The 53,531-nt window shown below is 64.6% G+C and carries 60 protein-coding genes and 2 tRNA genes (1 of these 62 cut by a window edge); 32 read left to right on the plus strand and 30 right to left on the minus strand.

From position 1 onward, the window contains the following. Positions 1-56: 56 nt before the first annotated feature. Both LQV39_RS01990 and LQV39_RS01995 read left to right on the plus strand, forming a co-directional pair. The gene (locus LQV39_RS01990; RefSeq protein WP_230019943.1) at positions 57-422 is read left to right on the plus strand and encodes a hypothetical protein; all 366 of its coding nucleotides are present in this window, start codon (positions 57-59) and stop codon (positions 420-422) included. A gap of 134 nt (positions 423-556) precedes the next feature. After that, positions 557-1,051, plus strand: coding sequence for a hypothetical protein (locus LQV39_RS01995; RefSeq protein ID WP_230019944.1), 495 nt, complete (start codon positions 557-559; stop codon positions 1,049-1,051). A 55-nt stretch (positions 1,052-1,106) separates the two neighbouring features. Here the strand turns inward: LQV39_RS01995 and LQV39_RS02000 are convergent. The 4 genes from LQV39_RS02000 to LQV39_RS02015 form a co-directional block, all read right to left on the minus strand. Then, positions 1,107-1,182, minus strand: a tRNA-Lys gene (locus LQV39_RS02000). A gap of 56 nt (positions 1,183-1,238) precedes the next feature. Next, the gene (locus tag LQV39_RS02005; RefSeq protein WP_230019945.1) at positions 1,239-3,047 is read right to left on the minus strand and encodes a GspE/PulE family protein; all 1,809 of its coding nucleotides are present in this window, start codon (positions 3,045-3,047) and stop codon (positions 1,239-1,241) included. Between the two features lie 3 nt (positions 3,048-3,050). Further along, complete coding sequence (locus LQV39_RS02010; protein WP_230019946.1) at positions 3,051-3,884, minus strand: spermidine synthase; 834 nt, start codon at positions 3,882-3,884, stop codon at positions 3,051-3,053. Between the two features lie 141 nt (positions 3,885-4,025). Beyond that, positions 4,026-4,538 carry a glycine zipper 2TM domain-containing protein gene (locus tag LQV39_RS02015; protein ID WP_230019947.1) on the minus strand — a complete coding sequence of 171 codons (513 nt, stop codon included), beginning with the start codon at positions 4,536-4,538 and terminating at the stop codon, positions 4,026-4,028. Between the two features lie 298 nt (positions 4,539-4,836). Here LQV39_RS02015 and LQV39_RS02020 point away from each other — a divergent pair, with 298 nt between their 5' ends. The 7 genes from LQV39_RS02020 to LQV39_RS02050 all read left to right on the plus strand — a co-directional run bounded on the left by LQV39_RS02020 (position 4,837) and on the right by LQV39_RS02050 (position 11,537). Beyond that, positions 4,837-5,286 (plus strand): barstar family protein, encoded by a 450-nt coding sequence (locus LQV39_RS02020; protein ID WP_230019948.1) that lies wholly within the window; start codon positions 4,837-4,839, stop codon positions 5,284-5,286. A gap of 153 nt (positions 5,287-5,439) precedes the next feature. After that, a complete protein-coding gene (gene purN, locus LQV39_RS02025; protein WP_230019949.1) occupies positions 5,440-6,057 on the plus strand; it encodes a phosphoribosylglycinamide formyltransferase in 618 nt (205 codons plus the stop codon). A 12-nt stretch (positions 6,058-6,069) separates the two neighbouring features. Next, a complete protein-coding gene (locus tag LQV39_RS02030; RefSeq protein WP_230019950.1) occupies positions 6,070-7,401 on the plus strand; it encodes an RsmB/NOP family class I SAM-dependent RNA methyltransferase in 1,332 nt (443 codons plus the stop codon). A 5-nt stretch (positions 7,402-7,406) separates the two neighbouring features. Then, a complete protein-coding gene (locus LQV39_RS02035; protein WP_230019951.1) occupies positions 7,407-8,774 on the plus strand; it encodes a mechanosensitive ion channel family protein in 1,368 nt (455 codons plus the stop codon). Between the two features lie 107 nt (positions 8,775-8,881). Continuing rightward, complete coding sequence (locus tag LQV39_RS02040) at positions 8,882-10,093, plus strand: fatty acid desaturase (protein ID WP_230019952.1); 1,212 nt, start codon at positions 8,882-8,884, stop codon at positions 10,091-10,093. Between the two features lie 146 nt (positions 10,094-10,239). Beyond that, the gene (locus tag LQV39_RS02045; RefSeq protein WP_230019953.1) at positions 10,240-10,470 is read left to right on the plus strand and encodes a hypothetical protein; all 231 of its coding nucleotides are present in this window, start codon (positions 10,240-10,242) and stop codon (positions 10,468-10,470) included. Further along, positions 10,467-11,537: a diguanylate cyclase gene (locus tag LQV39_RS02050; protein WP_230019954.1), complete on the plus strand. Its 1,071-nt coding sequence runs from the start codon at positions 10,467-10,469 to the stop codon at positions 11,535-11,537. The genes LQV39_RS02045 and LQV39_RS02050 overlap by 4 nt, the downstream gene beginning before the upstream one ends. A gap of 8 nt (positions 11,538-11,545) precedes the next feature. Here the strand turns inward: LQV39_RS02050 and LQV39_RS02055 are convergent, their stop codons facing one another. From LQV39_RS02055 to radC, 9 genes are all read right to left on the minus strand, one after another. Next, positions 11,546-11,788, minus strand: a complete 243-nt coding sequence (locus LQV39_RS02055; RefSeq protein ID WP_230019955.1) for a hypothetical protein — start codon at positions 11,786-11,788, stop codon at positions 11,546-11,548. 92 nt (positions 11,789-11,880) lie between these two features. Further along, positions 11,881-12,990: a hypothetical protein gene (locus LQV39_RS02060; RefSeq protein ID WP_230019956.1), complete on the minus strand. Its 1,110-nt coding sequence runs from the start codon at positions 12,988-12,990 to the stop codon at positions 11,881-11,883. Between the two features lie 144 nt (positions 12,991-13,134). Then, a complete protein-coding gene (rpmG, locus tag LQV39_RS02065; protein ID WP_005665735.1) occupies positions 13,135-13,302 on the minus strand; it encodes a 50S ribosomal protein L33 in 168 nt (55 codons plus the stop codon). A gap of 13 nt (positions 13,303-13,315) precedes the next feature. Continuing rightward, positions 13,316-13,552, minus strand: a complete 237-nt coding sequence (rpmB, locus tag LQV39_RS02070) for a 50S ribosomal protein L28 (protein ID WP_060567073.1) — start codon at positions 13,550-13,552, stop codon at positions 13,316-13,318. A 190-nt stretch (positions 13,553-13,742) separates the two neighbouring features. Continuing rightward, positions 13,743-13,895 carry a hypothetical protein gene (locus tag LQV39_RS02075; protein WP_230019957.1) on the minus strand — a complete coding sequence of 51 codons (153 nt, stop codon included), beginning with the start codon at positions 13,893-13,895 and terminating at the stop codon, positions 13,743-13,745. 45 nt (positions 13,896-13,940) lie between these two features. Further along, complete coding sequence (locus LQV39_RS02080; protein ID WP_230019958.1) at positions 13,941-15,293, minus strand: transposase; 1,353 nt, start codon at positions 15,291-15,293, stop codon at positions 13,941-13,943. A 51-nt stretch (positions 15,294-15,344) separates the two neighbouring features. Beyond that, entirely contained in the window at positions 15,345-15,704 is a 360-nt protein-coding gene (locus LQV39_RS02085) for an NADPH-dependent FMN reductase (RefSeq protein ID WP_230019959.1), read from the minus strand. Then, on the minus strand, positions 15,701-16,213 hold the full coding sequence (locus LQV39_RS02090) for a DUF2199 domain-containing protein (protein WP_230019960.1): 513 nt from the start codon (positions 16,211-16,213) through the stop codon (positions 15,701-15,703). Before LQV39_RS02090 ends, LQV39_RS02085 begins: the two co-directional genes overlap by 4 nt. Positions 16,214-16,259: 46 nt before the next feature. Further along, complete coding sequence (gene radC / locus LQV39_RS02095) at positions 16,260-16,934, minus strand: DNA repair protein RadC (RefSeq protein WP_230019961.1); 675 nt, start codon at positions 16,932-16,934, stop codon at positions 16,260-16,262. 95 nt (positions 16,935-17,029) lie between these two features. Between radC and LQV39_RS02100 the strand changes: the two genes are divergently transcribed. The 8 genes from LQV39_RS02100 (at position 17,030) to LQV39_RS02135 (ending at position 23,803) form a co-directional block, all read left to right on the plus strand. After that, entirely contained in the window at positions 17,030-17,485 is a 456-nt protein-coding gene (locus LQV39_RS02100) for a peptidylprolyl isomerase (RefSeq protein WP_230019962.1), read from the plus strand. 9 nt (positions 17,486-17,494) lie between these two features. Then, a complete protein-coding gene (gene ispH, locus LQV39_RS02105) occupies positions 17,495-18,442 on the plus strand; it encodes a 4-hydroxy-3-methylbut-2-enyl diphosphate reductase (protein WP_230019963.1) in 948 nt (315 codons plus the stop codon). Positions 18,443-18,447: 5 nt separating this feature from the next. After that, on the plus strand, positions 18,448-18,960 hold the full coding sequence (locus LQV39_RS02110; protein ID WP_230019964.1) for an adenine phosphoribosyltransferase: 513 nt from the start codon (positions 18,448-18,450) through the stop codon (positions 18,958-18,960). A gap of 120 nt (positions 18,961-19,080) precedes the next feature. Beyond that, positions 19,081-20,010: a branched-chain amino acid ABC transporter permease gene (locus LQV39_RS02115; RefSeq protein WP_230019965.1), complete on the plus strand. Its 930-nt coding sequence runs from the start codon at positions 19,081-19,083 to the stop codon at positions 20,008-20,010. Positions 20,011-20,022: 12 nt separating this feature from the next. Next, on the plus strand, positions 20,023-21,231 hold the full coding sequence (locus tag LQV39_RS02120) for an ABC transporter ATP-binding protein (RefSeq protein ID WP_230019966.1): 1,209 nt from the start codon (positions 20,023-20,025) through the stop codon (positions 21,229-21,231). After that, entirely contained in the window at positions 21,228-22,001 is a 774-nt protein-coding gene (locus LQV39_RS02125; protein WP_230019967.1) for an ABC transporter ATP-binding protein, read from the plus strand. Before LQV39_RS02120 ends, LQV39_RS02125 begins: the two co-directional genes overlap by 4 nt. Further along, complete coding sequence (locus LQV39_RS02130) at positions 22,002-22,724, plus strand: ABC transporter ATP-binding protein (RefSeq protein ID WP_230019968.1); 723 nt, start codon at positions 22,002-22,004, stop codon at positions 22,722-22,724. 71 nt (positions 22,725-22,795) lie between these two features. Beyond that, positions 22,796-23,803, plus strand: a complete 1,008-nt coding sequence (locus LQV39_RS02135; RefSeq protein ID WP_230019969.1) for a GlxA family transcriptional regulator — start codon at positions 22,796-22,798, stop codon at positions 23,801-23,803. Between the two features lie 57 nt (positions 23,804-23,860). Here LQV39_RS02135 and LQV39_RS02140 read toward each other — a convergent pair whose 3' ends face one another. From LQV39_RS02140 to LQV39_RS02170, 7 genes are all read right to left on the minus strand, one after another. Beyond that, on the minus strand, positions 23,861-24,781 hold the full coding sequence (locus LQV39_RS02140; RefSeq protein ID WP_230019970.1) for a bestrophin family protein: 921 nt from the start codon (positions 24,779-24,781) through the stop codon (positions 23,861-23,863). A gap of 15 nt (positions 24,782-24,796) precedes the next feature. Continuing rightward, on the minus strand, positions 24,797-25,267 hold the full coding sequence (locus tag LQV39_RS02145) for an Ohr family peroxiredoxin (protein WP_230019971.1): 471 nt from the start codon (positions 25,265-25,267) through the stop codon (positions 24,797-24,799). A 14-nt stretch (positions 25,268-25,281) separates the two neighbouring features. Beyond that, positions 25,282-26,037, minus strand: a complete 756-nt coding sequence (locus tag LQV39_RS02150; protein WP_230019972.1) for an SDR family oxidoreductase — start codon at positions 26,035-26,037, stop codon at positions 25,282-25,284. A 10-nt stretch (positions 26,038-26,047) separates the two neighbouring features. Next, the gene (locus LQV39_RS02155) at positions 26,048-26,527 is read right to left on the minus strand and encodes a carboxymuconolactone decarboxylase family protein (RefSeq protein WP_230019973.1); all 480 of its coding nucleotides are present in this window, start codon (positions 26,525-26,527) and stop codon (positions 26,048-26,050) included. 145 nt (positions 26,528-26,672) lie between these two features. Further along, a complete protein-coding gene (locus LQV39_RS02160) occupies positions 26,673-27,500 on the minus strand; it encodes a DMT family transporter (RefSeq protein ID WP_230019974.1) in 828 nt (275 codons plus the stop codon). Then, positions 27,493-28,506: a LysR family transcriptional regulator gene (locus LQV39_RS02165; RefSeq protein ID WP_374199391.1), complete on the minus strand. Its 1,014-nt coding sequence runs from the start codon at positions 28,504-28,506 to the stop codon at positions 27,493-27,495. The genes LQV39_RS02160 and LQV39_RS02165 overlap by 8 nt, the downstream gene beginning before the upstream one ends. 167 nt (positions 28,507-28,673) lie before the next feature. Next, on the minus strand, positions 28,674-29,282 hold the full coding sequence (locus tag LQV39_RS02170) for a glutathione S-transferase N-terminal domain-containing protein (protein WP_230019975.1): 609 nt from the start codon (positions 29,280-29,282) through the stop codon (positions 28,674-28,676). Between the two features lie 193 nt (positions 29,283-29,475). On the opposite strand from LQV39_RS02170, the gene LQV39_RS02175 reads away from it, so the two are divergent. Then, on the plus strand, positions 29,476-29,898 hold the full coding sequence (locus LQV39_RS02175; protein WP_374199392.1) for a cupin domain-containing protein: 423 nt from the start codon (positions 29,476-29,478) through the stop codon (positions 29,896-29,898). A gap of 78 nt (positions 29,899-29,976) precedes the next feature. On the opposite strand, the gene phaP is transcribed toward LQV39_RS02175, so the two are convergent. Then, a complete protein-coding gene (phaP, locus tag LQV39_RS02180; protein WP_230019976.1) occupies positions 29,977-30,546 on the minus strand; it encodes a TIGR01841 family phasin in 570 nt (189 codons plus the stop codon). A gap of 289 nt (positions 30,547-30,835) precedes the next feature. Here phaP and LQV39_RS02185 point away from each other — a divergent pair, with 289 nt between their 5' ends. The 3 genes from LQV39_RS02185 (at position 30,836) to LQV39_RS02195 (ending at position 33,768) form a co-directional block, all read left to right on the plus strand. After that, positions 30,836-31,768: a DMT family transporter gene (locus LQV39_RS02185; protein WP_230019977.1), complete on the plus strand. Its 933-nt coding sequence runs from the start codon at positions 30,836-30,838 to the stop codon at positions 31,766-31,768. Positions 31,769-31,786: 18 nt separating this feature from the next. After that, positions 31,787-32,482, plus strand: a complete 696-nt coding sequence (locus LQV39_RS02190) for a nitroreductase (RefSeq protein ID WP_230019978.1) — start codon at positions 31,787-31,789, stop codon at positions 32,480-32,482. Between the two features lie 173 nt (positions 32,483-32,655). Next, on the plus strand, positions 32,656-33,768 hold the full coding sequence (locus LQV39_RS02195) for a serine hydrolase (RefSeq protein ID WP_230019979.1): 1,113 nt from the start codon (positions 32,656-32,658) through the stop codon (positions 33,766-33,768). 108 nt (positions 33,769-33,876) lie between these two features. On the opposite strand, the gene LQV39_RS02200 is transcribed toward LQV39_RS02195, so the two are convergent. Continuing rightward, positions 33,877-34,662 carry an IclR family transcriptional regulator gene (locus LQV39_RS02200; RefSeq protein ID WP_230019980.1) on the minus strand — a complete coding sequence of 262 codons (786 nt, stop codon included), beginning with the start codon at positions 34,660-34,662 and terminating at the stop codon, positions 33,877-33,879. 118 nt (positions 34,663-34,780) lie between these two features. On the opposite strand from LQV39_RS02200, the gene LQV39_RS02205 reads away from it, so the two are divergent. The 9 genes from LQV39_RS02205 to LQV39_RS02245 all read left to right on the plus strand — a co-directional run bounded on the left by LQV39_RS02205 (position 34,781) and on the right by LQV39_RS02245 (position 42,688). Next, positions 34,781-35,167: a diacylglycerol kinase gene (locus tag LQV39_RS02205; RefSeq protein ID WP_230019981.1), complete on the plus strand. Its 387-nt coding sequence runs from the start codon at positions 34,781-34,783 to the stop codon at positions 35,165-35,167. Between the two features lie 179 nt (positions 35,168-35,346). Beyond that, positions 35,347-35,985, plus strand: coding sequence for a peroxiredoxin (locus LQV39_RS02210; RefSeq protein ID WP_230019982.1), 639 nt, complete (start codon positions 35,347-35,349; stop codon positions 35,983-35,985). 163 nt (positions 35,986-36,148) lie between these two features. Continuing rightward, positions 36,149-36,922, plus strand: coding sequence for a sulfite exporter TauE/SafE family protein (locus LQV39_RS02215; RefSeq protein WP_230019983.1), 774 nt, complete (start codon positions 36,149-36,151; stop codon positions 36,920-36,922). A gap of 100 nt (positions 36,923-37,022) precedes the next feature. Further along, complete coding sequence (gene cysT / locus LQV39_RS02220; protein WP_230019984.1) at positions 37,023-37,868, plus strand: sulfate ABC transporter permease subunit CysT; 846 nt, start codon at positions 37,023-37,025, stop codon at positions 37,866-37,868. Between the two features lies 1 nt (position 37,869). Continuing rightward, positions 37,870-38,775, plus strand: a complete 906-nt coding sequence (gene cysW / locus LQV39_RS02225; RefSeq protein ID WP_230019985.1) for a sulfate ABC transporter permease subunit CysW — start codon at positions 37,870-37,872, stop codon at positions 38,773-38,775. Further along, a complete protein-coding gene (locus tag LQV39_RS02230) occupies positions 38,772-39,845 on the plus strand; it encodes a sulfate/molybdate ABC transporter ATP-binding protein (RefSeq protein WP_230019986.1) in 1,074 nt (357 codons plus the stop codon). Before cysW ends, LQV39_RS02230 begins: the two co-directional genes overlap by 4 nt. After that, a complete protein-coding gene (locus tag LQV39_RS02235) occupies positions 39,842-40,774 on the plus strand; it encodes a CysB family HTH-type transcriptional regulator (protein WP_230019987.1) in 933 nt (310 codons plus the stop codon). The genes LQV39_RS02230 and LQV39_RS02235 overlap by 4 nt, the downstream gene beginning before the upstream one ends. 46 nt (positions 40,775-40,820) lie before the next feature. Further along, positions 40,821-41,975: a sensor histidine kinase gene (locus tag LQV39_RS02240; protein WP_230019988.1), complete on the plus strand. Its 1,155-nt coding sequence runs from the start codon at positions 40,821-40,823 to the stop codon at positions 41,973-41,975. Next, on the plus strand, positions 41,963-42,688 hold the full coding sequence (locus LQV39_RS02245) for a LytTR family DNA-binding domain-containing protein (RefSeq protein ID WP_230019989.1): 726 nt from the start codon (positions 41,963-41,965) through the stop codon (positions 42,686-42,688). Before LQV39_RS02240 ends, LQV39_RS02245 begins: the two co-directional genes overlap by 13 nt. On the opposite strand, the gene LQV39_RS02250 is transcribed toward LQV39_RS02245, so the two are convergent. The 7 genes from LQV39_RS02250 to LQV39_RS02280 all read right to left on the minus strand — a co-directional run bounded on the left by LQV39_RS02250 (position 42,675) and on the right by LQV39_RS02280 (position 51,712). After that, positions 42,675-46,262 carry a M1 family aminopeptidase gene (locus tag LQV39_RS02250; protein WP_230019990.1) on the minus strand — a complete coding sequence of 1,196 codons (3,588 nt, stop codon included), beginning with the start codon at positions 46,260-46,262 and terminating at the stop codon, positions 42,675-42,677. The genes LQV39_RS02245 and LQV39_RS02250 overlap by 14 nt on opposite strands. 12 nt (positions 46,263-46,274) lie before the next feature. Next, positions 46,275-47,141 (minus strand): ABC transporter ATP-binding protein, encoded by an 867-nt coding sequence (locus tag LQV39_RS02255; RefSeq protein WP_230019991.1) that lies wholly within the window; start codon positions 47,139-47,141, stop codon positions 46,275-46,277. A 148-nt stretch (positions 47,142-47,289) separates the two neighbouring features. Then, positions 47,290-48,336, minus strand: coding sequence for an aldo/keto reductase (locus LQV39_RS02260; RefSeq protein WP_230019992.1), 1,047 nt, complete (start codon positions 48,334-48,336; stop codon positions 47,290-47,292). Between the two features lie 133 nt (positions 48,337-48,469). After that, on the minus strand, positions 48,470-49,507 hold the full coding sequence (locus tag LQV39_RS02265) for a quinone-dependent dihydroorotate dehydrogenase (RefSeq protein WP_230019993.1): 1,038 nt from the start codon (positions 49,505-49,507) through the stop codon (positions 48,470-48,472). A gap of 99 nt (positions 49,508-49,606) precedes the next feature. Beyond that, complete coding sequence (locus LQV39_RS02270; RefSeq protein WP_230019994.1) at positions 49,607-50,335, minus strand: arginyltransferase; 729 nt, start codon at positions 50,333-50,335, stop codon at positions 49,607-49,609. Between the two features lie 59 nt (positions 50,336-50,394). Then, entirely contained in the window at positions 50,395-51,117 is a 723-nt protein-coding gene (gene aat, locus LQV39_RS02275) for a leucyl/phenylalanyl-tRNA--protein transferase (RefSeq protein ID WP_230019995.1), read from the minus strand. A gap of 13 nt (positions 51,118-51,130) precedes the next feature. Then, on the minus strand, positions 51,131-51,712 hold the full coding sequence (locus tag LQV39_RS02280; protein ID WP_230019996.1) for an NUDIX hydrolase: 582 nt from the start codon (positions 51,710-51,712) through the stop codon (positions 51,131-51,133). Positions 51,713-51,840: 128 nt separating this feature from the next. Between LQV39_RS02280 and LQV39_RS02285 the strand changes: the two genes are divergently transcribed. Both LQV39_RS02285 and LQV39_RS02290 read left to right on the plus strand, forming a co-directional pair. Further along, a tRNA-Met gene (locus LQV39_RS02285) sits at positions 51,841-51,917 on the plus strand. A gap of 159 nt (positions 51,918-52,076) precedes the next feature. Beyond that, a complete protein-coding gene (locus LQV39_RS02290; RefSeq protein ID WP_230019997.1) occupies positions 52,077-52,487 on the plus strand; it encodes a T6SS immunity protein Tdi1 domain-containing protein in 411 nt (136 codons plus the stop codon). A gap of 8 nt (positions 52,488-52,495) precedes the next feature. Here LQV39_RS02290 and LQV39_RS02295 read toward each other — a convergent pair whose 3' ends face one another. Beyond that, positions 52,496-53,531: the 3' portion of a hypothetical protein gene (locus LQV39_RS02295; protein WP_230019998.1), read on the minus strand. 23 nt of this gene lie beyond the right edge of the window; the window shows 1,036 of its 1,059 coding nt (coding positions 24-1,059); its start codon lies off the right edge, out of view — the gene reads right to left on this strand; the stop codon is at positions 52,496-52,498.

Here is a 53,531-nt window from a genome sequence, read left to right on the forward strand (position 1 = left end):
ACGCTCTGGAAGGCGGCACCTTATGCTCGGGCTCCAATCATACCGAGGAGGTCTCGATGCACCCTGTAATCGCAAAGACGTTCGGTGGTTTGTCCACTTCGTACTACGTGCGGCATTTGATCTTCGGACTGGCGTTTCCGATTTTTCTTCTCATCATGTTGAGCCAGAGCCAGGGCAGCCATCCGCTGCATTTTCCAATGCTGCTGATGATGGTTGTGAATACATTGTTGTACCCCTATTCACGCTTTGTCTACGAGAGCGTTGTGAACTTTATGCTAGGGGAGAACGTGTTCTTCGTGAGCGCCCTGCTCATGCTTGGGGTTAAGTTGGCTTCGATGATGGTTTGCTGGGTTTTCGCGATTTTCGTTGCACCGATCGGCTTGGCATATCTCTATTTTCACCACAGCAGGGTATCGGGCTAGCATCACGAAGTTCGATGGTGAAGGAATGCTGACGCTGCGCTGGCGCAGGAGCACTGAGCAGGCATAGAATTGACTTCGAGCGCAAGCGGGCAGTCGAGCGCTCACTGATTTCACCTTCAGCCGGAGCGACGACCATGGGCTACGACCGGAACTACACCCGCGAGGAAATCCACCAGATTCTGTGCCTGAGCGAGCGCCGCCAGCGCCCCGGCGGCATCCACCACGGCCATGCAATCGCGCGTCACAGCGAACAGCGTGAGGACCCCTTCGACCGCCGCCAGATCAAGCAGGATTCCACCTTCGCCGGCCGTAAGGATCAGATCCTGGCCATCCAGGAAGCGCTGCACGATCCGGTCGGCCAGGCCGAACTGGCAAAACTGAACACCCACGGCGTGGACAGCTGCACGATCACGGTCCAGCTGAGCGCCCAGCTCGGGAAGATCAAGGCCAACGTGGTGCACAGCCCCATGGCCAAGGTGGCCAAGAAATGGGTGGCTGCGCAAGGTCCGCAACAATACCTGCAGAAAGTGGACGTGACCGCTGTCTTCGTGCTGGTCGACAAGGTGCTGCCGGCGCCGTCCTGGGCGCCGCTGCATATCCAGACCGCCTATCCCAAGGATTATCGATAGCGGAAGCAGAAAACAAAAACGCCAACCCGAAGGCTGGCGTTTTCATTAAATTCTTTGGTAGGCCGTGCGGGGCTCGAACCTGCGACCAACGGATTAAAAGTCCGCTGCTCTACCAACTGAGCTAACGACCCGAAGAAGGCTCGCATTATAGCGGGCCGTTTTGATTTACGCCAGAGCTACGTGCAAATTACGACAAAGCGGAGGTAACTTTCAGCACTTCCTCCGCCGTCGTCACCCCCTCCACCACCTTGTACGCCCCGGCAATGCGCAGCGGCTTCATCCCATCCGCCACGCTCTGCTGGCGCAGCGCCGCCAGGTCCGTCACTTCCTTGATCAGGTGGGTGAAGGGCTCGGTCACCGTCACCAGTTCGTAGATGCCGGTGCGGCCGCGGAAGCCGGTCTGGCGGCACTCGGGGCAGCCGACCGGGCGGTAGACGGTGGCCGGCTTCGGGACCTTCCAGGCCCCGCCGATGCTGTCCCAGACCTCGTCCGAGAGTTCGCCGTCCGGGCTCTTGCAGTGCGGGCACAAAGTTCGCACCAGGCGCTGCGCCATGATGCCGCTCAGGGTCGATCCCAGCAGGTACCAGGGCACGCCCAGTTCCAGCAGGCGCATCACGGAAGAGGGCGCATCGTTGGTGTGCAGGGTCGACAGCACCAGGTGGCCGGTCAGCGCCGCCTGGATCGCCATCTCGGCCGTCTCCAGGTCGCGGATCTCGCCGACCATGATGATGTCCGGGTCCTGGCGCATCAGCGCGCGCACGCCGTCGGCAAAGGAGAGGTCGATGCCCGGCTGGACCTGCATCTGGTTGAAGGCCGCTTCCACCATCTCGATCGGGTCTTCGACCGTGCACACGTTCACGTCGCTGGTGGCCAGCGCTTTCAGGGTCGTGTACAGGGTCGTGGTCTTGCCCGAGCCGGTCGGTCCGGTCACCAGGATGATACCGTGCGGGCGCTTGGTGAGCGCGTCCCAGCGTTCGGCGTCGTCGGGCGGGAAGCCGAGTTCCGGCAGGGTTTTCACGACCACTTCGGGGTCGAAGATACGCATGACGAGCTTTTCGCCGAAGGCGGTCGGCATCGTCGACAGGCGCAGTTCGACTTCCTGGCCGCCGGTCGTTTTCGTCTTGATGCGGCCATCCTGCGGGCGGCGCTTTTCGATCACGTCCATCCGTCCCAGCAGCTTGATGCGCGCGGTCATGGCGATCATCACCACTGCCGGCACCTGGTACACCTGGTGCAGCACGCCGTCGATGCGGAAGCGGATCACGCCGGATTCGCGTTTCGGCTCCAGGTGGATGTCGGAGGCGCGCTGGTCGAAGGCGTAGCTCCACAGCCAGTCGACGATGTTGACGATGTGCTGGTCGTTGGCGTCGACCTGCTTGTTCGACTTGCCCAGTTCGACCAGCTGCTCGAAGTTGTTGCGCAGCGCGAGGTCCTGGCCGCTGGACTTGTTGGCGTCGCGGATCGACTTGGCGAGGCTGAAGAACTGCGAGATGTACTGGGCGATGTCGAGCGGGTTCGCCAGCACCAGTTCGATGCGCTTGCGGGAAATGCGCGCGATCTCGTCCTGCCACTCGGTGTGGAAGGGATCGGCGGTGGCCACCACCAGCGCATCGCCTTTCAGCTCCACCGGCAGGATGTTGAAGCGCGCCGCATAGCTGGCCGACATCACGTCCGCCACCTTCGTGAAATCGATTTTCAGCGGGTCGATGCGGAGAAAAGGCAGGCCGACCTTGGCCGCGCACCATTCGCTCAGCACGTCCAGCGTCAGCAGCTTGTGCGGCGGCTTGGCGGAGACGATCTTGCACTGGGCGATGGCCGTCAGCGGATGCATGGCGCCGACCGCGTTCTTCAGGATGCCCTGGGCCTGCGCGAAGTGCGGCTTGACGGTCGACTTCTCGACGATGCCATCCGCCAGCAGCCAGGAGAAGATGGTCTGCAGATCAAGCGACTTCGGCGACTTGGGACGGACCGGCGTGGCGGCGGCGGGGGCGTTCATGGCTTATTTCTTATCGGCGGCGAGGGCGGCCTGTATCCCTTTGACCCAGGATTTCGCAGGCAGCTTGGTCGACGTCACGATCTGCGCGGCGCGCGCTGCCAGGCGTTCCGGGTCGAGGTCCGGCTTGTTCTTGAAGCACAGCGCGACCACGTTGCCGTCGTGGACCTCGGGCAGGCAGATCACGGTGTCGAAGGCGAAGCGCATCGCCTTGATGTTCTTTTTAAAACTGGGATGGTCGCCGAACAGGTTCACGGTCATGACGCCGCCCGAAGCCAGGCAGGCATTGCAGGCCTGGTAGAACTCGGGCGTGTCGAGCACCGGGCCGCGCGCGGTGGCGTCGTAGAGGTCGCACTGCAGGACGTCGAAGGCGTCGTGATTGGCATCGTCGAGCACGAAGTCCATCGCATCCATCTCCAGCACCTGCAGGTGCTCGTCGTCCGAGGGCAGCTTGAACATCGAGGAGCAGATCGCGATCACCGACGGGTTCAGTTCGACCGCGGTCACGAGGGCCTGCGGGAACTGGCGGTAGCAGAACTTGGTGAGGGTCGCGGCGCCCAGGCCCAGCTGGGCGATGGCGCGCGGCTGCTCGATGAACAGCATCCAGGCCATCATCTGCTGCGCGTATTCGAGCTCGGGCCAGTCCGGCTTGCGGATGCGCATGGCGCCTTGCACCCACTCGGTGCCGAAGTGCAGGAAGCGCACGCCGTCCTGCTCGGACAGGGTGACGGGGGCGAACTTCGGCTTGCGTGCCGGCTTGGGTGCGGAGGCGCGGGCGGCAGCGGGCGTGGGACGGCGCGAGGATTCGGCCAGTTCGATGGATTTGCGTTTGATGAGCATAGGACGACCTGAAGGGAACATCCTATTATCGGGGGAGGTCCTGCCGGGGTGCAAGCACCACGGCAGGGTGCAGCTGGCTTAAGGCTGCGGAGGGAACTGACGGCGCGGAGGAGAGAGGGTCCTCCGCGCCGGTAAAACGGATTAGTACTGTTCCGGCTCCACCGAGACGCGCAGGCGGATGCGGTTGCCCGGATCGCGCGGCATGACGGTGGTATAGGTGTGGCCACGGTAATCGTAGGTCACGTCGTAGCCGTTGGTGCGCTGTTCGACCGATTCCACGGTGCGGCAGCGCTGCACGGCCTGTTCCTGGGTGCCGGCGTAGCCGCTGCGGCCATCGTTTTCGACGTGGTCGCCGACCATGGCGCCGGCGATCGCACCGGCGGCTGCCGCGGCGACCTTGCCGTTACCGCTGCCGACCTGGCTGCCCAGCAGGGCGCCGGCGATACCGCCGACGACCGAGCCGCCCTGGCTGCGCTGCTGCTGGACCGGGGCCTGGACGTAATCGGTGCGGCATTCGCGGCGCGGGGTGCGGACCTGTTCGATACGCGGCTGAACGCGCACGACCTGGCCGAAATCTTCGAAATCGCCAGCCTGGGCCAGCGGCAGGGCGCAGATGCCCAGGGCGGAGAGAATCAGTTTGGCTTTGAAGTTCATGTTCGTACCTCGGTAAGATGGTCTTCTAAGTTTATTGGACGGTTACTGCCATGAGTGAATGTTACTGCGAGTCGCTGCATTGAGGCGATCCGCATGGCAACAAAATGTAACAGGCAGAAGGAGACATGCAGATACGTCTCCAGAGCGAAAAAGGGGCAAAAAGCCTTAATTCAGCCTGAAAAAGGCCATCAATTCTTACAAATCCGGCCTGCCCGTCCATATTCGGGTTGATCTGGATACCACAAAACGTTACCCTTACGGGACTAAGGGTTTTAACGGTGGGAAACTTGAGGGGAAAATGAGTTTGTTGATGAGAGTGCCGCCTAATCTGGTGCAGTCGATCCGGGCCTATCGCGCCACGGAGCTGCAGAAGGAAGCGGGCCGCCTGGGCCATCACTTCCTTTACGCTCATTGCGCCAATGCCCTCACCAAACAACAAGTCTGCGCCCGCATCGGCGAGCAATTCACCTTCCCCCGTCCGTGCAGTAAAAACTTCGAAGCGTTGCGTAATTGCATCACCAACGTGATCGCCGAATCCGGACCGCAACCAGGCTTCATCGCCGTGCTCGACCAATTGCCGAATACGCAAAAATTCGACAAGGAAGCCCGCGAGACCCTGCTCGACGTGTTCCGCGACGCGGCCGAATTCTGGGCCGAGAAAAAAGTCCCGTTCCGCGTATTTTATTCGTTTGAAGAGCCGCAGTCGCCGCAATCGGTGGGTTGGGTTGGGGCTCGGCCTTTTGAATAATTCGTGCTTTTGCGGATAACCTGCTGCATGTAAACGTCGTCCCCGCGCAGGCGGGGACCCAAGTTCTGTTCGAGCTAACGATAAGCTTGCAAACTTGGGTCCCCGCCTTCGCGGGGACGACGTATGGGCGTTGGCGAGTTACAATGCCGGCTTATGAAAAATATCGTGATCCTTATTTCTGGCCGCGGCAGCAATATGGAAGCCATCGTGCGGGCGCGCGAAGCGCAGCAGTGGCCGGCCCGCATTGCCGCCGTGATCAGCAATAAGCCCGACGCCAAAGGGCTGGCGTTCGCGCAGGCGCATGGCATTCCGACCGCCGTGGTCGACCACAAGGCCTTCGCCTCGCGCGAAGCCTTCGACGCGGCCCTGCAGGAAACCATCGACGGCTTCGCGCCCGACCTGGTGGTGCTGGCCGGCTTCATGCGCATCCTGACCTGCGGTTTCGTCGAGCACTACGCCGGCCGGATGCTGAACATCCACCCCTCGCTGCTGCCGCTGTTCCCGGGACTGCACACGCACCGCCAGGCGCTGGAAGCCGGCGTGCTGGAACATGGCGCCACCGTGCACTTCGTCACCGCCGAGCTGGACCACGGCCCGAGCGTGCTGCAGGCGCGTATTCCCGTGCTGCCGGGCGACACGGAGGACAGCCTGGCGGAACGCCTGCTGGCCGAGGAACACGTCATCTATCCGCAAGCGGTGCGCCTGTTTATCGAAGACAGGCTCAGCATCGCAGACGGCGAAGTCCGCATCGCCGAGACCACCAGTATTTAAACAAGGAAACACATGAGATTGCCACCCGCGATCCTCGGCAATGCTGAAGAAGTATTGCGCGAGATCCTGCGCTTCACCGCGCCTGCCGACGTCACCCTGTCGCGCTACTTCAAGGACCATCCCCGCCTGGGCGGCCGCGAGCGCGGCGCCATCGCCGAGTGCATCTACTCGGTACTGCGCAACAAGAGCTTCTACACCGACTTCGGCGGCTTCGGCACCGGCGCCAGCGCAACCATGCGCCGCCTGGTCCTGCTGGGCATGGCCGACGCCATCGGCGCCGAGTCGCTGGGCGGCCTGAGCGAAGACGAAACCGCTTTCCTGGAACGCATCAAGGAAATCGACCGTTCGCTGCTGCCGGCCAAGCAGCGCGCCAACCTGCCTGACTGGCTGTTCGACAAGTTCGTCGCCCAGTACGGCGAGGAAGAAACCCTGCAGCTGGCTGCCGTGCTGAACACGCCGGCACCGCTGGACCTGCGCGTCAACACCCTGAAGACCGACCGCGAGAAGGTCGTCGCCGAACTGGCCACCGCGCCGATCGTCGCCGAACCGACGCCTTACGCGCCGACCGGCCTGCGCGTCATGAAGAAGCCGGCCCTGCAGAACCTGCCGCTGTTCAAGGAAGGCGCGATCGAAGTCCAGGACGAGGGCAGCCAGGTGCTGGCCCAGTTGCTGGGCGCGCGCCGCGGCGAGATGGTGGTCGACTTTTGCGCCGGCGCCGGCGGCAAGACCCTGGCCATCGGCGCCATCATGCGCAGTACCGGCCGCCTGTACGCCTTCGACGTCTCGGAAAAGCGCCTGACCAAGCTGAAACCGCGCCTGGCGCGCAGCGGCCTGTCGAACGTGCACCCGGTCGTCATCGCCCACGAACGCGACGCCAAGGTCAAGCGCCTAGCCGGCAAGATCGACCGCGTGCTGGTCGACGCGCCTTGCTCGGGCATGGGCACGCTGCGCCGCAATCCTGACGTCAAGTGGCGCCAGGAAGCTTCGGGCGTCGCCGAGCTGACCGAAAAGCAGGCGTCGATCCTGGACGGCGCCTCGCGCCTGGTGAAATTCGGCGGCCGCCTGGTCTACGCGACCTGCAGCCTGCTGGACGAGGAAAATGAGGGCATCGCCGCGCAATTCCTGGCCAGCCATCCGGACTTCGAACTGGTGCCGATGAACAAGGTGCTGGCCGAGCAACGCATTCCGCTGGAAATGGGTGATTACCTGAAGATGCTGCCGCACAAGCACGGCACCGACGGCTTCTTTGCCGCCGTGTTCGAGCGCAAGGCTGCCGACAAGCCCGCCAAGGCTGCCAAGGCGGACGACGCCGCCGACGCTGAAGCAAGCGACGCCGAAGAGTAAGCACCTTGGCTCCGCTGCAGATCACCAGCCTGATCGACGACCTGCTCGATGACCTCAGCCGGCCCGGCATGCCGTGGCAGGTGGGGGCCATCGCGGCCAGCGTCCTGATCGGCTGGCTGTGCGCGGGGCTGTTGCAGGCCTGGTGGCGCGGGCGCCGCACGGCGCAGGGCATCACGCGCCACGAAGGGGTGGCCAGCCTGACGCGCGTGATCGCGCCGCTGCTGGTGGTCGGCCTGTTGTATGTTTCCACCTGGCTGTTGGCCACGAACCGCTTCCATACGAATATCGTGAAGGTGGCGATTCCCGTGTTCTGGTCGCTGGTGGTGATCCGCGCGGCTTTCTTCCTGCTGCGGCGCGTGTTCGCGCGCCATGGCCAGCTGGGCGAGGCCTTCGTCACCTTCGAGAAGATTTTTGCCCTGCTGGTGTGGGCAGCGGTGGCTTTGTACATTACCGGCAAGTGGCCGGATATCTTCGACTTCCTCGATTCGACTGTGCTCTACAAGAAGGGGCGCAATCAAGTGGTGCTCGGGGACGTCCTGCAAGCAGTCGTATCGATCGCGGTGCTGATGATCCTGGCCCTGTGGGCCGGCGCGGCGCTGGAAGAACGGCTGATGGGTGTCCATGCGCTGCACAGCTCGCTGCGCGTGGCGCTGGCGCGGGTAAGCCGCGCCGTCCTGATCATCAGCGCTGTGCTGCTCAGCCTGAGCATGGCCGGTCTGGATCTGACCGTGCTGTCCGTGTTCGGCGGCGCGCTCGGCGTGGGCCTCGGACTGGGCCTGCAGCGCATTGCCAGCAATTACGTGTCTGGCTTCATTATTCTTCTCGAGCGTAGCCTGTCGATCGGTGACATGATTTCCGTCGACAAGTACTCCGGCAAAGTTACCCAGATCAATACCCGCTACACGGTCCTGCAAGGCCTGGACGGCGTCGAAACCGTGCTGCCGAACGAGATGCTGATCTCCGGCCCGGTGCTGAACCAGACCCTCAGCATGCGCGCGGTTCGGGCCGGCACCAAGCTGACGGTGGCCTATGGTTCCGACCTCGACCAGGTGATGCCGCTGCTGGTGGCGCAGGCCGCCGGCACGCCGCGGGTGCTGGAGACGCCGGCCCCGGGCGTGTCGCTGAGCCGTTTCGCGCCGGAAGGCTATGAGCTCGACCTGGGCTTCTGGATCGGCGATCCGGAGAACGGATCGGGCGGCGTGGTGTCCGAAATCAACAGGAAAATCTATGGCCTGGTGCAGGCCGGCGACATCAAACTTGGCATCCCCGCACTTGATACTCGCCTGCTCGATGCGCATATAGCATCGGTTGTGGCGCGAATCACGCAGCCTGCCCAGAATTCGCTGGTCAATCCATCATCAACGGCGAACTGATTGCGCGCTAACGTGCCGTACATCACTGGATACGCGTAAAATGCGTATTGTCGTCATGCGATTCGTATGACATCTTGGCGAACCCAGCCATTCATTCTGGAGTGTTAATGGATTTTATTAGTAACATCTTCCAAGCTGTCCTGTCCTTCCTGGACGGCGGCTTGATTGACCTGTCGGGTTGGCAGATGGTCGTGTACACGCTGATCGTGACGCACATCACGATTGCCGGCGTCACCATCTACCTGCACCGTCACCAGGCGCACCGCGCGCTGGATTTGCATCCGATCGTCAGTCATTTCTTCCGCTTCTGGCTGTGGCTGACCACCGGCCAGGTCACCAAGGAATGGGCTGCGGTGCACCGCAAGCACCACGCCAAGTGCGAGACCCCCGAAGATCCGCATAGCCCGGTCACCCGCGGCATCAAGAAAGTCCTGCTGGAAGGCGCCGAGCTGTACCGTGCCGAGACCAAGAACCTGGAAACCCTGGAAAAGTACGGCCACGGTTGCCCGAACGACTGGATCGAGAACAAGCTGTACACCAAGTACAGCTGGCTGGGCGTGTCGGCGCTGCTGCCGCTGAACGTGATGTTGTTCGGCGTGGCCGGCATCACGATCTGGGCCGTGCAGATGCTGTGGATCCCGATCACCGCAGCCGGCATCATCAACGGCCTGGGCCACTGGACCGGCTACCGCAACTACGACTGCAACGATGCGGCATGCAACCTGATCCCCTGGGGCATCCTGATCGGCGGCGAAGAACTGCACAACAACCACCACACCTTCGCCACCTCGGCCAAGCTGTCGAGCAAGTGGTACGAGTTCGACATCGGCTACGCCTACATCCGCATGATGGAAATGGTGGGCCTGGCCAAGGTCAAGAAGACGATCCCGAAGCCGAAGCTGGCCAAGAACAAGCTGGAAGCCGACCTCGACACGCTGCAATCCGTCATCACCAACCGCTACGACGTGATGGCGAAATATGCCAAGTCGGTGAAGGCCGCCTTCCGCGAGGAAGTCGAACACCTGAAGCACAAGGCCGAACTGGAGAAGCGTTTCCTCAAAACTTCGCGCAAGCTGATGCAGCGCGAGCCGGCCAAGCTGCAGGCCCCGCAACAGGCCCAGCTGAGCGAACTGTTCGAGCACAGCAAGGTCCTGGAAACCATGCACAATATGCGCGTGGAACTGGGCGCAATCTGGGAACGCTCGCATTCGACCCGCGACCAGCTGCTGCAGCAGCTGCAGGACTGGTGCACGCGCGCCGAGGCGTCGGGCATCAAGGCGCTGCAGGAGTTTTCGCTGCGTTTGCGTAGCTATGCCTGATTGCTGATCGCTCCGTAGCTTGAAGACGCCCCTGCCCAGGGGCGTTTTTTTTGAAATGGCTGGTCGATCGATGGCGCCAAGCGTATATTGGTCCGCATTGCCGCCTCCGGGTGGCTCCTCGCTCACAGCGGGAAGGTGTGTCCTTCATGAACGAGCGTCAACGGCGTAGCGACGCGGTCACGGCGAATGCCGTCGCGCGCGGTCTGAACATCCTGGATGTGCGCAATGCGGTGCTGGCGCGGCGCTACATGCGCCACAAGGGCGTGTCCGACGCCGTCATCGCCCGCGTGATCGGCCAGCCGGACGCGCGTCGCCGTGAGAGTTCCGAACAATCGGTATCGGAAGCGATCACACCCACCCATTCGGAAGACCGATGAAGCCCGCTACGGGACCGCAGGCGGAGCTGGCCCAGGCGCGCGCATTGCTGACGATGGCGCGCGAACTCCTGCAGGTGGACGCGGCCGCGGGTGTGCTTTCCTTGGTCGGTCAGCACATCGCCGGGCTGACGCATGCCGATGCCGCCTTGCTGGTCGTGTGCGGTAACGACGATGAAGACGTGGTTGCCTTCGATCGCAGCGGCAGGCCGCAAGCGGACGCACAGGACCACCCGTGGTACCGGTCCGCGGTCGCCATGCTGGCGCCGCCCTGCGGTCCGGTTGACGGCAGCGCGGCCAGCCAGCCCGCGGTGCGGCGCCTCGGCAAGCGCCTGCTGGCGCTCGGGGTGCCGGCGCCGGCGGCGATGGCTGCACTGGTGGTCGGCTGGGAGCGTGAGGCGGACTTGCTGGCGTGGCAGGAGCGCAGGCGGGTGCTCTCGACCATCCTCGAACTGGGCGCGGCGGCGCTGGGCAGCCTGCAGGGACGCAGTTCGCTCGAACGCCTGGTGTATTCCCAATATGCGCAAATGGCGGACACCGCCCAGGCGCATGCCGATGAACTGGCGCGCCGCGACGTGAGCGAAGGCGAAATGCGCCGCCTGTCGCTGACCGATGTGCTGACCGGTTTGAACAACCGGCGCGGCTTCTTCATCCATGCGGAGCACATCTTCCGGCTGGCCCAGCGCAATCATGTGCGCAGTGCCGTCATCTTTGCCGACGTGGATGGCCTCAAGCAGGTCAATGACGAACTCGGGCATGAGGTGGGCGATGACCTCATCCGTGATGCGGGAAGTATCTTCCGGGAGTCCTTCCGCGATGCCGACGTGGTCGGGCGGCTGGGCGGGGACGAATTCGTCGGTTATACGCTGGACGAAGGCAAGCCGCACATCATCCTGGAGCGCCTGAACGCCAATGTACACGCGTTCAACCTGATGCAGGAGCGTCCGTATCGGGTATCGATCAGTGCCGGCATCGTGCAGTGCGATCCCGGGAGCGAACAAACGCTGTTAAATTACGTCATGCTGGCCGACCAGCAGATGTACGTGCACAAGCGCAAGCGCCTGCACTAGGATGCGACCTAGGCGGCGTCTTCGCCGATTGCCACCGAACGTTCGGCCGCCATCGAGTCGCCCACCGACTTGCAGTCTTCGTCGCTGAGTTCCGGCGGGTCCAGCATGTCGTGTAGCATGGCTTGCAGTTCCGGCGTGTCCCAAGGCGTGCCGTGGCGCGTCTGAAGGTGGATGTAGTGCCTGATTTCGCTGTCCTGCTCCGGGGTCAACGGCAGGCCGCGGAATGTGGTCCGCGATTCGATCTGGTTCATGGCGTCTCCCTGCGCGCGCTGTGGCGCGGCCAGCTTTCGAATCTACGCGCATTCGCTGCTGCCGGGCGCACGCCAAGGGCGCCGGCCACCTGTTACCGGCAGCCGGAAAACCGCGGAAACCCACAAGCAATCAAATCCCCCACATCCGGATTCTCCAGATAATCCAGGTGCGCCGCCACCGGATTCTCGATCAAGCCCAGCCAGGTCCGCGCATTCGACACCAGCACGTCCGCCACCGCCACGTCGGGCGCCGCATAGCGTGCCGGCAGCAGGCGGTAGGAGAGCAGGTCGTTCGGATCGGTGAAGGCGACCACCGCCAGGCGCGAGATCGTTTCCGCGCGCGGCGTGAACGACTGGCGGCGCCGCAGTTCGAGATAGCGCTGCAGCGCATCCGGCGCGCCCACGCTGCGGTTATCGGGGCGGGATTCGATGTTCTGCTCGGCCAGGCCGAGGATGGGCAGCTGGTTGCCCGCCATGAAAAGCAGGCCCAGGCGGCGCGAGGCTTGCAGCCCCAGCTCGCGGGTGCGTGGCTGGGTTGACTCCAGCATGCTGCTCAGGGCGTCGAAGAGGATCTTGCTGCCCAGGCTTTCGGCGACCACGGCCAGGGTGCGGTCGCCGTTCGGATTGCGCTCGATGATGCGCGACACCGATTCGACCATCGCATCGCGGATCGCATCGTGGCTGGCGCCTTCGTAGATCACGGCGTCCGACAGGCAGTCGTTCAGCAGCCTGTCCTTGACGTAGCCGTTGGCCCAGGCGCGCTTCGGCTTGCATTCGCCGCTGCCGGCGCTGGAACAGTCGGTGGGCGTGCCGGTGTTGTCGTAGTCGAGCTGGCGCTTGAGCGGCGCCGTCAGCGGCGACCAGATCAAGGCGTGGAAGCGCACCTGCGCGCCGCCGATCTGCTGGGTACGCTCGATGAGCTGGATGCCGTTGGCGGAGGCCGCCGCCTGTCCGGGCACATTGGCCGACACCACGCCGGCGATGCGGTCGATGCCGTGGTTGGCCCAGGCCGCATCGTGGGTGCACATGCCGTGCACCAGGATGAGGTCGAGCGGGCGGCCGCCGCCGTTCTCGACCAGGTTGACGATGCCGGGGAAGGACGCGCTGTCGCGGACGACGACCGCTGGGCGGTAGGGGGTGGTGCAGGCGGCCAGCAGGCCGGGGACCAGCAGGGTCAGCAGGAACCGATGAACAGGGCGCATGGTTCTTCCTCCAGGAGCGCCGGCCGGGGCGGTCGGCAGACGGACTCGACTATAGCGAGCCTGCCGGAAGAGGGTGCCGCGTTAAAACAAAAAAGCCGCACACTCTGCAGTGGGCGGCTTTCTTTTACAACCGAAAGAACCAGATTACTTGATCTTGGTTTCTTTGTAGATCACGTGCTTACGTGCTTTCGGGTCGAATTTGGTGATTTCCATCTTCGCCGGCATCGTGCGCTTGTTCTTGGTCGTGGTGTAGAAGTGACCGGTACCTGCGGTCGATTCCAGTTTGATCTTGTCGCGGCCAGTTTTTGCCATGATAGCTCCCTATTTAGATTTTCTCGCCGCGGGCGCGCAGATCGGCCAGCACAGCGTCGATGCCCAGCTTGTCGATGACGCGCAGGCCGGCATTCGAAATACGCAGGGAGACCCAGCGGTTTTCGGATTCTACGAAGATGCGGCGGTTCTGCAGGTTCGGCAGAAAACGACGCTTGGTTTTGTTGTTGGCGTGGGAGACGTTGTTGCCAACCATCGGGCCCTTGCCAGTAACTTGGCAAACACGTGCCATAGCGCACTCCTTGAGTAAACTTCCACAATCGGAAAAACGAGAGTATAGCGCGAAAACAGCCGCGTAATCAATCACTTGCGCAAAAAAATTGTTTCTTAAATCATCGCTCAAATTTAACAATCGTAAAATTACGCAAGTATTGCGTTGTAAGGGCTTGTTTTCACACTGTTATCCGGCAGCGCAGGGGTCTTTACCGGGGACTTGAAAGCTGTTGTGCGATCGCCCGCAGCACCGCCCCGATGGCCGGCGCAAAGCGTTCGGAAGCCGCAATCGCCTCCAGCGCGACACCGGCGCCGATGACGGGAATGCGCACGCAGGCATCCTGGATCAGCGCGGCCGACATCGTGCGCAGGATCTCCCTGAGATTGTCGTCCGCATGGTGGGACTGCTAGCGAGAACGTGCGCACAAGTGCGCACCGTTCTCTTCCTGCCCCGAGCCGTCCTGCTGACCGTGCTCGTCTCTGACAGGCGTGACTTTCCCGCCTCCCGCCGGCCCCGTGCCGGCAGCAGTGCCTGGCGTTACCGCCCGGCTCGCCTCGGGTAGCGCCGTTCGCGCTGCGAGGGCGCCGGTGGCGAGCCGTTGCAAGTTGATCGCTGCGTTGACGTCGCGATCGTGATGCGCACCGCAGGCCGCACACCTCCAGGTGCGCTCGCCCAGGGCAAGGGTAGCGTTGCGCACGCCGCAATGTGAGCACAGTTTGCTTGAGGGGTACCAGCGGTCGGCCAGTACGATATCAGTGCCGTAGCGTGGCGCCTTGTACAGCAACTGGCGACGGAACTCGTAAAAGCCAACATCCGCGATTGCGCGTGACAGCCGGGAGTTGGCTAGCATCCCTTTCACGTTCAGGCCCTCGATCGCCACCGCTTGATTTTCGCGGCAGAGCCGTGTTGTGAGCTTGTGCGTGAAATCGCGACGGACCCGGGCGATCCTTGCCTGCAGGCGAGCTAACGCCAGCGCGCCCTTGGTCCGGTTTTTTGATACTGGCAAGCGCGTGCCCTTCGGTATCCGGCCCGTAATACCGGCCGTCGTCCTGGCACTTTCCAGCTTGCGCGAAAGACGGCGCGATCGGATGCGCAGGCGTCGCAGCGCGCCTCGAAGTGGCCGTGGCGCGGAGATCTTTTCGCTGGTGGACAGCGTGGCGGCGCTGCTCACGCCAAGGTCGACGCCGACGATGCCGTTGCCGGTGCGGCGGCGCCGCGCCACGTCGTCCGGCACCTCGACCTGGACCGACAAGAACCATTGTTCCGCTTCACGCGACACGCTTGCACCCAGGATCCGGCCGGGCCAGCGCAATGCCTCGCGCAGCGCCACGCGGCCGACCTTGGGCAACACGGCCGTCTTCCCGTCGAGGCGGAACTTGTCGTTGGCGATATAAAAGCTATCGGTGCAGCGCCCCTTCTTCTTGAAGCGCGGCGGATAGGCCTTCTCGCCAGCGCGGCGCTGCGCGAAATAACGGCTCCACGCCTTGGCAAGATTGGCAAAGGGCTGCGCGTGGGCGTCGCGGTGCACGGAACGCAGCCAGGGATTGCCATCGGCATCGAGCCAGGCCGGGTCAAGGTACTTGATGGCGTTGAATTGCTTTTTGAGGGCCATCGCATTGGGCTTGCAGCCGCTTGCCACTTGGCGAAGCGACTCGGCCAGCCCCCAGTTCCATACCCGGCGTGCGGTGCCGGCCGCGCGCGCGAAATACTCGCGCTGCCCGTCCGTGGGGTCAATCGTGATCCGGTGCGCCAGCAGCATGGGCGCCGCGTCCGCGCCTAACGTGTTTTCCATTATCGCGATTCGACACTTCTACGCACGCTTGGTTCGACTAGAGTCTAGCTCCCAGACAGGATTCAGCAGCGCCACCGGCTTGCCGACGAAGCCGGGTTGGCCGACCAGCCAGTCCAGCGTGTTCTTGATGGTGCCGGTGACGCCGTGCGCATACTCGGGGCTGGCGACGAGGACGGCGTCCGCCGTGTCGATGGCCGCGTAGAGGGCGCGCACGCCGGTCGGCAGGTCCGCCTGTTCCGGGTTAAACAGCGGGAATTGCTTGTGCTCATCGAAGAGGACGACGTCGATACCGGCCGGCGCCAGTTCGCGGCAGGTGCACAGCAGGCCGCCGCTCAGCGAGCGCGTGCGCTGGCTGCCGCACAGGGCCAGCAGCTTCATGCGGTCCCGTGCATGGCTGCTTCGGCGATTTCCTGGGCGCGCTGCACGCCGATGCCCTGGTGGTAATCGACCGCCAGCGGATGCCCGCTTTCCTCCAGCACGATGAAGGGCCGCTGATGATTGGCGCGCGGATGGACCTCGGTCTTCAGGTTGAGGCTGTCCGGATACCAGGGCAGGCGATTGCAGAACCAGCCGAAATAACGGTCGGAGGTAGCAGGCGCGTCGTAGGTGTCGACGTAGCGCTGGTAATTCGTTTCGCTCAGCGAAACCCAGACGCCCCACAGGAAGGGGTCTTCGATGCCGTGGATGGGCACCTCGAGCAGGACGCGGATGAAGAAGTGGGAGCCGTCCGCATCCTCGTAACGGCAGAGGTCGCTGCCGAGGTGGCCGGCGGCTTGCACGGCTTCCGGCTGGGCCAGGAAGGGATCGGGGGCGTGGAAGGCAAAGCTGGGCGATCCTTCGTGAATATCGTCGCAGGATGCGCATTTGAAGCTGAAGATCGCGGCCATTGCCCTTCCATTCGCAGAAATGATCCGCCCAGTGTAGCGCAAGTCACTACAGCTGCCCGTGCTCGGCAAACGAATACACCTGCGGCCCGGCCACCACGAAATGGTCGAGCACGCGCACGTCCACCAGGGCCAGTGCCTGGGAAAGCGTGTGCGTCAGGCGCAAATCGGCCTCGCTCGGGTCCGGCGAACCGGACGGATGATTGTGGGCCAGTAAAACATTGGCGGCATTGCAAGCCAGCGCCTCCTTGACCACCTCGCGCGGATGCACGCTGGCGTGCGTGAGCGTGCCGCGGAACAGCTCCTTGTCGGCAATCAGGCGGTTCTTGACGTCTACAAACAACACCGTGAAGGATTCGTAGGGCCTTCCGCCGAGCTTGATGCGCAGGTAGCGCTTGACCGCCTCGGGCGAGGACAGCAGGTCGCCCGCCTGCAACTGCTCGGCGATCGCGCGTCTTGCGAGTTCCATCACGGCCTGCATCTGCGCGTACTTGGCCATGCCTAGGCCGTGTACCTCGGAAAAATCGGACAGGCTCGCGCCGAACAGCCCGTGCAGGGAGCCGAAGTGATGCAGCATGTCCCGCCCCAGTTCGACCGCGCTCTTGCCGCGCACACCGACGCGCAGCAGCAGGGCCAGCAGCTCGGAATTCGACAGCGCCTGGGCGCCGTCGCGCACCAGGCGTTCGCGCGGTCTTTCCTGTTCGGACCACTCATTAATACCCATGTTTTTCCCATCCGTAAAAACTTTGAGGGTAAGGACGGAAGGGGCGCCTCTGGCTTACAATAGCGGTTTGCACGTCAAGCACATACCAACACGCAATGTCCACCACCAACGCTCCCATCGTCACCGAATCGGCTTACCTGACTCTGCATTATCGTCTTGCCACCGCCGACGGTACTGATCTCGTCACAACCTTCGGCAGTACGCCGGCCACGCTGATGCTGGGCCAGGGCCAGCTCGCGCCTTTCCTCGAGCAGCGCCTGCTGGGCATGGCGGAAGGCACGCACCAGACCTTCGAGCTGAGCGCCGCCGAAGCCTTTGGCGAGCGCAATCCCGAGCTGATCCAGCCGGTGTCGAAGAAGACCCTGGAAGAGAATTCGGTGCCGGACGCGGATTACCAGGTCGGCGACCTGGTCGATTTCGCGGCGCCGGGCGGCGGCCGCTTTGCCGGCGTACTGCTGCAGGTGCGTGAGAACGATGCACTGTTCGACTTCAACCACCCGCTGGCCGGCCAGCCGCTGAAGTTCGAAGTCAAACTGATTTCCGTCCTTTAAAAGAACGTCATGGAAAACGAAATCCTGTTAGCCCAGCCGCGCGGCTTCTGCGCCGGCGTCGACCGCGCGATCGAGATCGTCGAGCGCGCCCTGCAGCAGTTCGGCGCGCCCATCTACGTGCGCCATGAGATCGTGCACAACGCCTATGTCGTCAACGACCTGCGCACCAAGGGCGCGATCTTCATCGAAGAGCTGGACGACGTCCCGGCGGGCAACACTCTGGTGTTCTCGGCCCATGGCGTGTCGAAGGCGGTGCGCGAGGAAGCCGAATCGCGCGGCCTGAAGGTCTTCGATGCGACCTGTCCGCTGGTCACCAAGGTCCACGTCGAAGTCGCCAAGATGCGCAAGCAGGGCGCCGAGATCGTCATGATCGGCCACGCCGGCCACCCGGAAGTCGAAGGCACCATGGGCCAGGCGGAAGAGGGCATGCACCTGGTCGAGACGGTCGAGGACGTGAACAAGCTGCAGGTCGCCAATCCCGACCTGCTGGCCTATGTCTCGCAGACCACGCTGTCGGTCGACGACACTCTTGACATCATCGAAGCGCTGAAAGCACGCTTCCCGAACATCATCGAGCCGAAGAAAGGCGACATCTGCTACGCCACCACCAACCGCCAGGAAGCCGTGAAGTTCATGGCGCCGCAGGTCGAGGTCGTGGTCGTGGTCGGCAGCCCGAACAGCTCGAACTCGAACCGCCTGCGCGAAGTGGCCGACAAGATGGGCACCCCGGCCTACATGGTCGACAATGCCGAGGCCATCGACCCGGCCTGGATCGCGGGCAAGCGACGCATCGGCGTGACGGCCGGCGCCTCGGCCCCGGAAGTGCTGGTGCAGGCCGTGATCGACCGCCTGAAGGACCTGGGCGCGGCCAGCGTGCGTGCGCTCGAAGGCGTGGAAGAACACGTCACCTTCCCGCTGCCGAAAGGCCTGACCGGCGACCCCGCCACTGCGGCCTGAGCACGATGAGCGGCTTCGACGCAATCCCCCTCGAGTTCTTCCAGGACTACCCGGAGCCGGGCGTCAATTTCATCGACGTCGGCTGCGTGTTCGACGACCCGGTGCACTGGCAGCTGGCGATCGACACCCTGTACGAGCGCACCGCCCACCTGCACTTCGACTTCATCCTGGCGATGGATGCGCGCGGCTTCATGATCGCCGGCGCGCTGGCCTATAAGCGCGCGATCGGCTTCGCGATGGCGCGCAAGCCCGGCAAGCTGCCCGGCGAGGCGATCAGCATCGACTACCAGCGCGAATACGGCAGCGCCACCATCGAGATCCAGCCGGCGCGCATCAAGGGCGAGCGCGTGCTGATCGTCGACGACGTGCTGGCCACCGGCGGCACCATCGAGGCGGCGGCATCGCTGCTGCGCCAGGTGGGCAAGGAAGTCGTCGGCGCCACCGCCTTGTTCGACATCGCCTTCTTCGAAGACAAGCGGACGCTCACCATGCCTGTCATTACACTACGCAAGGTGTGAGCCAGGCCGGTATGTCCGGCGCATCAATTTCCGATGTCAGTTTCCCAAAAATCTAGCTATGATGTCAGCGCGGCACTTCGGCAATCCGGGTGCCGTTTTTTTTAAGCGAGAGATTGAAAAATGGAAACTTTCGTCCAACAGATCCTGAATGGACTGGTGCTGGGCAGCATGTATGCGCTCATCGCGCTCGGCTACACCATGGTGTACGGCGTGCTGAACCTGATTAACTTCGCCCACGGCGACGTGCTGATGATCGGCGCCATGGTCGGCCTGAGCATCCTCAAAATGCTCGACGCTCACTTTCCCGGCATGTCCGGCTGGCTGCAGCTGGCGATCGCCATCCTCGGTGCGATCCCCGTGACGATGCTGGTCAATGTGCTGATCGAACGCATCGCCTACCGCCGCCTGCGCAATGCGCCGCGCCTGGCGCCGCTGATCACCGCGATCGGCGTCTCGATCCTGCTGCAGACCTTCGCCATGATGATCTGGGGCCGCAGCCCGCTGCCTTTCCCGCAGCTGCTGTCCTCGGAGCCGATCTTCATCGCCGGCGCCGTGATTTCACAGACCCAGGTGCTGCTGCTGGTGCTGGCCGCTTGTGCCATGATGGCCCTGGTATTCCTGGTCGAGAAGACGAAGATGGGCCGCGCCATGCGCGCCGTCGCCGAGAACCCGCGCGTGGCCGGCCTGATGGGCGTGGACGCGAACCGCGTGGTGGTGACGACCTTCGCCATCGGCGCCGCGCTGGCCGCCGTTGCCGGCGTGATGTGGGGCGCCAATTACGCCTCGATCCAGTTTGCGATGGGCACAGTCCCGGGCATGAAGGCCTTCTCGGCCGCGGTGCTGGGCGGTATCGGCAATATCTATGGGGCGATGATCGGCGGGATCGTTCTCGGCATCATCGAGAGCCTGGGCGCCGGCTACATCGGCGACCTGACCGGCGGCTTCCTCGGCAGCCACTACCAGGACATCTTCGCCTTCGTCGTGCTGATCCTGGTGCTGACCGTGCGCCCGTCCGGCATCATGGGCGAACGCGTTGCCGACCGCGCATAAGGAGACGACGACATGGCTCTCCTGACCTTCGACACCGCCCATAAACCGCGCCAGGCTTACGCCAGCATGGGCATCCTGCTCGCGGTGATGCTCGTCTTCCCCTTCGTTGCCAGCCAGTTCGGCAACTCCTGGGTGCGCATCCTCGACATGGCCCTGCTGTACATCATGCTGGCGCTGGGCCTGAACATCGTGGTCGGCTTTGCCGGCCTGCTGGACCTCGGCTACATCGCCTTCTTCGCGGTCGGCGCCTATTTGACCGGCTTGATGGCTTCGCCGCAGTTCGCGGCGCTGCTGGAATCGGTGGTGAATTATTCGCCGGCGCTGGGCGACTCGCTGGTCGCGCTGTTCGGCGAGGACATCCGCACCAATGGCATCCACCTGTCGGTGTGGGCGATCGTGCCGCTGGCGGCGATCACGGCCGGGCTGTTCGGCGCGCTGCTGGGCGCCCCGACCCTGAAGCTGCGCGGCGACTACCTGGCCATCGTGACCCTGGGCTTCGGCGAGATCATCCGGATCTTCATGAACAACCTGAACGATCCGATCAATTTCACCAACGGCCCGCAAGGCATCAACCTGATCGATCCGATCCGCATCTTCGGCGTCTCGCTGGCGGGGGAGGCGGGCTCTCGCGCCACCGTCTATGTCGGCGGCTTCGGCATGCCCTCGGTGAACGCCTATTACTTCCTTTTCCTGCTGCTGTGCATCGTGACCATCTTCATGACCAGCCGCCTGCAGCACTCGCGCCTGGGCCGCGCCTGGGTCGCGATCCGCGAGGATGAGATCGCCGCCAAGGCGATGGGCATCAATACCCGCAACGTCAAGCTGCTCGCCTTCTCGATGGGCGCCTGCTTCGGCGGCGTGGCCGGCGCCATGTTCGCGGCTTTCCAGGGTTTTGTTTCTCCAGAATCCTTCTCTCTCACCGAATCGATTGCCGTGCTGGCGATGGTGGTGCTGGGCGGTATCGGCCACATCCCCGGCGTGGTGATGGGGGGCGTGCTGCTGGCGGCGCTGCCGGAAGTGCTGCGCCACGTGGTCGAGCCGGCCCAGCAGGCGCTGTTCGGCAAAGTCGTGATCGAGGCGGAAGTGTTGCGCCAGCTGCTGTACGGCCTGGCCATGGTCGTGATCATGCTGTACCGCCCGGCGGGCCTGTGGCCGTCGCCGCGCAAGGAAGACAGGCCAAGCGCGGCGCTGGCCAAGGAAGAAGCGGAGGAAGCAGCATGAGTAACTTCCTCCTGAACATCTCCGGTGTGAATAAACGCTTCGGCGGCCTGCAAGCCCTGACCGATGTCGGCATCAGGATCGAGAAAGGCCAGATCTATGGCCTGATCGGGCCGAACGGCGCCGGCAAGACCACCTTCTTCAACGTGATCACCGGCCTCTACCAGCCGGATACCGGGACCTTCGAACTGGCCGGCAAGCCCTATTCGCCGTCCGCGCCGCACCAGGTGGCCAAGGCCGGCATCGCCCGCACCTTCCAGAACATCCGCCTGTTCGGCGAGATGACGGCGCTGGAAAACGTGATGGTCGGCCGCCACGTGCGCACCCGCCAGGGCGTGATCGGCGCGATCCTGCGCCACAAGGCGGCGCGTGCGGAGGAAGCGGCGATCCGCGCCAAGGCCCAGGAATTGCTGGACTTCGTCGGCATCGGCCAGTTTGCCGATCGCACCGCGCGCTATTTGTCCTATGGCGACCAACGCCGCCTCGAGATCGCGCGCGCGCTCGCGACCGAGCCGACCCTGCTGGCGCTGGACGAACCGGCGGCCGGCATGAACGCCACCGAAAAGCTGGCGCTGCGCGAGCTGCTGGTGAAGATCCAGGGCGCCGGCATCACCATCCTGCTGATCGAGCACGACGTCAAGCTGATGATGGGCCTGTGCGACCGCATCTCGGTGCTGGAATACGGCAAGCTGATCGCGGAAGGCCTGCCGGCCGAGATCCAGAAGAACAAGGCGGTGATCGAGGCTTATCTCGGCACCGGGAGTACCCATTAAATGAGCGAGAACATTCTCAAGATCAGCGGCCTCAAGGTGGCCTACGGCGGCATCAAGGCCGTCAAGGGCATCGATCTCGAGGTCAACCGCGGCGAACTGGTGACCCTGATCGGCGCCAACGGCGCGGGCAAGACCACGACCCTGAAAGCCATCACCGGCACCCTGCCGGCGTGCAAGGTGGAAGGCACGGTCTCGTACATGGGCCAATCGCTGGCGAGCGCGAAGTCCTTCAGGCTGGTGCACGACAAGCTGTCCATGGTGCCGGAAGGGCGGGGCGTGTTCACCCGCATGACCATCCACGAAAACCTGCTGATGGGCGCTTATACGCGCAAGGACCAGGCCGGCATCGATGCGGATATCGAGAAGTGGTATGCGGTGTTCCCGCGCCTGAAAGAGAGGTCAAGCCAGCTGGCCGGCACCCTGTCCGGCGGCGAGCAGCAGATGCTGGCGATGGCGCGCGCGCTGATGTGCCATCCGACTTTGCTGTTGCTGGATGAGCCTTCGATGGGCTTGTCGCCGATCATGGTGGAGAAGATCTTCGAGGTGATCCGCGATGTGTCGGCGCAGGGGATTACCATCCTCCTGGTCGAGCAGAATGCAAGGCTGGCGCTGCAGGCTGCTACCCGCGCTTACGTGATGGAGTCGGGGGCGATCACGATGAGCGGGAATGCGGCGGACATGCTGCACGATCCGCGGGTGCAGGCGGCTTACCTGGGCGAATGAAGCCCGCCGGCCGGGGGGCGCAAGCGCCGTCGCTGCCTTGACATCCCGACGGTAAGCGTTAACATCGGCCCATGTTACCGACCCCTCAAGCCCGGCTCATCCTGTTCGTCGCTTTCCCCGATGCAGGCCTGCTCGACCTGACTGCGGCCCAGACCGTGTTCTGGGCCGCGCAGCGGCATATGGCCGGACGCCACCTGCTTCCCTACGAAGGCCATACGGTGAGCCTGCACGGCGGGCCGGTGCGCACCGAGGAAGGCGTCGTCATCGACACCCTGCCGTTTTCCATGTTCGACGGACGTGCCATCGACACGGTCGTCGTGCCCGGCGCCGCCGGCATCGCCGGCATCCTGGACGGACTCGGCGAGACCGTCGGCTGGATCGGGCAAAGCGCCGGCCGCGCGCGGCGTACCGCCTCGGTGTGCACGGGCGCCTTCCTGCTGGCCGCGGCCGGCCTGCTGGACGGCAGGCGCGCGGCGACGCACTGGGGCATGTCGGACCTGCTGGAGCAGCGTTTCCCGGCCCTGAGGGTCGATCGCGACGCCATCTTCGTGCGCCAGGACGCCGTCTGGACCTCGGCCGGCGTCACCGCGGGCATCGACCTGGCGCTGGCGCTGGTCGAGGAAGATTGCGGACGCGCTGTCGCCATGGACCTCGCGCGCGACCTGGTCGTCTTCATGAAGCGGCCTGGCGGACAGGCACAGTACAGCGAGCTGCTGCGGGCACAGGCGCGCGACAGCGCCAGCTTCGACGAGCTGCATGCCTGGCTCGCCGACAACCTGCACAATGCGGACCTGGGCGTCGAAGCGCTGGCGGAACGCGCACGCATGAGCGCCCGCAATTTCGCCCGGGTCTACAAGGAGAAGACGGGGCGCACGCCCGGCAAGGCGCTCGAGCACTTCCGGGTCGAAGCCGCGCGCCGCATGCTCGAACAGTCCGCCCGCAACTTCGAACAGATCGCACGCCAATGCGGTTTCGGTGACGAAGACCGGATGCGCGTCACTTTCCAGCGCCATCTCGGCTTGACGCCATCGGAATACCGCCGCCGCATGGGCGAATCACATCAGGATGTGACCGCTTGACGGGGTGGGGGGCTGGCTGGGCAAGCCCAGCAGGCCGCGCAATTCCTGCTCGATCGCCTACGACAGCCACGTGATCGGCACGTCGTTGGCGCTGCCTTCGAACGGGTTCTCGGTACTCTCGCCAACCTGGTCGAGCGCCAGGTACATCCAGGCGATCAGTACGCTGAAAGGCAGCGCCAGCCAGCCCATCTGGCCGTGCATGAAGCCGGGCGCAGGCAAGGCCGCGAATTCCCTGACCATCGCCAGCGGCAGCAACAGGGCGAACAGCCACACGAACAGCGAATTGACGATCGCATACTGGCGCGGGTAAGGAAAATTCTTGATGCGCTGCGCGCGGGCGTGCTGGTCGCTCAGGTCCTTGAGCGTCTTTTGCATTTCGGCGTAATGCAGGACCTGCAGGCCCTGGGCCAGGAACAGGCTACGGATGGCCCGGCTTTGCAAGCCCATCAGGGCTGCCGGGATATCGCGGCTCGCCAGCAGTTCGGCGACGGTCTGCGGCGCCAGGTATTTTGCCAGCTCGGCTTCGAGCGGCACGCGGCGTTCCGCCACCTCGAAACTGCGCTCCCGGTATTCGGCATTCTGGGCGGCCGCGGCCGCTTCCCAGACCCGCGCGGCGCGCAATTCGTAGCGCACCGCCGCGAGCCAGGCCAGGTGCCTGGACACCAGCTCCTTGACGGCGCCGCCGTCAGCGGGGAAATCGCGGCTGATCAGGCCCCAGTAGCGGCTGGCAGCGGTAATCGAGGACCAGATCTGCTGCGCTTCCACCGTGCGGCCGTAGCTTTGCGAATTCTTGAACCCGACGATGAACGAGGCGGCGGTGCCGAGCAGCGCCAGCACCGGCCATGGCAAGGACAGCCAATGCCAGCCGCCCAGCTGGTACAGCGCCGTCACCGCGCCCGCGCTGGCCGCAACGAGGTAGATTCTGCGCCGGGTCCAGTAGAGAAACTCGGCCAGGCGATAGGATTTTCCGACATGCATCCGCACTCGCTCCTGTTAAAACCCGTGCTCGACCAGCGTAACGATGCTTTCGATGCCCTGGCGGGCCATCTTGGTGTAGGGGCAGACCCGTTCGGCATTGCGGACCAGTTCGGCGGCGGCGATGCGGGGCGTGCCCGGCATCCGCACGCGTACATGGGACGCCAGCATGAACAGGCCGTCGCTCGGATCCCGGCCAAAGCTGACCGACACGGCGACTTCGGCGCCGTCGGCGGCAATGCCGCGGTGCGATGCCAGCAGGACCAGGGAACCGTGGAAGCAGGCGGCGTAGCCGGCTGCGAACAGCTGTTCCGGATTGATGCCGCCCTTGTGCCCGCCCAGTTCGGGCGGCATGCGCAGTTCGAGTTCGAGTGCGCCATCGCTGGACCGGACGAGGCCGGAAACGCGGCCGTGTCCGGCCGCGCCGCCGGTGACCGAAACGGAGGCGACATACAATGCGCCGTCGCCTGCAGTTCCTCCATGCTTCATCGATTGCCTTTCCCTCAGTGGGCCGGCGCCTGCGTCCTTAGCCAGTTCTGCAGCCTGACCGCGCCCAGGCGCGCCTCGCCGTGCGGCACCAGCGTGTCCTCCTTCAGCTCGGCGCCGAAATAGCGGGCGTGGACGTCGGCCTGCACGGTGCGCGGGTCCTGCTTGACCGCCAGGTACTGCTGCACCAGCTCCGCCAGGCGGAAGCGGTCCGGGCCGGCGATCTCGACGATGCCGTTCACCGGCGCCCCCAGCGTGCACTCGGCCATGGCGATTGCCACGTCATCCGAGGAAATGGGCTGCACGAAAGCGGGCGACAGGGCGATGGCATCGCCCTGCCCAGCCGAGGCCGCAATCCCGCCCAGGAATTCGAAGAACTGGGTCGAATGCACGATGGTATAGGGCAGGCCCGACTCACGGATCAGCTTTTCCTGGGCAATCTTGGCGCGGAAATAACCGCTTTCGGCAAGACGGTCGGTACCGACCACGGACAGCGCGACATGGTGCTTCACGCCGGCCCTGGCGGCCGCAGCCAGCAGGTTGCGGCCGGAAACCGTGAAGAATTCCATCACCGCCTCATCCGCGAACGAGGGCGAATTCGCCACATCCACGACGACGTCGGTGTTGGCCAGCGCCTGGTCGAGACCTTCGCCGGTGATCGTGTTGACGCCCGAATTGGGCGATGCCGCGATCGCTTCATGGCCGCGCTCGCGCAGGATGCTCACCAGTTTGCTGCCGATCAGGCCGGTGCCGCCGATGACGACGATTTTCATGTCGCGCTCCTCAGGAGAGATTGGCTTTGTCCAGGCCCCATTCCTTGTCGAAGGAACCGGGCACGACCTTGAACGCGACGTTGACGCGGTTCCAGGCATTGATGGCCATGATCTCGTAGGTCAGGTCGGTCAGCTCCTTTTCCGACAGCTGGCTGCGGACACGCTCGTAGACTTCGTCCGGCACACCCTGCGGCGACAGCGTGGTCAGCGCTTCGGTCCATGCCAGGGCAGCGCGTTCGCGCGGGATGAACAGGGCCGATTCACGCCATGCCGCCAGGTGATGCAGGCGCAGCGGACGCTCGCCGTGCAGGGTGGCCTGCTTGATGTGCATGTCGAGGCAGAAGCCACAGCCGTTGATCTGCGAGGCGCGGATGGCGACCAGGTCGCGGATGCTCTCCTCGATGCTGCCGTCATGCAGGAGGGTATTGAACTCGACGAATTTCTTGAAAAAATTCGGCGCCTGCTTGATGTAGTCGATACGCTGCGTCATGGTGATTCTCCTTTGTCCTGGATACTGCTGTCCGGACCGGCTGGTCGGGATCGCATTGCAGTGAAAACAGTGTAGGCAACCAGGCGATTGCGGAGTAGATCTCTGGCGGGCCGCAGACTGGTGCGCGAAACGCACCAATCGCTGCTCAGCGCGTCAGCCGCACGCCCCCCATGACGAGGAGCAGGGCGGGCGCCAGCCGCCACCAGGCGCCGCCTTCGACCGCGCCTGTGACGGCGAGGGACAGCGTCGACAGCACGGGTGTCAGGTAGGACAGCGAACCGATGGTCGAGGCCCGGCCGGTGCGCATGGCGCGGTCCCACAGGACGAAGGACAGGCCGAGCGGACCGAGGCCGATCATCGCCATCCCCATCCATTCGCCTGCGGAAGGATGGTAGGCGGTCTCGAACAGGAAGTGGGCCAGCAGCGCCAACAGGCCGGCGCCGAGGCAGAAGCCGCCTGTGGCCCACGACGAGTAGGCCGCCATATAGCCGGGCGCGACCGAATACACCGCCCAGCAGAGCGCGGCAAGCAGCGCGAGCGCGTAGCCGCCGAGGTGGGCGCTGGACAGCCCGGCCGACGCGGGTGCAATGACGACGGCGCAGCCGGCGAAAGCGAGCGCGCAGCCCGCCAGCTGGCGCGGCAACAAGCCCTGGCCGGCCGGGCCGTAGGCGGCCAGCACGACGATCAGCAGCGGCCACAGGTAGTTGAGCAGGTTGGCCTGGGCGATCGGCGCGATGTGAAAGGCCGCGACCAGGCAGGCGTGGTACAGGAACAGGCTTGCCACGCCGAAGCCGAAGACGGGCGCCGGTACCCGCCACGCGCGCCATCTGTGCGCGGAAGCGGCGCTGCCGCAGCACAGCGCAACGCCTGTCAGCAGCAAGGGCGGGGCGTCGCCGGCATGGCGCACCAGCGTCGCAAACAGCGCCCACAGCAGGATCGCACCGAGCGCACAAGTCCATGCGGTCCTACTCATGCGGGACTCCCGCCTGGCTGCCGAGCAGGACGTCGAGGCAGTGCAGGTCGAGCGCGCGGATGCGCTCCGTCATGTAGTCGATGAAGACACGTGTGCGCATCGGCATGTGATGACGGCTGAGGTAGCACAGGTAATGCCCGCGATCGTCCGGCGCGTGCTGCGGCAGGACTGCCTGCAGGCGCCCCGAACGCAGGTGTTCGCCAATCTGGTAGCCGGCCATCTGGGCGATGCCTTCTCCATTCAGGACCGATTGCAGCACGAGGTCGGCGTCGTTGAAGCAAAGCCAGCCTTTGGGCAAGTGCTTTTGCACCAGCCCGTCGACCTTGAACTCCCATTCGAATATCCGGCCGGAGGCAAAGCGGAAGTTGACGCAGGCATGTCCCGCCAGCTCGCCTATCGTGCGCGGCGTGCCGTGGCGGCGCAGGTAATCGGGCGTCGCACAGAGCAGCATCTGCATCGGCACCAGCTTCTTGGCCACGATCTGACTGTCGTCCATGCGGCCGTTGCGGAAGGCGACATCGATCCGGTCGGAGGTGAAATCGGTGGGGCGGTCGTCCAGGATGAGGTCGAGCGTGATGTCGGGGTACTGCAAATGAAAATCCTTCAGCAGCGGCGCGACGATCCGGCGTCCGAAGCCGACCGTGGAAGAGATACGGAGGCTGCCGCGCGGGATGCCGGTGCGCAGTTCGTGCATTTCCTCGACCGATTGCAGGATGCGGTCGACGCCGGGCCGGCAGTTCTCGAAGAACAGCTCGCCTTCCGCCGTCAGCGTCGTGCTGCGCGTCGTGCGCTGGAACAGCCGGGTATCGAGCTGGGTTTCCAGCTTCTGGACGCTGCGGCTCACCGCCGAGCGGCCGATGCCCAGGCGTTCGGCGGCCCTGGCGAAACTGCCTTCGTGAACGACGGCAATGAAGGCCACCACGCCTGCGTAGGTCGTGGCAAAGCTCGAGGCCAGAGCGTCGTTATGCTCTGCGGCCAAGCTCGGCGGCAGCGGCATGTTACCCATGGCTGACCTTTGCAAATGGGACTGTAAGGAGATTCAACTGGTACGGCACGGCTTCCTGCATTCATCAATACGCGAGCAAATGGTAGTTGTGCAGGAAGGCAATCGGCAATGACAAAAATCCTCTGTTTTCTGCCAGGCGGCGCCGTGCAGGGCCGCCGGCCCGGTGCTCAGTCCTCCTCGGCAAGAAGGGCGGCGCGGACGGCCGGGTCGAGCGACAGGCGCGCGTGAAAGGATGCCAGCGCATCCAGGCCGGCCATGTCGACGCCTTTCGCCTGCGCCCAGCGCAGGACGACGAACAGGTAGGGGTCGGCGATCGAGCGTTGTCCCGTCAGCCATTCGCGGCTGGCCAGCGCGCCATCGAGCCGCTCCAGGTAGTGGCGGATATGGCGGCGCGCATTCTCCGCCAGCTGCTCGTCGAGCTCGCGCTGCTCGAGGAAGCGCGCCGGCGAGAACAGCGGCTTGAAGGCCTTGTGCACGTCGGAGTTGAGGAAGGCCAGCCAGCGCATGACCTCGGCGCGTCCGCGCGCGCTGCCGTCGCCCGCCAGCTGCGCCTGCGGGTAGAGGTCGGCGAGATAGCCGAGGATGGCGACGTTTTCGGTCAACACGAAATCGCCGTGAACCAGCAGCGGCACATTGCCGCCAGGGTTGATCGCCAGGTAGTCAGGCGCCTTGATCGAGTCGATTGTCATCGGCACGATGTCGTGCGGTGCGCCGACCCAGCGCAGCACGATCAGGTCGGCGAGCGAGCAGGCGCCGCGCATGTGGTACAGCTTCATGGTTCCCCCTTGGTTGTCGATAGCGGCTGCCACTATCGCACCCGTGGGGAAAGCGGATTGGTGCTTTTGCTTCAACAGCGTGCGTCCTTGCAGACCTCTGGTTTGCCGGGGCGCCGCTCTCTAGACTGATTCTGTTGCGGATGCCGCAGCCGGTTCTCAGCCGCACTGGGCTCATCTCGTGAAGGATCACATCATGTTGCAATCGACTCGGCGCCTTCGCCGCCTCGCACTCACCCTCATGCTGGCTGCCGGTGCTCAGGCACAGACACAGGCCGCGCCGCCAGGCCCTGCCGTCACGGCGCTGATGAACAAGGCGCTCGAGGACTACCCCGGCAAGGAAGTCCTGATGATTACCGTCGACTTTCCTCCCGGCGCAGTCGACCCCCTCCATCGCCACGATGCCCATGGCTTCATCTACGTTCTCGAAGGATCCATCGTCATGGGCGTCAAAGGCGGCAAGGAGCAAACGCTGACGCCGGGCCAGACCTTTTATGAGGGACCGCAGGACCTGCACACGGTGGGACGGAATGCCAGCAGGACCAGGCCGGCCAAATTCCTCGTATTCCTGTTGAAGGACAAGAACAAGCCGGCTGTCATACCGGTCAAGCATCCTTGAAGATGCACAGCCAAAATGAAACGGCCCGGACCGCGTAAGCAGTCCGGGCCGTTCTCCTTTGCAGGAGCGAAGTATTACTTAGGCAGCGTTGGCAGCGCCGTTGGCGGCCTTGCCGGCAGCAGCGGTGAACTGCGACACAGCGGCGTTCATGTTCGACTCGATGGCTTCGGCAGCCTGCTTGGTGGTCTTGGTGAACTGCTCGTAGCCGGCGTTGGCGTTGCTGATGGCGGTCTTCAGGGCCGACACATAGGTCTCGGAACCGGCCGGGGCGTTCCTGGTCACTTCGTCGACCAGCGAGATCACCTTGCGGTTGACTTCGGCGATCTGGCTTTCGGCAGCGCGCGAGAACTCGGCGCCGGTGTCGGCGGCGATGGTTGCCACTTGACGGCTGTAGGCCACGGCCTTTTCAGCGCTCGGCTGAGCCTGGGAAGTGGCCACCGAGAAGAATTCCTGCGGATCTTTGACTGCCAGCAGCTGGCGTGCGGTTGCCGACGAATTTTCCAGCGCGGCTTTGGCCGTGTTGATATTCAGGTCCACCAGCTTCTCGACACCCTCGAAAGTCTTGGCGGTCAGGGCCGACAGCAGGGCGAATTGGGATTCCAGATTGGCTTTGGTCGCGTTCGAAAACTGCTCGGGGAATGCAAACATGTAGTTCTCCAGTAATGGACAAATATTGAACTTGGGTAGACCCGGATGTTGCTGGGATTCTGGCGGCTGGCTTCGAACAGCATTTGTGCGCCGCAACATGAACAGATTTTACCGGGTTCCGATTATGCGTCAAGCACTTTTGATGCGGCGCACAATACAAATGCGATGTTTTGAGATATATCAATCCATACAATCGTTTGCGTGCTTGTTCGTTTGCACGGATACAACAACCGGAATGGCCAAGGGCAGGCCGGCAGGGACCCGGACAGCATGCTAGACTGGCAATCCGATGAGTCCCGACACTTCCCCATCCCCCGCCAGGCCGCCCCATGCCCGGCCCTCCACGGCGCCGGCACAAGCCGGCTGGCTGGCGCCGGTGCCGCTGTTCTTCGTCGTCCTGTGGAGCACCGGTTTCATCGCCGCCAAATACGGTCTGCCGTATGCGCCGCCGCTGTCCTTCCTGATCCTGCGCTGCCTGGGCGCGCTGCTGGTGCTGGCGCCGATGGTGCTGGTGGGCGGCGCACCATGGCCGCAAGGACGCATCCTGCACGTGGCGGTGGCCGGACTTTTGCTGCAGGCCGGTTACCTGGGCGGGGTCTGGAGCGCCATCAAGATCGGCATGCCGGCCGGCTTGTCCGCCCTGATCGTCGGCCTGCAGCCCATCCTGACCGCCTTCGCCGCGCCCCTGGTCGGCGAGCGCGTCAGCCCGCGCCAGTGGCTGGGCCTGCTGCTCGGCCTGGGCGGGGTCGGCCTGGTGGTGTACGCCAAGATCAGCCTGAACGGCCTGTCGCCCGCCGCGATCGGCTTTTGCGTGCTGGCGCTGTTGTCGATTACCTGCGGCACGCTCTACCAGAAGCGCTTTTGCCCGCAGTTCGACCTGCGCACCGGCACCCTGATCCAGTTCGCTGCCACGGCCCTGGTGCTGCTGCCGCTGGCGGCCGTGTTCGAGGATTTCGGCCCTGCACTGGCGAACATCCACTGGACGCCGCAGTTCGTCGGCGCGCTGCTGTGGTCCATCCTCGCGCTGTCGATCGGCGCCATCTTTTTATTGTTCCGGCTCATCAGCCGCAATGACGCCACCAGGGTCACGAGCCTGCTCTACCTGACGCCGCCGACCACGGCCGTGATGGCCTGGCTGATGTTCGGCGAAGCCCTGAGCCCGCTGGGCCTGGCCGGGATGGCGGTCGCGGTGATGGGCGTCGCCTTCGTCGTCAAAAAATAAAACATCGGGAGAATCCACATGATCAGCAGCCAGCAGCAGCAAGACGTCGACGCCGCCATCACCTCGCGCCGTTCGATCCGCGCCTATTTGCCGACGCCGGTTCCGCGCGAAGACATCGAAGCCCTGCTCGAAGTCGCCGCGCGCGCGCCATCCGGCACGAATACCCAGCCGTGGAAGGTGTACGTGCTGACCGGCGAGGCCAAGGAGCGCTTCAGCAACGCGATCCTGGCGGCCTACGCCGACCCGCAGCAGAACAAGGCGCATACCGAGGAGTACGCTTACTATCCGCGCGAATGGGTGTCGCCCTTCATCGACCGCCGCCGGAAGGTCGGCTGGGACCTGTATGCGCTGCTGGGCCTGACGCGCGAGAACAAGGCCGGCATGGCCGCCCAGCATGGCCGCAATTACCGCTTCTTCGACGCGCCGGTCGGCCTGATCTTCACCATCGACCGCGTGATGGAGCAGGGCTCCTGGCTCGATTACGGCATGTTCCTGCAGAACATCATGGTGGCGGCGCGTGGACGCGGCCTCGACACCTGCCCGCAGGCGGCCTTCACCCAGTTCCACCGCATCATCGTTGAACAGCTGGGCTTGCCGGAGAATGAAATGGTGGTCTGCGGCATGGCGCTCGGCCATGCCGATCCGCAGAAGGTCGAGAACAGTTTAGTAACGGAACGCGAGCCGGTGTCGAGCTTCGTGCGCTTCGTCGACTAGCTTGTTGGGTATACTGAACGCGCCAAGCTGTTGAAATATCAAGAGATTTCTACAACGCTCAAAACCTTGCGTTGTGGCAAAACGGGGGCGCAGATGTTACATTCTCTTGCGCTTCACCCGTCATTCGCTACACTGCATTAAGTGCTCATCAGTTCGCGTTCAAGGATTTACAGATGCTCAAGCTCGCGTTGGCCGCCGCCATCTCCATGATGTTCCTGCTTGCCCCGCCGGACGCCGCCGCCAGGACCAAGCACAAGGGACGCACGGCCGCGGCCAAGCATGTCAAGCAGGTCAAGGCCAAGCGCACCGACCTGGCCAAGGTCATCGCCGACGATAACCGTCAGCGCATGGTGCGCCGGATCGAGATGGTGCACGGCAAGCGCCGGGTGGTCTACCAGCGCGTGCGCCGCGCCGCCCCGGCCATCGCCGTCCTCAGCGCCGGCGACCTGGTCGGCCTGAACAAGACCCACGATCCGCTGGCCCTGCGCTCCTCGGTCGCCTACGTGATGGACCAGACCAGCTCGGAAGTGCTGTTCGAAAAGAATTCCACCGTCGCCCTGCCGATCGCCTCGATCACCAAGCTGATGACCGGCCTGCTCGTGGTGCAAGCCCAGCAGAACCTGGACGAAGTGCTGACCATCACAGACGCCGACGTCGACAAGCACAAGTACACCAGCTCCCGCCTGCCTGTCGGCGCCCGCATGACGCGCGGCAACCTGCTGCACATTGCACTGATGAGCTCGGAAAACCGCGCCGCCGCCGCGCTGGGCCGCAATTACCCCGGCGGTATCAACGCTTTCGTCGAAGCGATGAATGCCAAGGCCAAGGAACTTGGCATGAACGATACGCATTATGTAGATTCGAGCGGTCTGTCGAGCCAGAACGTGTCGAGCGCGCGCGACCTGGCCAAGCTCGTGATGACGGCCCACCAGGAACCGCTGCTGCGCCAGTACACGACCGACCCGAACTACGTGGTCGAAGCCAGCGGCCGCCGCATGCAGTACCACAACACCAACTACCTGGTTGCGATGCCCGACTGGAATATCGGCCTGCAAAAGACCGGCTTCATCAACGAAGCAGGGCGCTGCCTGGTGATGCAGGCCATGATCCAGGGACGCAATGTGATCATGGTGTTCCTGGATTCGAAGGGGAAACAGTCGCGGACCGCGGATGCGGGCCGGATGCGCAAATGGCTGGAGGCCTTGAAGCCGGCGATTCCGGCGGCTGCTGCTGCCGCGGTGCCGGTGACGGTGTCGGCGGTGGTGCCGGGAACGACGGCGCAGTGACAACGAACGTGCAAACGTCGTCCCCGCGAAGGCGGGGATCCAAGTTTGTTTGCAGACTGCTCGCGCAACTTGGGTTCCCGCCTTCGCGGGAACGACGAGCTAACTAAATCAAACGCCGGCGCCGACGCGATGCCCCAGCGTCGCCGAAATCTGCGCCGCCGTATTCACCAGATCCTCCAGCCACTCTTCCTGCAGCCGGTCCGCCGGCGCCGAGATCGACAGTCCCGCCACCAGCTTGCCGCTGTCGTCATGAATGCCGGCTGCCATGCAGCGCACGCCCAGTTCCAGTTCCTCGTTGTCGCGCGCGTAGCCGCGTGAGCGCACCAGCGCCAGCTCGCGCTCGAGGCGGGCAAGGTCGGTGATCGAATTCTTGTTGTGGCCGGCCAGCCCGGTGCGGGTGGCGTAGGCGCGGATGGCCTTGGCTTCGTCGACGGACAGGAACAGCTTGCCGGTCGAGGTCAGGTGCAGCGGACCGCGGCCGCCGATCGCACGCACCACCTGCATGCCGGAACGCTCGGAGAAGGCGCGGTCGATGTAGACGATCTCGTCGCCCTGGCGCACCGACAGGTTCACGGTCTGGCGCGTCTTGTTGTGCAGGGCGCGCATCAGGTCGACCGCCGCTTCGCGCACCGACAGGCGGCTCTTCACCACATTCCCCAGTTCCAGCAGGCGCATGCCGAGGCGGTAGGTGCCGGGCTCGACGCGGTCGACAAAGCGGGTCACCACCATGTCGTTCAGGATCCGGTGCGCAGTCGAGGGATGCAGGCCGGATACCTTCGACAATTCCTTCAGGCTGACAGGGTCCGAATAGCTGGCCAGGACGTCGAGCAGGGCGACCATGCGCTCGATCACCTGGATGGAAGTTTTCGCTGGTTCGAGAGTTTCCATTTTCATATAGTGGTTGCTGCGGTGCGGTATATTTCTCTACTTTATACCATAATGTGAAAATTGTGTTTAACGTGTTGTTGGAGAGTGCGGCATAATGCCAATCCTGCAAGCAACCACGACACCCATGAATCAACCCAGCAGCGAGTTCAAGAGCAAGGGCGGCCTGGCGCGCATCGCCGCCGCCACCGGTTATTCGATCGCCGGTTTCAGGCACGCCTGGCAGCATGAGCATGCCTTCCGCCAGGAGTTGATGGTGGCGCTGCCGGCGGCCATCGTGGCATTGTTCCTGCCGGTGTCAGGCTTCCAGAAACTGGCCCTGATCGCCGTGCTCGGGCTGGTGCTGCTGGTGGAGCTGATCAACGCCGCCATCGAAGCAGTGGTCGATCGCGTCTCGCTGGAACGCCATCCGCTGTCCAAGGCCGCCAAGGACCTGGGCAGCGCGGCGGTGGCGCTGGCGATCGCGATGGCTGCAGCAACCTGGGCAGTGGTCTTGTACAACCGTTTTTTCTGAGGAGCCTCGCAAAACCTACTGCGCGTTGCACTGTCGATGGGGACGCCGAGTCCTGCGATGCTCGCTGTACTTTCGTACAGCTGCGCTTCTCGATCAACATTGCGGCCGCTCGCTACGGTTTATCGAGGCCCCTAATTGCGGCGCCTTTGGCGCCTTATCTAACCTGAAGGAGAACAGCAATGACCTTACGCCTGGGCGACACCGCTCCCGATTTCGAGCAGGATTCCACCATCGGCCGCATCCGCTTCCATGACTGGGCGGGAGATTCCTGGGTGGTGCTGTTCTCGCACCCGGCCGACTTCACGCCGGTGTGCACGACCGAGCTGGGCCTGACCGCCAAGCTGAAACCCGAGTTCGACAAGCGCAACGTCAAGGCCATCGCCCTGTCGGTCGACCCGGCCGAGCAGCACAAGGCCTGGATCAAGGACATCGAGGAAACCCAGCAGACCGTGGTCGGCTTCCCGATCGTCGCCGACGCCGATAAATCGGTCTCGCAGCTGTACGACATGATCCACCCGAACGCCTCGGCCACCGCCACCGTGCGCTCGCTGTTCGTGATCGACCCGGCCAAGAAAGTGCGCCTGATCATCACCTACCCGATGAGCACCGGCCGCAACTTCGACGAAGTTCTGCGCGTGATCGACGCCCTGCAACTGACCGACGGCTACACCGTCGCGACCCCGGGCAACTGGAAGGATGGCGATGACGTGATCATCCCGCTGACCATTCAGGATCCGGAGCAGCTGAAGCAGAAGTATCCGAAGGGGTTCACTTCGCCGAAGCCGTATCTGCGTCTCACGCCGCAGCCGAACAAGTAATACTTCCGTGGGCTCGGGGAGCCCACCCTACCGCAACTCGTAGGGTGGGCACTCTGTGCCCACGGCAATGCCCACGCGCCACGCCTGCATAAGCAAAGAAGTAATCTGTTGTTGGCTTAACGGCCGAGCCCCTTTACCCTTGGAGCCAATCTGGGGGTAAAGCATGTTAGTTACATATATCCTGTCGGGCTTCGGCGTCGGCTTGCTGGTCGGAATGACCGGCGTCGGCGGCGGCTCGCTGATGACGCCGCTGTTGACGCTGCTGTTCGGCGTCACGCCATCGGTGGCCGTCGGCACCGACCTCGCCTTCGCCTCGCTCACCAAGAGCGCCGGCACCGTCACCCACCGTTCGCGCGGCAACGTGCACTGGCCCATCGTCGGCCGCCTGTGCATGGGCGCGCTGCCCGCCGCGCTGCTGGCCACCCTGGCCCTCCAATATCTCGGCCCGCTGAATCCCGCCATCGGCCAGACCATCCGCTATTCGATCGCCGTCTCGGTAATGCTGACGGTGGTCGCGATCCTGTTCCGTTCGAAGATGCTGGCCTGGGTCAACGCCAAACCCGGCCGCCAGCTGCAGGGGAGGGCGCTCTCTGCCGCCACCATCACTGCCGGCGCCGTGCTCGGCACCCTGGTCACCGTGTCCTCGATCGGCGCGGGCGCGATCGGCGCCACCCTGCTGGTGATGCTCTATCCGAAGCTGAGCCCGGCCGAAATCGCCGGCACCGACATCGCCTATGCGGTGCCGCTGACCGCCATCGCCGCTGCCGGCCACTGGTGGCTGGGCTCGATCGACTGGATGCTGCTGGTGACCCTGCTGGTGGGCTCGGTGCCGGGCATCACGCTCGGTTCCTGGGCCGCGAAGGCGGTGCCGGAAAGATTGTTGCGCGCCTTGCTGGCGATGACTCTTGCCGGGGTGGCGTTCAAATTGATCTCCTAATAGCGGAATCGTCTATGCAAATGAGGAATGCTTCGTTTGCGATATGTGTTCCGAATGCGATTATGTCGCCTTATTAGAAGAAATTGTAATAAGGCCCTCCATGACTAGCATAGTGACCAGCCGCAGCAGCGCCAACCGGGTGATCCCCGGCTTCGGGCTGTCGCTCGGCTTCACGATCTTCTATCTGGCGCTGATCGTGCTGGTGCCCTTGTCGGCGATCTTCCTGAAAACCTTCACCATGACCTGGGACGCGTTCTGGAACGCCGTCACCTCGGAGCGGGTGATGGCTTCCTACCGCCTGAGCTTCGGCGCGGCCCTGATCGGCGCGACCATCAACGTCGTGTTCGGCGGCATCGTCGCCTGGGTACTGGTGCGCTACCAGTTTCCCGGCAAGCGCTTCGTTGATGCCCTGGTCGACCTGCCGTTCGCGCTGCCGACCGCGGTGGCCGGCATCACCCTGACCGCGCTGTATTCGAGCAATGGCTGGATCGGCAAATACCTGGAGCCGCTTGGCATCAAGGTCGCTTTCACCCCGCTGGGCGTGGTGGTGGCGCTGACGTTTATTGGGCTGCCGTTCGTGGTGCGCACCGTGCAGCCGGTGCTGGAAGACGCCGAGCGCGAACTGGAAGAGGCCGCCGCCAGCCTGGGCGCCAGCCCCTGGCAGACCTTCATCCGCGTGATCCTGCCGGGCATCGTGCCGGCGCTGCTGACCGGCTTCGCGCTGGCCTTTGCGCGCGCGACCGGCGAATACGGCTCGGTGGTCTTCATCGCCGGCAACATGCCGATGGTCTCGGAGATCACGCCGCTCTTCATCATCACCAAGCTCGAACAGTACGACTACACGGGCGCAACCGCGATCGCCGTGGTCATGCTGATCGCCTCCTTCCTCCTGCTGCTGGCGATCAACCTGCTGCAGGCCTGGACGCGCAAGCGGGCGGGGAAATAACATGAGTGCAGTCCTGGAAAAACTCGAACCCGCCAAAGCGGCCGCGCAGGCGCCGCGCAAGGCCACCAACACGCTGGAGCCGGGCTGGGTGCGCTATGCCCTGATCGCCGTGGCGCTGCTGTTCCTGACCCTGTTCCTGTTCGTCCCGCTGGTGGCCGTGTTCGCCGAGGCGCTGAAGAACGGCTGGGACACCTACAAGGAATCCATCTTCGATCCGGATGCGCTGGCCGCCATCAAGCTGACCCTGATTGCGGCCGTCATCTCGGTGCCGCTGAACCTGGTGTTCGGCGTGGCGGCAAGCTGGGCCATCGCCAAGTTCGACTTCCGCGGCAAGAGCCTGCTGCTGACCCTGATCGACCTGCCGTTCTCGGTGTCGCCGGTGATCGCCGGCCTGATGTACGTGCTGATGTTCGGTTCCCAGGGCTGGTTCGGCCCCTGGCTGATGGAGCACGACATCAAGATCCTGTTTGCGGTGCCGGGCATCGTGCTGGCGACCGTGTTCATCACCTTCCCCTTCGTCGCGCGCGAACTGGTGCCGCTGATGCAGGCCCAGGGCAGCGAGGAAGAAGAGGCGGCGCTGGTGCTGGGCGCGTCCGGCTGGGCGACCTTCCGCCGTGTGACCCTCCCCAACATCAAGTGGGGCCTGCTGTACGGCGTGATCCTGTGTAATGCCCGCGCGATGGGCGAGTTCGGCGCCGTCTCGGTGGTGTCCGGCCACATCCGCGGCGAGACCAACACCATGCCGTTGCAGGTCGAGATCCTCTACAACGAATACAACTTCACGGCGGCCTTCGCGATCGCTTCGCTGCTGGCCCTGCTGGCCCTGGTCACGCTGGCGGTGAAATCCTTTATCGAATGGCGCCTGCACCAGGCGCGCAAAGCCAATATCACGGAGCAATCGGCATGACGATCGAAGTCCAACACATCCGCAAGCAGTTCGGCCAGTTCACGGCCCTGGATGACGTCTCGCTGCAGTTTGCCGACGGCGAGCTGACCGCGCTGCTCGGGCCTTCCGGCTGCGGCAAGACCACGCTGCTGCGCATCATCGCCGGCCTCGAATTCCCGGACGCAGGCCGCGTGCTGCTGGACGGCGCCGATGCCTCCGCCAGCCACGTGCGCGAGCGCCAGGTCGGCTTCGTGTTCCAGCACTATGCGCTGTTCAAGCACATGACCGTGTTCGAGAACGTGGCGTTCGGCTTGAGGGTAAAACCGCGCAAGGAGCGCCCGAGCGAAGCGCAGATCCGCGAGAAGGTCAAAAAGCTGCTCGAGCTGGTGCAGCTGGACTGGATCGCCGACCGTTACCCGCCGCAGCTGTCCGGCGGCCAGCGCCAGCGCATCGCCCTGGCGCGCGCGCTGGCGGTGGAGCCGCGCGTGCTGCTGCTCGACGAACCCTTCGGCGCACTGGACGCCAAGGTGCGCAAGGAACTGCGCCGCTGGCTGCGCCAGCTGCACGACGAACTGCACGTGACCTCGATCTTCGTCACCCACGACCAGGAAGAAGCGCTGGAAGTGGCCGACCAGGTGGTGCTGATGAACAAGGGCCGCGTCGAGCAGCTCGGTACCCCGGACGCCGTCTACAACCAGCCGGCCTCGCCTTTCGTCTACGGCTTCCTCGGCAACGTCAATTTGTTCCATGGGCGCGTCAATGACGGCGTTCTGGCCAGCGGCGAAGCGAAATTCGAGGCGCCGCAATATGCCGGCGTGCAGAACGGCGAGGGCATCGCCTACGTGCGCCCGCACGACCTCGAAGTCGAGCGCTATGCGCCGGGCCTGGAAGGCGTCGCGGTCAAGCTGCGCCGCGCGCATGCGATCGGCCCGCTGGCCCAGCTCGACCTGGAGCGCGCCGACAATGCTCAATTGATCGAAGCGGTGATACCAAATGAGCAGTACCGCGCGCTCAACCTGCGTGACGGCGAGACCCTGCTGGTGAAGCCGCGCCGCATGCACGTGTTCGTCGATCAGGGTGACGGGATATGAACTTCCAGCAGCTGCGTTCGGTGCGCGAAGCGGCCCGCCGCAACTTCAACCTGACCGACGTGGCGAACGCCCTGTTCACATCGCAGCCGGGAGTATCGCGCCAGATCCGCGAACTCGAGGACGAGCTGGGCGTCGTCATCTTCGAGCGCAACGGCAAGCGCCTGACCGGCATGACGGATCCGGGCAAGGGCATCCTGAAGATCATCGAGCGCCTGCTGGTCGAGGCCGAAAACCTGCAGCAGGCCAGCAGCGAGTACGCGGCCCAGGACAGCGGCACGCTGACGGTGGCCGTCACGCACACGCAGGCCCGCTATGCGCTGCCGCAGGTGGTGCAGGCCTTCCGCAATACCTATCCGGACGTGCGCATCGCCCTGCAGCAGAGCGCGCCGGAACACATCGCCGAATGGGTGTTGTCGGGCCGCGCCGACATCGGCATCGCCACCGAGGGCCTGTCGACCTTCCAGGACCTGGTGTCCTTCCCGTGCTACCGCTGGAGCCACCTGGTGGTGGTGCCCGACGGCCATCCGCTGCTGAGCCGCAGCCCGATCAAGCTGGCCGACCTGGCCGGGTTCCCGCTGATTACCTACGACGTCGGCTTTACCGGCCGCGGTCACATCGACGCCGCGTTTGCGAGTGCCGGCGTGAATCCGGATATCGTGCTGACGGCGATGGATTCGGACGTCATCAAGCAATATGTGTCGCTGGGGATGGGGGTAGGGATCGTGGCGTCGATGGCCTTCGATCACGGGCGTGACCGCGGCTTGCGGGCGATCGAGTCATCGCATTTGTTTGCGCCGAATGTGACGCGGCTGGCGGTGCGGAAGGGGGCTTATCTGCGGGCGTATGCGTATGACTTCATCGAGCGGTTCGCGCAGGGGTTTACGCGGGCGGATATTGAGAAGGCCTTGCATCCGGTGGTGGTGGACTAGGGGCTGTTTTGTCATAATGCAAGTGTCCGCCAAACGCCCGCTTGCCATGACCCTCCCGTTCGCCGCACCCGAGCCGTTCCCGCAGTCTCCACCCATCCCGACACCGGCAGCCGGCACCCCGCTCCAGGCCAGCCAGGCCGCCGCGCCAGCGCGCGACTACTGGCTGTGCCAGTGCGCCGGCTGGGCCATCCTCGGCGGAATCAGCGTGATGTCCTCGGGCCAGGGCGCCTTCGGGACGATGTTGCCGATGACCGTGGTGAAGCTGCTGGTCATGATTGACGGTCTGCTGCTGTCGCATTGCTGGCGTTTGTTCCTGCGCCGGCGAGGCTGGATCGACCGCAGCGACCCGCCGGTGCCGCGCATCCTGCTCGGGCTGATCGTGCTGTGCGTGGCGCAGGTCGGCCTCCTGGTCGGCACCGACATCCTGATCCGCGACGGCGCCGTGATCGCGGACAGCGACGCGACGGCTATCGTGATCGCCCTGTGCGTGCTGTGGTACGCCGTATTCCTGATGTGGACCCTGATGTATGCGGTGGTGCTGTCGCGCCGTCGCGCGCGCCGCTTCGAACTCGAAAAGCTGCAGCTCGAAGTCAGCGTCAAGGATGCCGAGCTGCGCGCACTGCAGGCGCAGGTGAACCCGCACTTCTTCTTCAACAGCATGAACAGCATCCGCGCGCTGATCTACCAGGATCCGGACACCGCGGCGCAGGCGGTCGGCCAGCTGGCTGGCCTGATGCGCCACAGCCTGCGCGCGGGCCAGGCTCCGACCGTGCGCCTGGCCGACGAGGTGGCGGCGGTGAATGCCTACCTCGCGATCGAACGGCACCGCTTCGACGAGCGCTTGCAGGCCGAGGTCGGGATCGCGCCCGGCCTGGACGACGTGCCGATTCCGCCGATGGCCTTGCAAACGCTGGTCGAAAACGCGGTCAAGCACGGCGTCGAACCTGCCATCGGCGCGTGCCGGGTGCGTGTGAGCGCCGTGCGCGATGGCGAACGGGTACTGCTGACCGTGGCCAACCAGGGCCGCCTGCAGTCCGCCAGCGCCTCGACCCGGCTCGGCCTGGCGAACACCGTCAAGCGACTGGCGCTGCTGTTCGGGCCGCGCGCCGCCTGCACCTTGCGCGAAGACGATGGCTGGGTGGTGGCGCAGGTGGTGCTGCCGCAGGAAACCGACTGGGAGGGTAGTGCATGCGCGCGCTGATCGTGGACGACGAGCGCCTCGCGCGCAACGAATTGCGCCGCCTGCTGGCTGCGCACCCGGCGCTGGAGGTCGTGGGCGAAGCGGCAAATCCGATCGAGGCACGCGCCGCGATCGAGGCGCTGGCGCCGGACCTGGTCTTCCTCGACGTCCAGATGCCGGGCGGGAGCGGTTTCGACCTGCTGGCATCGCTCGACGCCGCGCCGGCCGTGATCTTCACCACCGCCTTCGACCAGTACGCGCTGCGCGCCTTCGACGTCAGTGCGCTCGATTACCTGCTCAAGCCGATCGAACCGGCGCGCCTGGCGCATGCCTTGCGCAAGTTCGAGGCGCGTCTCCAGCTGCCTGCGCCCGCCCCGGCGCCGCAGCCGGCACAGGCGCAGGCGGCCGACGGCAAGGTGTTCATCAAGGACGGTGAGCGCTGCTGGTTCGTGGCGCTCGAGCAGATCATGCTGTTCGAATCGGAGGGGAATTACACGCGCGTCTACTTCGACGCCAACCGCCCCATGCTGCTGCGCTCCCTGAACCAGCTCGAGGCCAGGCTGGATCCGGAGCGCTTCCTGCGCGTGAGCCGGCGCCAGATCGTCAACCTGGATTTCGTGACCGGGATCGCGCCGGGGCCGGGCAACGGGATGGTGCTGACCTTGAAGGGGGAGGTCAAGGTGCCGATGTCGCGAAGGCGGGCGGCGGAGTTCAGGCAGTTTAACGGGTTGTGACCGTTTTGCGATTATCCCCCGCCACCCTGTCGATCAGCAGGTCATACGGATCCACCCCGGCCTCCACCGGCTTCGCATCCACCGTCACGCTCACTGTGGATTCCCCAGCCGGCAGCATCCGCTTGCCGCGCCACAGCACGCGCTCCTTGCCGGCGGTGTCAACCCCGAACACCGCCAGCTCGACCGGTTCGTCGTACGCACGCGCCGTTTCCTTGCCCTTGCCATCGGCTTCCAGCTTGGCCAGACGCAGTTTCATGGTCACGTCCCACTTGCCGTCGGCGCGCCGCGTGGCACCCGCATCCGTCATCCGGTTATCGTAAAACACGATGCGCTCGAACAGGTCGGTGATCAGCGCCTGCTTGCTGGCCGGCGCGGCGGCGCGGATGGCTGCCAGCAGGTCGCGGCTGGTGACGTAGGGTGCGGTCTGGTAGCGGTGCTGGTCCAGGAAGTCCTTCAACACGCGGTTCAGCACGTCCTCGCCGAGTTCCTCACGCAGGCGATAGAACACCAGGCTGCCCTTGCGGTACTGGATATACATCTGATCCTCGACCTTGAACAGCGGCTGCTCTTCCACCAGTTCCTTGCCGCGCCCGGCGAAGTACTGGTCGAGGTCCCAGCGCAGAATGTGGCGGGTCTTCTCGGGGCCGAAGGCCTTTTCCACCGCCATCAGCGCCGAATACTCGGCCAGCGACTCCACCAGCATGCCCATGCCCTGGGTGTTGGCCGGAATCAGCTGGTCACCCCACCACTGGTGCGCCACTTCATGTGCCGTCACGTAGAACACGTGGTTGACCTTGTCTTCGCCGCGGAGGTCATTGACGAAACCGAGCGATTCCGAGAACGGGATCGTGTTCGGCAGGCTGCGCGCATACGGCAGGTACAGCGGGAATTCGGTGATACGCAAGGCTTTGTGCTGGTACGGCCCGAAGTGCTCGGTGAAGTAATCGAGTGCGCCCTGGCTGCCCTGGATCATGCTGTCGATGTTCCAGGGGTGCTTGCGGTCGTAGTACACCTCGATCGGCACACCGTGCCAGGCGGCCTTCTTCACGTCCCAGCGGCCCGACTGGTAGGAGAAGAAGGGCAGTATTTTCGCGTCCATCGTGTAGCGGTAGTAGCGGCGGCCGTCCCGTTTCCAGCTCGCAGTCAGGGTGCCCGGCGCGATCGCCACCTGGTCGGCGCTGGTAGAGACGGTGGTCTCGAAATCGATCAGGTCGGCGTCGAAGCCGAACAGCTTCCAGAAGTTGGATGCATGGGCGGCCTGGTCGTCCAGTGCCGGCATGCGATGCGGCTCGCCCAGGCCGCGCTGGCGGCGCTCGGCACGATCGCTGATCTCGCCGGCCTGCACGTAGCCGAGTTTCGGGAAGTAGTCTTCCGAGGTGAACATGGTGCCGTTGTGGTTGATGCCGTCCGGGGCGCCGCTTTCGGTGAAGCCCGGGTTGCGTACCTCGGCAGTGAAGTCGAAGGCCAGTTCGGCGTTCGGCGCCAGCGGCTCGCGCAGCTCGACGATGCGGAAGCCCAGGCGGCGGTCGTCCAGCGTGATGGTGTGCGCTGGCAGCCCAAGCAGGGTCGTGGTGGCGCGCGGGTCGAGCTGGAAGCGCAGGCTGCGCAGCGGCTGCGTGGTCTTGTTGCGCACCACGTAATGGCCGCGGATGGCGACGCGGCGCTCTGCCGGGACGATGTCGACGTCGGCGCGGATCCCGATCAGGCTTGGGTTGGGCATGGACAGGTAGCGGCGGTACTGCTTTTCGTAGTCGGCGCGGGCGTCGAGGGCAGCCGTGGCGGACTCGTAGCCGTTCAACACATTGGTGTTGTAGAAGATCCAGCCGCCGCATGCGGCCCAGGCGGCCAGCGAGACCGCCAGGCCGGCGCGGGCCTTGCCGCGCAGGCGCAGGGCCAGTGCGCGCAGGCGCAGGCGCCAGCCGTCGCTGCGGCCGCGCATCCAGAACGCCTGGGCCAGGATCGCCAGCGCCAGCGCGAGCAGGGTCCAGTACAGTGCGAACCAGCACCAGCCGGTGAGGAAGTGGCCATAGCCGTTGATGTCCGAGTAAGTCAGCGGCGGCAGGTCGGCGTAGCGCAGCAGGCGGTGTTCGAGGCCGAGGCTCTTCAATACCGGGCCGCTGACCAGCAGGCCGATGCCGAGCAGGTAGCCGATATATTTGTTGTTGGCGATGGCTTGCAGCGCGAGCAGGGCCAGTGCGATCAGCATGAAGTAGACCGCGTTGACCAGCGTGCCCTGCAGGTACAGCCTGAATTCGATCGGTGCGCCGCCCTTGACCAGCTGGATCGCGATGCCGGCCAGCGCGCCGGCGCCGAGGAAGGCGAAGATCACGGCAAACAGTGCGCCGGCTTTGGCGCCGAGCGGGACCCAGTCCGGCAGCGGCATCGCATCCGTGAGGTCGGCAATCTTTACCTGCCGGTCGCGGAATACCAGTTCGCCGCTGTAGAAGATCAGGACGATCACCAGCACGGCATTCATGCCGCCGGCCAGCTCTTCCAGCACCAGGCGCGTGAGTGGGTAGGGCACGCTGTCGAAGCGCATGCCGCCGATGGTGAAATTGGCGATGAAGTTGGCGACGGCGAGCAGCAGCAGGATCAGGAAGGGCAGGCCGCGCAGCACGCCGCGGGTTTCGAAGCGCAGCAGTTGCCACCATTGGGCCAGCAGGCCGGCGGCGCTGAAGCGTGGGGCAATGCGGCGCACGGCGCCTGGGGTCATCGGGCGCGCTGCCGCCGGTGCCTGCACCGGCGTGTGCTTGCCGAAGCGGCGGCCGGCGGTCCCGGCGCGCTGGGTCTTGAAGCAGGCGACTGTGGCGCCGAACAGGCCCAGTGCGATTGCTGTCCAGAGTCCGCGGTTCAGCAGCAGCACCCCGGACAGCGGCGGCAGCTGGGTATTGGCCTGATACGTCGAGTAGTAGCGCGTCAGTTGGGCCAGCGCACGTACGCCGAACGGATCCAGCAGCACCGCCAGCGATTCGCCATTGCCGCCGCTGGACAGCGTGGCCGCCATCCCCCACAGCACGGTAAAGGCGATCACGCCGGCATACACCATGATCAGCGAGCGCGTGAGCGCCGCCAGCAGCGTGAGCAGGGCGGCGACGAACAGCAGGTTCGGCACCACCAGCACGCAGAAGGCCCAGACGTAGGATTGCAGCGAAAAGGCGCCGAGCCGCTGCGGATCGATCGAGGGCAGGCGCGAGCCGAGCATCATCGCCACCGTGATCAGGGCGAACACGGCGAGGCAGGCGGCGAAGCCGGCGAGGAAGCGGCCGCCCAGGTAATCCAGCTTGCGCACCGGCGCGGCGAACAGCAGGTCGGCGATGCCGGCCTCGCCATCGCGCAGAATGGCGCCGGCGATGAACACGGTGACCATGAACATCGCGATCAGGCTGAGGATGCCGAGCTGGTTGGCGATGACCACCGGCGCGTTCAGGTGCACGTTGCCGATCGCGCCGCCGATGCGGACGGCATCGCTGCCGGCGCTCAGGAAGGCAATCGCCGCCAGTGCCACGGCGACGATCCACAGCAGCGGCTGGCGCAGCTGGTAGCGCAGGTCGAAGCGGAAGAATTCTTGCCACATGACGATCTCCTTTCAGGCCTGGCGCAGCTGCAGGAAGTAGACGTCTTCCAGGCCCGGTTCGACCGGCGCGAAGCCGCTGTCGGGCTGGAAGGCGGCGAACACGTTGATCTGCGGCGTACCGCCGATCAGGCGCGTCGACAGTACGGCGAAGCGGCGCTGGTAGTCTTCCAGCTCGTCCTGCTTGACGCTGCGGCGCCAGACCTGCTGCTTCAGCGCGTCGATGGCGTCCTGCGGCCGCCCCTGCACCAGCACCTTGCCCCTGGCGATGATCGCCATGCGCGGGCACAGGTCGGTCACGTCTTCGACGATATGCGTCGATAAGATCACCACCACCTGCTCGCCGATGCGCGCCAGCAGGTTCAGGAAGCGGTTGCGTTCGTCGGGGTCGAGGCTCGCGGTCGGCTCGTCGACAATGACCAGCTGCGGCGCGCCGAGCAGGGCCTGGGCGATGCCGAAGCGTTGGCGCATGCCGCCGGAATACGTCGCCACGCTGCGCTTGCGTGCGTCCCACAGGTTGGTCTGGTGCAGCAGGCCCTCGACCACCTCCTTGCGCTCGGCGCGCCGGGTCAGGCCCTTCAATACCGCGAAATGGTCCAGCAGCTCGAGCGCGCTGACCTTCGGGTACACGCCGAAATCCTGCGGCAGGAAGCCGAGGCGGCGGCGCAGGCTGTCCTTGTCCGCGAGGACGTCGACGCCATCGAAATGGATGCTGCCGCTGTCCGGGTCTTGCAGTGTGGCAATCGTGCGCATCAGGGACGACTTGCCGGCGCCGTTCGGGCCGAGCAGGCCGAACATGCCGGTGGGAATCTCGAGGCTGACGCCGTCGATGGCATGGACGCCGTTGGCGTAGGTCTTATTGAGGTTTTTTATCGATAGCATGGCGGGTTCCTGGGCTTCGCATGGTGATGTCACGTGCAAAGCTTAGGCGCCCCGGGTAGGGGCTGCTATCGATGAGAAACGAGTGGCGGGTTCGAGGGATGAGCGGTCAAAAAGGCGGATGAGTGGTCAAGGGCACGACAGGCGAGTATTACTGGCCAGGATTGGTGTACCGGGCATGAACTGCATCGATCGCCTTCATCACCTCAACCGAAAGCGTCAGCGATTCAGCATCGATGTTCTCCTTCAGCTGCGCCAGCGTAGTCGCCCCAATGATGGTCGACCCCACGAACCACTGCGAATAACACCAGGCCAGCGCCATCTGTGCAGGCGTCATGCCATTCGCCCGCGCCAGCGCCGCATACTCCTTCGCCGCCGCCAGCACGGCAGGCCGCAGATAGCGCGGGCTCCAGGTCGGCGGATAAATCGTCAGGCGTCCGACGGCCTGCGGGTTGTCGAGATACTTCGCGCTCAGCTGGCCGAAGGCAAGGGGGCTGTAGGCGAGCAGGCTGACCTCTTCGCGGTAGCACACCTCGTCCAGTAAAGTGGTCTCGAAGGCGCGCGCCGTCAGGTTGTACAGGTTCTGGATGGTGGCAATCCGTGGCAGGCCCTTCATCTCGGCCTGCTTGATGTACTCGCACACGCCCCAAGGGCTTTCGTTCGACACGCCGATGTGGCGGATCTTGCCTTCCTTGATGAGTTCGCCCAGCACGGACAGGGTCTCTTCGACCGGCACGCTGGCGCGCTCCTTCTTCGGCTCGAACTGGTTGGCGCCGAAGATCGGCACGTTGCGGCTGGGCCAGTGCAGCTGGTAGAGGTCGATGTAGTCGGTCTGCAGGCGGGCCAGGCTGTCGTCGACGGCGGTGCGGATATTCCTCGCATCCAGGTTGTGTCGGCCGCCGCGGATCCAGGTCTGGGTGGCATTCGGGCCGGCGGCCTTGGTGGCCAGGACGATCTGGTCGCGTTTGCCGGATTTCTTCAGCCAGCTGCCGATGAAGCGCTCGGTCGAGCCCTGCGTTTTCGCGCTCGGCGGCACCGGGTACATCTCGGCCGTGTCGATGAAGTTGATGCCGCGCTCGATTGCGTAGTCGAGCTGGCTGTGGGCGTCGGCTTCCGTGTTCTGTTCGCCGAAGGTCATGGTGCCCAGGCAGATGCGGGAGACGCTGAGGTCGGTGCGGCCGAGCTGGTGCTTTTTCATGAGACATTCCTAATTGGTTGGCGCTTACCGTCGTTCCCGCGGAGGCGGGAACCCAAGTTTCTTTGGTCCGCTACGAACTTGGATTCCCGCCTTCGCGGGAAGGCGTTTCGGGCAATGCCCGGAACGACGGTGGTCAAGCCCGCAGCGCGTCCGCGCACTCCTTGACCAGCGCCGGTCCGCGATAAATCAGGCCGCTGTACAGCTGCACCAGCTGCGCGCCGGCGGCGATCTTGGCCTTGGCGTCGCGTCCGCTCAGGATGCCGCCCACGCCGATGATCGGAATCGCATCGCCGACTTCCTTCTTCAGCGCGCGGATCACGATGTTCGACAGGTCGAACACCGGGGCGCCGGACAGGCCGCCCTGCTGGCTGGCGTAGCGGTGGTTTTCGACGTCGCGGCGGCTGAGCGTGGTGTTGGTGGCGATCACACCGTCGATGCCGTGGCGCAGCAGGGCCGCGCCGATGTCGCGGATCTGGTCGGCGTCCACGTCCGGCGCGATCTTCAGGGCCAGCGGCACGTAGCGGCCGTGCTCGTCCGCCAGGCGCGACTGCTCGCCCTTCAGTTGGGCCAGCAGGGCGTCCAGTTCGGACGCGCCCTGCAGCTGGCGCAGGTTCTTGGTGTTCGGCGAGGAGATGTTGACCGTCACGTAGCTCGCATAGGGATAGACCTTGCGCAGGCAGTGCAGGTAGTCCTCGGCGGCGCGTTCGATCGGGGTGTCGGCGTTCTTGCCGATGTTCAGGCCGAGCACGCCGCGCTTCTCCTGGTAGAAGCTGGACGCCTGCACGTTGGCGACGAAGGCGTCGACGCCGCCGTTGTTGAAGCCCATGCGGTTGATGATGCCGCGCGCCGATGGCAGGCGGAAGATGCGCGGCTTCGGATTGCCGGCCTGTGGGCGCGGCGTGACCGTGCCGACTTCGATCGAGCCGAAGCCCAGCGCCGCCAAGCCGTCGATGTAGGCGCCGTCCTTGTCCAGGCCGGCGGCCAGGCCGACCGGGTTGGGGAAGGTGATGCCCATCACGGTGCGCGGATCGGGCTTGGGCTTGCTGACGAGGCCGGTCAGCCCCAGCGCACTGGCGCGGCGCAATGCGGGCAGGGTGAGGTTGTGGGCCGTTTCTGGGTCGAGGGCAAACAGCAGCGGGCGGGCAAGGGCGTACAAGAGTTTGTCGGACATGGTTGCCTATACGTGAATTGCCGACATTCTACCCCGGACAGTTAATCCACGATGTAAATACGGGGGGGGCTGGGCACGGGGTGCCCACCCTACGGCGATTCACCGCTCCAACACGCCCCACACGCCATCGATCCGCGCCTCCAGCGGCCGGAAATTGATCTTGTACGCCATCTTCGGGCTCTGTTCGATCCAGTAGCCGAGGTAAACATAGGGCAGGTCCAGTTCGCGCGCCTGCTCGATCTGCCACAGCACGTTGTAGGTGCCGTAGGAGGCGCCCTCGACGTCCGGGTCGAAGAAGGTGTAGACCGAGGACAGGCCGTCCGACAGCACGTCGATGATCGACACCATGCGGAGCAGACCGTCCGGTTCGCGGAATTCGACCAGGCGCGTGTTCACGCGGCTCTGCAGCAGGAACTGGGCGTACTGGTCGCGGCTGTCCTGGTCCATGCCGCCGCCGACGTGGCGGGTGGTCTGGTAGCGCAGGTAGAGCGCATAGTGTTCGTCCGAGAACGACAGGTTGGCCACCATCGCCGACAGGTCCTCGTGGCGCTTCCAGGCGCGGCGCTGGCTGCGGTTGGGGCCGAAGTCGTTGACGGCCACGCGCACGGGTATGCAGGCGCGGCAGCCGTCGCAATACGGACGGTAGGTGAAGATCCCGCTGCGGCGGAAACCATTGCGCACCAGTTCCGAATACACGTCCGCGTTGATCAGGTGCGAAGGCGTGGCCACCTGCGAGCGCGCCTGGCGCGCATCGAGGTAGCTGCACGGATAGGGCGCCGTCGTATAGAACTGCAGCGTGGAAAAGGGCAGGTCATTTAAGTGCGTCATGCAAAGCTCTCGAGACGACGTGTTTGACCCATTGTAGCCAAAGACAGCGCGGCGCACCGTTAGGTGGTCAACGGTGGCGCAACTTCCCAACGTTCGATGGCGGGCTCGGCGATCGCCTGGCGCAGGTGTTCGAGGAAAGCCTTGCGCGGAATCGGCATCGCGCCCAGCGAGGCCAGATGGCCGGTCTCCTGCTGGCAATCCAGCAGGCGTACGCCCTGGCTGCGCAGGAAAGCGACCAGGTAGGCCAGCGCTACCTTGGAGGCGTCCGACACGCGCGCGAACATCGATTCGCCATAAAACATGCGGCCAATGCAGACGCCATAGGCGCCGCCAACCAGTTCGCCATCCAGCCACACTTCCGCCGAATGCGCGTAGCCCATGCGGTGAAGGCCCGTGTAGCCGGCGATGATGTCTTCCGAAATCCAGGTGCCGGGACCGTCCTTGCGCGGCGCGGCGCAGGAGCGCATCACCGATTCGAAGGCGCTGTCGAAGCGCACCACCCAGGGGCCGTCTTCGAGGCGCGAGCGTTCGACCTTGCGCAGGGTTTTTTTCAGGCTGTCGCTGACCTTGAAGCGGTCCGTGTACAGCACCATGCGCGGATCGGTGCTCCACCACAGGATGGGCTGGCCTTCCGAAAACCAGGGGAAGATGCCGTTGCGGTAGGCCTGCAGCAGGCGCTGCGGCGACAGGTCGGCGCCGGCCGCGAGCAGGCCGGGGGCGTCCGTGGTCAGCGCCTCGGATACGTCGGGGAAGGGCGTATTCGCTTCGAGCCAGGGGATCATCGTCGCTCTATGATCAATCGGGTTCGACAGGGGCGCGCATTGGCCGCGTGATGTCGCGGGTATGGACACCGTAGCTGCCGCCTTCGAGCACCTGGCGGCGGTCGGCGAAGAACAGTTCCAGCGTGGTGCGGATGGTCGGGAAGGCCAGGTCGTCCCAGGGGATCTCGTGCTCGGCGAACATCTGCACGTCCAGGCTCTCGACCCCCGCTTCATAATCGAGGTCGAGCAGGCGCGCCAGGTAGAACAGGTGGACCTGGTGCACGTGGGCGACATTCAGGAGGGTGAACAGGTTGCCCAGCTCGACATTGGCGCCGGCTTCCTCCTCGGTTTCGCGCACCGCGGCCTGGCCGGTGGTCTCCTCGTTTTCCATGAAGCCCGCCGGCAGCGTCCAATAGCCATAGCGCGGCTCGATCGCGCGCTTGCACAGCAGCACTTTCAGCTCGCCGTCCTGTTCCCAGACAGGGATGGTCCCGATTACCATCTTCGGGTTCTGGTAATGGATGGTGCCGCATTGGGTGCACACGTAGCGCGGACGGTTGTCGCCTTCGGGGATGGCCACCGTCACCGGATGGGCGCACTCGGAGCAGAATTTCATGGAATCTGTGGGTAATGACGTTGCCCTTACTTTACCACCGTATCGCAACAACTGTACCTTGATCCAAGGTGGAAAGAGGAATGCCATTGCGTAAATCAGCGCGGCTGCGTATAATACGAACCATCAGACGCGGGGTGGAGCAGTCTGGCAGCTCGTCGGGCTCATAACCCGAAGGTCACAGGTTCAAATCCTGTCCCCGCAACCAGATTCGGAGGCCGTTGATTCTGTTTAGGATCAGCGGCCTTTTCATTTTCCCTGCCGGCCCCGGCAGGGCCTGAAGCGCCTCAACCCCCCTCTCCCTTGCCGCAACGTATGCGGCCCAGCCCGGTCGAATGCCATGTCGCTACCATTGCGGAGTCATTCGATGATCAATGTTGACGAGATTAACGAGGCATGGGGCTGGGTCGGCTTGAACGCGGAAGAGGTGCTGGGCGAGAACGCCTTCGGCAACCTGATCATCCGCGACGACGAAGGCAGGTACTGGCACCTGTCGCCGCAGGACCTGTGTTGCGAACCCGTGGCCGAAGACCGCGCCGCCCTCGATGCCCTGTCATATAACCAGGAATTCCTGAACGAATGGTATATGCCGGAGCAGGTGGACCTGGCCGAATCCGCGCTGGGTCCGCTGAGCGCGGGCCGCAAGTACTGCCTCAAGATCCCCAGCGCGCTGGGCGGCCACTACCGGCGCGACAACCTGGCCACCGTGCCGCTGGCCGAACTGATCCGCTTTGCGGGCGAGAGCGCCCAGCAGTTCGAGGGCCTGCGCTGGAATTAAGTACTTGGTTAAAAGTCCTTGAGGAAGCCCACCTGGAACAGGTCGCGGTCATCGGTCTGGCGGAAGGTTTTTACGCGGTTGAAGTTCGCGAACACGCGCGCATGGCGCGTCAGGGCATGCTCGGCCTGGAAGGTGATCAGCAGGTTGCCGCGGGTTTCGTTATCGGCGCGGCGGTTGCGCGCGACATAGGGGCCGAGGCCGGCGCTCATCGCGAAGCGCGGCGTGACCCGCTGCACGTAGAACAGCTGCGCGGCCAGGCCGCGGCGGTCGACCCGTGCGCCATCGTCGCCTTCGAACAGGAACTTGCCGGACACGGCCCAGTGCTCCATGCGCTCGCCCAGGTAGCGTCGCGCTTCCAGCACGGCGGCCATGGCGCCGTCGGTGCCGGACATGTTGGTGATCGAATTGCCGGCCGAGAGGCCGAACCAGGTCTGGCCGTCGGCCGGGTCGGTGTCTGGATCGGTTTCCGAGCGGCCGAACTGGCGGCCGATGCCGATCATTAGCGCATCCGAGCGGTGCACATTGCGCATCTGCACGTGGTTGTAGCCGATGCGCAGGTGGGTGCCGTCCGGCATGAAGCCCAGCGGCAGCCGCAGGCCCACGCTCACCAGGGCGCCGACATTCGCATCGTCGATCTGGCGGCCGTCGAGGACGGTCGTGTTCATGCTCAGGTAGGGGCCGACGCCCAGCTCGATGGCGCTGCGTGCGCCCAGCTGGCGCACCATCAGCCATTGCACGGCGAAACCGTCGCGGTGGTTGTTGTCGGGGTGCCCTTCATTGTAGTGCACGAAGTCGATGCGTTCGCTCAGGCTGTCCGGCAGCGGCGAACCGAACAGGGTGCGCTGCTGGCGCCCGGCGCGGATTTCGAAGGTGCGGCCGCGCATCCAGACATTGCCCTCGGCATTGCCGCCGTGGATGCGGCCGTTGCCGAAGACCGCCGACAGGTAGGCGCCGTGGTCGTCAGGGGCCTCGGTGACGTCGGTGGGCACGGTCTGGGCCTGGGCCAGGCCGGCGCAGGCCAGCAGCAGGGCGGCGAGGGAGGTG

This window comes from Massilia sp. Bi118, from assembly GCF_918697865.1.
Classification (GTDB): Bacteria; Pseudomonadota; Gammaproteobacteria; order Burkholderiales; family Burkholderiaceae_D; genus Telluria.

Bases quoted from the DNA above. Each gene is read 5' to 3' on its own strand.
- LQV39_RS02135 (WP_230019969.1), top strand. From the start codon at position 22,796: ATGTTACCGACCCCTCAAGCCCGGCTCATCCTGTTCGTCGCTTTCCCC.
- LQV39_RS02075 (WP_230019957.1), bottom strand. From the start codon at position 13,895: ATGTCGGCCGCGCTGATCCAGGATGCCTGCGTGCGCATTCCCGTCATC.
- LQV39_RS02015 (WP_230019947.1), bottom strand. From the start codon at position 4,538: ATGAACTTCAAAGCCAAACTGATTCTCTCCGCCCTGGGCATCTGCGCC.
- LQV39_RS02165 (WP_374199391.1), bottom strand. From the start codon at position 28,506: ATGGGTAACATGCCGCTGCCGCCGAGCTTGGCCGCAGAGCATAACGAC.
- rpmB (WP_060567073.1), bottom strand. From the start codon at position 13,552: ATGGCACGTGTTTGCCAAGTTACTGGCAAGGGCCCGATGGTTGGCAAC.
- LQV39_RS02195 (WP_230019979.1), top strand. From the start codon at position 32,656: ATGCTCAAGCTCGCGTTGGCCGCCGCCATCTCCATGATGTTCCTGCTT.
- LQV39_RS02150 (WP_230019972.1), bottom strand. From the start codon at position 26,037: ATGAAAATCGTCGTCATCGGCGGCACCGGCCTGATCGGCAGCAAACTG.
- phaP (WP_230019976.1), bottom strand. From the start codon at position 30,546: ATGTTTGCATTCCCCGAGCAGTTTTCGAACGCGACCAAAGCCAATCTG.
- LQV39_RS02290 (WP_230019997.1), top strand. From the start codon at position 52,077: ATGATCAATGTTGACGAGATTAACGAGGCATGGGGCTGGGTCGGCTTG.
- LQV39_RS02115 (WP_230019965.1), top strand. From the start codon at position 19,081: ATGGAAACTTTCGTCCAACAGATCCTGAATGGACTGGTGCTGGGCAGC.
- LQV39_RS02155 (WP_230019973.1), bottom strand. From the start codon at position 26,527: ATGACGCAGCGTATCGACTACATCAAGCAGGCGCCGAATTTTTTCAAG.
- LQV39_RS02255 (WP_230019991.1), bottom strand. From the start codon at position 47,141: ATGCTATCGATAAAAAACCTCAATAAGACCTACGCCAACGGCGTCCAT.
- LQV39_RS02045 (WP_230019953.1), top strand. From the start codon at position 10,240: ATGAACGAGCGTCAACGGCGTAGCGACGCGGTCACGGCGAATGCCGTC.
- cysW (WP_230019985.1), top strand. From the start codon at position 37,870: ATGAGTGCAGTCCTGGAAAAACTCGAACCCGCCAAAGCGGCCGCGCAG.
- LQV39_RS02050 (WP_230019954.1), top strand. From the start codon at position 10,467: ATGAAGCCCGCTACGGGACCGCAGGCGGAGCTGGCCCAGGCGCGCGCA.
- aat (WP_230019995.1), bottom strand. From the start codon at position 51,117: ATGATCCCCTGGCTCGAAGCGAATACGCCCTTCCCCGACGTATCCGAG.
- LQV39_RS02240 (WP_230019988.1), top strand. From the start codon at position 40,821: ATGACCCTCCCGTTCGCCGCACCCGAGCCGTTCCCGCAGTCTCCACCC.
- LQV39_RS02130 (WP_230019968.1), top strand. From the start codon at position 22,002: ATGAGCGAGAACATTCTCAAGATCAGCGGCCTCAAGGTGGCCTACGGC.
- LQV39_RS01990 (WP_230019943.1), top strand. From the start codon at position 57: ATGCACCCTGTAATCGCAAAGACGTTCGGTGGTTTGTCCACTTCGTAC.
- LQV39_RS02030 (WP_230019950.1), top strand. From the start codon at position 6,070: ATGAGATTGCCACCCGCGATCCTCGGCAATGCTGAAGAAGTATTGCGC.
- radC (WP_230019961.1), bottom strand. From the start codon at position 16,934: ATGGGTATTAATGAGTGGTCCGAACAGGAAAGACCGCGCGAACGCCTG.
- LQV39_RS02005 (WP_230019945.1), bottom strand. From the start codon at position 3,047: ATGAACGCCCCCGCCGCCGCCACGCCGGTCCGTCCCAAGTCGCCGAAG.
- purN (WP_230019949.1), top strand. From the start codon at position 5,440: ATGAAAAATATCGTGATCCTTATTTCTGGCCGCGGCAGCAATATGGAA.
- LQV39_RS02190 (WP_230019978.1), top strand. From the start codon at position 31,787: ATGATCAGCAGCCAGCAGCAGCAAGACGTCGACGCCGCCATCACCTCG.
- LQV39_RS02060 (WP_230019956.1), bottom strand. From the start codon at position 12,990: ATGCGCCCTGTTCATCGGTTCCTGCTGACCCTGCTGGTCCCCGGCCTG.
- LQV39_RS02010 (WP_230019946.1), bottom strand. From the start codon at position 3,884: ATGCTCATCAAACGCAAATCCATCGAACTGGCCGAATCCTCGCGCCGT.
- LQV39_RS02245 (WP_230019989.1), top strand. From the start codon at position 41,963: ATGCGCGCGCTGATCGTGGACGACGAGCGCCTCGCGCGCAACGAATTG.
- LQV39_RS02230 (WP_230019986.1), top strand. From the start codon at position 38,772: ATGACGATCGAAGTCCAACACATCCGCAAGCAGTTCGGCCAGTTCACG.
- LQV39_RS02175 (WP_374199392.1), top strand. From the start codon at position 29,476: ATGTTGCAATCGACTCGGCGCCTTCGCCGCCTCGCACTCACCCTCATG.
- LQV39_RS02055 (WP_230019955.1), bottom strand. From the start codon at position 11,788: ATGAACCAGATCGAATCGCGGACCACATTCCGCGGCCTGCCGTTGACC.
- LQV39_RS02265 (WP_230019993.1), bottom strand. From the start codon at position 49,507: ATGTCCGACAAACTCTTGTACGCCCTTGCCCGCCCGCTGCTGTTTGCC.
- LQV39_RS02080 (WP_230019958.1), bottom strand. From the start codon at position 15,293: ATGCTGCTGGCGCACCGGATCACGATTGACCCCACGGACGGGCAGCGC.
- LQV39_RS02020 (WP_230019948.1), top strand. From the start codon at position 4,837: ATGAGTTTGTTGATGAGAGTGCCGCCTAATCTGGTGCAGTCGATCCGG.
- rpmG (WP_005665735.1), bottom strand. From the start codon at position 13,302: ATGGCAAAAACTGGCCGCGACAAGATCAAACTGGAATCGACCGCAGGT.
- LQV39_RS02185 (WP_230019977.1), top strand. From the start codon at position 30,836: ATGAGTCCCGACACTTCCCCATCCCCCGCCAGGCCGCCCCATGCCCGG.
- LQV39_RS02270 (WP_230019994.1), bottom strand. From the start codon at position 50,335: ATGACGCACTTAAATGACCTGCCCTTTTCCACGCTGCAGTTCTATACG.
- LQV39_RS02120 (WP_230019966.1), top strand. From the start codon at position 20,023: ATGGCTCTCCTGACCTTCGACACCGCCCATAAACCGCGCCAGGCTTAC.
- LQV39_RS02100 (WP_230019962.1), top strand. From the start codon at position 17,030: ATGTCCACCACCAACGCTCCCATCGTCACCGAATCGGCTTACCTGACT.
- LQV39_RS02170 (WP_230019975.1), bottom strand. From the start codon at position 29,282: ATGAAGCTGTACCACATGCGCGGCGCCTGCTCGCTCGCCGACCTGATC.
- LQV39_RS02110 (WP_230019964.1), top strand. From the start codon at position 18,448: ATGAGCGGCTTCGACGCAATCCCCCTCGAGTTCTTCCAGGACTACCCG.
- ispH (WP_230019963.1), top strand. From the start codon at position 17,495: ATGGAAAACGAAATCCTGTTAGCCCAGCCGCGCGGCTTCTGCGCCGGC.
- LQV39_RS02040 (WP_230019952.1), top strand. From the start codon at position 8,882: ATGGATTTTATTAGTAACATCTTCCAAGCTGTCCTGTCCTTCCTGGAC.
- LQV39_RS02210 (WP_230019982.1), top strand. From the start codon at position 35,347: ATGACCTTACGCCTGGGCGACACCGCTCCCGATTTCGAGCAGGATTCC.
- LQV39_RS02200 (WP_230019980.1), bottom strand. From the start codon at position 34,662: ATGAAAATGGAAACTCTCGAACCAGCGAAAACTTCCATCCAGGTGATC.
- LQV39_RS01995 (WP_230019944.1), top strand. From the start codon at position 557: ATGGGCTACGACCGGAACTACACCCGCGAGGAAATCCACCAGATTCTG.
- LQV39_RS02215 (WP_230019983.1), top strand. From the start codon at position 36,149: ATGTTAGTTACATATATCCTGTCGGGCTTCGGCGTCGGCTTGCTGGTC.
- LQV39_RS02125 (WP_230019967.1), top strand. From the start codon at position 21,228: ATGAGTAACTTCCTCCTGAACATCTCCGGTGTGAATAAACGCTTCGGC.
- LQV39_RS02205 (WP_230019981.1), top strand. From the start codon at position 34,781: ATGAATCAACCCAGCAGCGAGTTCAAGAGCAAGGGCGGCCTGGCGCGC.
- LQV39_RS02260 (WP_230019992.1), bottom strand. From the start codon at position 48,336: ATGAAAAAGCACCAGCTCGGCCGCACCGACCTCAGCGTCTCCCGCATC.
- LQV39_RS02085 (WP_230019959.1), bottom strand. From the start codon at position 15,704: ATGAAGCTGCTGGCCCTGTGCGGCAGCCAGCGCACGCGCTCGCTGAGC.
- LQV39_RS02235 (WP_230019987.1), top strand. From the start codon at position 39,842: ATGAACTTCCAGCAGCTGCGTTCGGTGCGCGAAGCGGCCCGCCGCAAC.
- LQV39_RS02250 (WP_230019990.1), bottom strand. From the start codon at position 46,262: ATGTGGCAAGAATTCTTCCGCTTCGACCTGCGCTACCAGCTGCGCCAG.
- LQV39_RS02280 (WP_230019996.1), bottom strand. From the start codon at position 51,712: ATGAAATTCTGCTCCGAGTGCGCCCATCCGGTGACGGTGGCCATCCCC.
- LQV39_RS02145 (WP_230019971.1), bottom strand. From the start codon at position 25,267: ATGAAGCATGGAGGAACTGCAGGCGACGGCGCATTGTATGTCGCCTCC.
- LQV39_RS02140 (WP_230019970.1), bottom strand. From the start codon at position 24,781: ATGCATGTCGGAAAATCCTATCGCCTGGCCGAGTTTCTCTACTGGACC.
- cysT (WP_230019984.1), top strand. From the start codon at position 37,023: ATGACTAGCATAGTGACCAGCCGCAGCAGCGCCAACCGGGTGATCCCC.
- LQV39_RS02160 (WP_230019974.1), bottom strand. From the start codon at position 27,500: ATGAGTAGGACCGCATGGACTTGTGCGCTCGGTGCGATCCTGCTGTGG.
- LQV39_RS02090 (WP_230019960.1), bottom strand. From the start codon at position 16,213: ATGGCCGCGATCTTCAGCTTCAAATGCGCATCCTGCGACGATATTCAC.